Here is a 55230-nt window from a genome sequence, read left to right on the forward strand (position 1 = left end):
CATTGATGGCATTCTCCAGCGCAACGGCGTCGAGAATTTCCAGGCCGTGAACGTCGAGGATCACGTTGCCGTTGTCGGTCACCACGCCCTGACGATATTCCGGACGACCACCCAGCTTCACCAGTTGACGGGCAACAGCGCTACGCGCCATTGGGATCACTTCGACCGGCAGCGGGAAGTTACCCAGGATATCTACCTGCTTGGAAGCATCCGCGATGCAGATGAATTTGTCCGCCACAGAAGCAATGATCTTTTCACGTGTCAGTGCGGCACCGCCGCCCTTGATCATCTGCATATGGCCGTTGATCTCATCCGCGCCATCAACATAAATGCCGAGACGGTCCACTTCATTCAGATCGAAAACGGTAATGCCAAGGCTTTTCAGCTTTTCCGTGGAAGCATCAGAGCTGGAGACCGCGCCCTCGATCTGCCCTTTCATTGTGCCCAAAGCATCGATAAAGTGTGCCGCCGTCGACCCCGTGCCAACACCGACAATCGTGCCCGGTTGCACGTACTGGAGAGCGGCCCATCCTACTGCTTTTTTCAGTTCATCCTGCGTCATGATCGTTTTGCCTGTGGTGTGAAAACTCAGGGCGCATTATAGAACACGTCGGTTGGATTTCGTCTGCCACGAAGGGAAAATTGTGTCATAGTGCAGAATAAGCAAAATTAAGGAGTCAGCCAGAGCAATGAAACGTCCGGACTACAGAACACTACAGGCACTTGATGCGGTTATCCGTGAACGCGGTTTTGAGCGCGCGGCGCAGAAGTTGTGCATCACGCAGTCCGCCGTGTCACAACGTATCAAACAGCTTGAAAACATGTTCGGGCAGCCGCTGCTGGTACGTACCGTACCACCCCGTCCAACGGAGCAAGGGCAAAAACTGCTGGCCCTGTTGCGTCAGGTTGAACTGCTGGAAGACGAGTGGCTGGGTGACGAACAGACTGGCTCCACGCCGCTGCTGCTCTCACTCGCGGTGAACGCCGACAGCCTGGCAACCTGGCTGCTGCCAGCCCTTGCGCCAGTGCTGGCGGATTCCCCTATCCGCCTGAATTTGCAGGTTGAAGATGAAACCCGCACTCAGGAGCGCCTGCGCCGTGGGGAAGTGGTCGGGGCGGTGAGTATTCAGCCTCAGGCACTGCCAAGCTGTCTGGTGGATCAACTGGGCGCGCTGGATTACCTGTTTGTCGGCTCAAAAGCCTTCGCTGAGCGCTACTTCCCGAATGGCGTTACCCGTTCCGCGCTGCTTAAGGCCCCTGCAGTCGCCTTCGACCATCTGGACGATATGCATCAGGCGTTTTTGCAACAAAACTTTGACCTGCCACCGGGCAGCGTGCCGTGCCATATCGTGAATTCGTCCGAAGCCTTCGTGCAGCTTGCGCGTCAGGGAACCACCTGCTGCATGATCCCGCATCTGCAGATTGAGAAAGAGTTGAAAAGCGGCGAGCTGATTGATTTGACGCCGGGGCTGTATCAGCGCCGGATGCTCTACTGGCACCGTTTTGCGCCGGAAAGCCGCATGATGCGCAACGTCACCGACGCGCTGCTGGCATTTGGGCATAAGGTGTTGAGACAGGACTAAAAAATAAGCCGGGAGGCGGCTTCGCCTTACCCGGCCAACGATTATTGCGCGGTTTTTTGCTGTTCTGCGGCAGGTTCCAGCTGGAAAACCACATCAACCTGATCGTCGAACTGGATGGTTGGCTGCTCATAGGTTTCCTGAGCAGAAACCGGCGCGGCATCGGCCTTCATCATCCGTACCATCGGGCTTGGCTGGTAGTTAGAGACGTGGTAACGCACGCTGTACACCGGGCCAAGTTTGCTGTTGAAGCCGGACGCCAGCTGCTGCGCCTGATGAACTGCATCATCAATTGCCGCTTTACGCGCTTCGTCTTTGTATTTCTCCGGTTGCGCAACGCCCAGTGAAACGGAACGAATTTCGTTCAGCCCCGCTTTTAAGGCACCGTCCAACAGCGAGTTCAGCTTATCAAGCTGGCGCACGGTCACTTCCACGGTACGCACGGCGCGATAACCTTTCAGAATGCTTTTGCCGTTCTGGTAGTCATAATCCGGTTGGGTACGCAGGTTTGCGGAGTTGATATCCTTTTTGCCTACGCCATTTTGCTCAAGGAAAGAGAGGTATTGCGCAACACGATCGTCCGCCTGCTTTTTGGCGGATGCGGCATCTTTCGCCGCCACGTTCACTTCAATTGCCAGCGTTGCAACATCCGGTACTGCATCCACGCTTGCGGTGCCTGAAGTGACGATGTGCGGGCCGTTTGGCAGTTCATTCGCCTGCACCGACACCGCACCCAAACTCACTAATGCCGCCAGGGCTATCACGTTAAACTTCACTGTCATTCCTCCATGTTGCGAAGAGTGCCCAACAACAGGGCGCATGCCAGCAAGCATAGCGAGTCTGGTTCAGTTGTCCATAAGACAACGCTTAGTTGAATAATCCCTGCACGTGATGAACGCCCTCTTTCGCCAGCTGGAAAGCGATAAACCACATCACCAGACCCACCAGCGTATTAATGATGCGCTGGGCTTTGGCCGTGCGCAGCCGCGGTGCCAGCCACGCGGCAAGAATAGCGAGACCAAAGAACCAGAGGAAAGAAGCACTGACCGTCCCAAGCGCAAACCAGCGTTTCGGTTCAACATCAAGTTGTCCGCCCAGGCTGCCCAGCACCACGAACGTGTCGAGATAGACGTGCGGGTTAAGCCAGGTGACGGCCAGCATGGTGACGATAATCTTCCAGCGCCCCTGCTTCATGACCTCGGCACTCGCCAGTTCGAGGTTACTGCTCATGGCTGTTTTCAGCGCACCAAACCCATACCACAAAAGGAACGCCACACCGCCCCACGTGACCAACGCCAGCAGCCAGGGAGATTGCATCAGCAGCGCGCTACCGCCAAAAATTCCGGCGCAGATCAGCAGCAGATCGCTCACCGCGCACAGCAGGGCAATCATCAGATGATACTGGCGGCGAATGCCCTGGTTCATCACGAACGCATTCTGCGGGCCAAGGGGAAGGATCATGGCTGCGCCTAACGCAAGCCCCTGAAAATAATAGGATAACATGACATAATTCTCACGCAGTTGTCTTTGGAGCAGACTATACTGCGGGAACACCATTAGAGGAAATGGATAATATTAATTGGGGATTAGCGTGGCTAATAAAAGAAAAGCCCGGTGGCGCTAGCGCTTACCGGGCCTGCGGGTGATCTTACTCTGCTTCTTTGACTTTTTTGACGTTTACGTCCATCTGCGGGTACGGGAAACTGATGCCGTTGGCGTCAAACTCACGTTTGATGCGCTCCAGCACATCCCAGTAAACGTTTTGCAGATCGCTGCTCTTGCTCCAGATGCGGACCACAAAATTAATGGATGACGCACCCAGCTCGTTCAGACGCACGGTCTGCTCGCGATCTTTCAGAATACGATCGTCAGACGCAATGATATTGGTAATCAGCGATTTCACCTGATCGATATCGGAATCGTATGCCACGCTGATAATCAGCTCATTACGACGCACCGGCTCGCGGGAGAAGTTAATGATGTTGCCTGCGATGATTTTGCCGTTCGGCACCACCACGATACGGCCATCAACGGTACGCAGAGTCGTTGAGAAAATCTGCACCTGCAGTACGGTTCCGGCAATACCACCCAGGTCAACGTATTCGCCGGAGCGGAACGGACGGAAGGTGACCAGCAGAACGCCAGCCGCCAGGTTCGAAAGCGAGCCCTGCAACGCCAGACCAATAGCCAGACCGGCGGCACCCAGAACGGCGATCACCGAGGCAGTCTGCACACCCACGCGACCCAGCGCGGCAATTAACGTAAAGGCGATAATGCCATAACGTACCAGTGCGGAGAGGAAGTCTGCGACCGTCGCATCGATATGTCGTGCAACCATTACACGATTAACGGCATTAGAGACAATACGCGCCACAATCATCCCGACGATGATGATGGCAATTGCCGCGACGATGTTCACGGCATAGCTCAACAGCAGAGCCTGGTTACGCACCAGCCAGGTCCCGGCATTATTGATGCTGTCTACAACATCGAGTTGTTCCATTTATTCTTCCTTTTGTTAAACCCAAACATTAAATCCATCCCCCGTGGAGACAGGCAGGTCAGTAAAGGGTAAACAAAAAGCACACAATTTGCCAAACAGATCACAAAAACTGTCATGACAGGGTGTTGAAAAATCATAAAAAAGGCCCGCGTTTGCGGGCCTTCTGTTGCTGTCAGCAGCTCAAATTACAGAACGTCGATTGCGTTCAGTTCTTTGAAAGCCTGCTCCAGACGGGTCACCATGGATGTCTGCGCTGCGCGCAGCCATACGCGTGGATCGTAGTATTTCTTGTTCGGCTGGTCTTCGCCTTTCGGGTTGCCCAGCTGGCCCTGCAGGTACGCTTCGTTAGCTTTGTAGTACTGCAGGATACCGTCCCAGGTCGCCCATTGGGTGTCGGTATCGATGTTCATTTTTACTACGCCGTAGCTTACGGAGTCTTTGATTTCCTGAGCAGAAGAACCGGAACCGCCGTGGAAGACGAAGTTCAGGCTGTTGTGCGGCAGGTTGTGTTTCTTGGAAACATATTCCTGAGAATCACGCAGGATAGTCGGGGTCAGAACCACGTTACCTGGTTTGTAAACGCCGTGTACGTTACCGAAGGACGCGGCAATGGTGAAGCGTGGGCTGATTTTGCTCAGCTCGGTGTACGCGTAATCAACGTCTTCTGGCTGGGTGTACAGAGCAGAAGCGTCCATGTGGCTGTTGTCCACGCCGTCTTCTTCGCCGCCGGTGCAACCCAGTTCGATTTCCAGGGTCATGTCCATTTTGGCCATGCGCGCCAGGTACTTAGAGCAGATTTCGATGTTTTCGTGCAGTGACTCTTCAGACAGGTCGATCATGTGAGAAGAGAACAGTGGCTTGCCGGTTGCTGCGAAGTGTTTTTCACCCGCGTCCAGCAGACCGTCGATCCACGGCAGCAGTTTCTTCGCGCAGTGGTCAGTGTGCAGGATAACTGGAACACCGTAGTGCTCAGCCATCTGGTGTACATGGTGCGCACCAGAGATCGCGCCCAGGATTGCAGCACCCTGAGGAACGTCAGTTTTCACGCCTTTACCCGCGATGAACGCAGCGCCGCCGTTAGAGAACTGAACGATAACTGGAGCTTTAACTTTGGCTGCAGTTTCCAGTACGGCGTTGATGGAGTCAGTACCCACGCAGTTAACTGCAGGCAGAGCAAAGTTGTTTTCTTTAGCTACCTGGAACACTTTCTGTACGTCATCACCAGTGATAACGCCAGGTTTTACGAAATCAAAAATTTTAGACATGTTGCTTAGTCCTGTATCTTCGGCCGTTAGAAAAGGTGCGTGCTCTTATAAGCGCGCTGAAAATGGGGCAGGTTTCCCTGCCCTTGAATGGCTTACTTCTTAGCGCGCTCTTCGAGCATTGCTACTGCTGGCAGGACTTTACCTTCCACGAATTCGAGGAATGCGCCGCCACCAGTGGAGATGTAGGAGATCTTGTCAGCGATACCGAACAGATCGATAGCTGCCAGGGTGTCACCGCCGCCTGCGATAGAGAATGCTTCGCTGTCTGCGATAGCGTTAGCAACAATTTCAGTCCCTTTGCGGAAGTTCGGGAATTCGAACACGCCAACAGGACCGTTCCACAGGATAGTTTTTGCGTTTTTCAGGATCTCAGCCAGTTTCTCTGCAGAAGCGTCGCCCAGGTCCAGGATCTGCTCTTCATCTTTGATGTCGTTAACAGATTTCAGCGTTGCGGTCGCCGTTTCGGAGAACTCGGTCGCTACGCGAACGTCAGTTGGAACCGGGATATCGCAGGTGCTCAGCAGGCGTTTCGCTTCGTCAACCAGGTCTGCTTCGTACAGAGATTTACCCACGTTGTGGCCTTGTGCAGCAACGAAGGTGTTCGCGATACCACCGCCAACGATCAGCTGGTCAGCGATTTTAGACAGAGAATCCAGAACGGTCAGTTTGGTGGACACTTTAGAACCACCAACGATAGCCACCATTGGACGAGCCGGTTCTTTCAGCGCTTTACCCAGTGCTTCCAGTTCGTCTGCCAGCAGAGGACCGGCACACGCAACGTCTGCAAATTTACCGATACCGTGGGTAGAGGCCTGTGCACGGTGAGCCGTACCGAATGCATCCATCACGAACACGTCGCACAGTGCAGCGTATTTTTTAGACAGCGCTTCGTCGTCTTTCTTTTCGCCTTTGTTGAAGCGAACGTTTTCAAGCACAACCAGCTCACCGGCAGCGACTTCAACGCCATCCAGGTAATCTTTCACCAGGCGAACCGGGTTGGACAGTTTGTCTTTCAGGTAATTAACCACTGGCAGCAGAGAGAACTCTTCGTTGTACTCGCCTTCAGTTGGACGGCCCAGGTGGGAGGTTACCATCACTTTAGCGCCCTGCTTCAGAGCCAGTTCGATGGTTGGCAGAGATGCACGGATACGCGCGTCGCTGGTCACTTTGCCATCTTTAACCGGTACGTTCAGATCAGCACGGATGAAAACGCGTTTACCAGCCAGATCCAGATCGGTCATCTTAATTACAGACATGGTGAATCCTCTCGTTGATTCTTAAAGTTTTGCAGACGCACAATGCGTCTTACCTGAAACCTTTCGCGGCCATTGCTAACGTGGTGTCGAGCATTCGGTTAGCAAAGCCCCATTCGTTATCACACCAGACCAGCGTCTTGATCAGGTGTGCGCCACTGACGCGCGTTTGTGTGCCATCCACGATGGCGCTGTGCGGGTCGTGGTTAAAATCTACTGAGACCAACGGTAATTCCGTATAGTCAACTATACCATGAAATGCACCCTGTGCCGCTTTTTGCAGCAACAGGTTGACTTCACAGGCTTTTACCGGTTTCTTCACCGTGACGCTGAGGTCGATTGCGGTGACGTTAATCGTCGGCACGCGCACGGCAATCGCTTCAAAACGGTCATTAAACTGCGGGAAAATACGGGTGATCCCCGCCGCCAGTTTCGTATCCACCGGAATGATCGACTGGCTCGCCGCGCGAGTGCGTCGTAGATCCGGGTGGTAAGCGTCAATTACCTGCTGATCGTGCATGGCGGAGTGAATCGTAGTCACGGTGCCGGATTCAATGCCATACGCATCGTCTAACAGTTTGATGACCGGAATTATGCAGTTGGTGGTGCAGGAGGCGTTGGAGACAATGCGGTGTTCAGCTTGCAGCTCATGCTGGTTGACGCCAAAGACAACGGTGGCGTCGAGGTCGTGACTGCCGGGGTGGGAAAACAGGACTTTTTTCGCGCCAGCTGCCAGATGCGCTTCACCGTGTTCGCGGTTGCCGTATACGCCGGTACAGTCAAGCACCACATCCACACCCAGTTCACGCCACGGTAGCGCGTCAAGGCTGCGTTCATGCAGCACGCGGATGGCATCGTCACCGACGAAAAGCTGTTCCCTTTCCTGGCGAACGTCCCAGGCAAAGCGGCCGTGGCTGGTGTCATATTTCAACAAATGCGCCATGCCCGCAGCATCCGCCAGTTCATTGATTGCCACCACGGTGATTTCCGCACGACGCCCGGATTCATATAAAGCACGAACCACGTTGCGCCCGATGCGACCGAAGCCATTAATCGCTACGCGTACGGTCATAGATCTCCTGCAAAGCTATCCCTGAGTTTGAGGTGGCTGAAAGAGTAATCCAGCGACGCCCGAAGGGGAATCCTTGCTGTCACAAACTGCGATTGATTGGTCAATTGTCGAACATTTAATCGACTGAAACGCTTCAGCAAGAATAAGCGAATTGTGGAATAAAAGGAATGTCTGTCCAGATGAATAAGCGAGCTATATGACTTGCGTCACATTTTCGGTGGAATAATTTACGACGAGGTAAAAGCAAAACGGTAACCGAGAGGTTACCGTTTTTAGTGTTTGCACCCTCTCCCCGTGGGAGAGGGACGGGGTGAGGGCATCAGCCCGCACCGTACAAACAATTACAGCAGTTCTTTCGCCTTAGCGACAACGTTCTCAACGGTGAAGCCGAACTCTTCGAACAGCAGCTCTGCCGGAGCAGATTCACCGAAGGTGGTCATGCCGACGATTGCGCCGTTCAGGCCCACATATTTGAACCAGTAGTCTGCGATACCCGCTTCCACTGCCACACGTGCGGAAACCGCTTTAGGCAGTACGGATTCACGGTAAGCTGCATCCTGCTTGTCGAACGCATCGGTAGACGGCATGGAAACCACGCGCGCTTTCACGCCTTCGGCAGTCAGTTTTTCCCAGGCAGCTACAGCCAGCTCAACTTCAGAACCGGTCGCGATGAAGATCAGCTCAGGCTGGCCTGCGCAATCTTTCAGCACGTAACCACCGCGGGCGATGTTTGCCAGTTGCTCTGGAGTACGCTCCTGCTGCGCCAGGTTCTGACGGGAGAGGATCAGCGCGGTCGGGCCGTCCTGACGCTCAACGCCGTATTTCCACGCCACCGCGGATTCAACCTGGTCACATGGACGCCATGTGCTCATGTTCGGGGTCACGCGCAGGGAAGCCACCTGCTCTACCGGCTGGTGAGTCGGGCCATCTTCGCCCAGCCCGATGGAGTCGTGGGTGTAGACCATCACCTGACGCTGTTTCATCAGCGCAGCCATACGCACGGCGTTACGCGCGTATTCAACGAACATCAGGAAGGTAGAGGTATACGGCAGGAAACCGCCGTGCAGCGAGATACCGTTGGCGATTGCGGTCATACCGAATTCACGTACACCGTAATGGATGTAGTTACCGGCAGTGTCTTCGTTGATCGCTTTAGAACCCGACCACAGGGTCAGGTTAGAAGGTGCCAGGTCAGCGGAGCCGCCGAGGAATTCAGGAAGCAGAGGACCGAACGCTTCGATTGCATTCTGAGACGCTTTACGGCTGGCGATTTTAGACGGGTTCGCCTGCAGCTTCGCGATGAACTCGTTCGCTTTCGCGTCGAAATCAGACGGCATGTCGCCTTTCATACGACGGGTGAATTCAGCCGCTTCCTGAGGGAACGCTTTTGCATAAGCCGCGAACTTCTCGTTCCAGGCGGCTTCTTTCGCCTGGCCGACTTCTTTGGCATCCCACTGGGCGTAGATCTCAGATGGGATTTCGAAAGCAGGGTGTTTCCAGCCCAGAGCTTCACGGGTCAGTGCGATTTCCGCGTCGCCCAGCGGTGCGCCGTGGGAGTCGTGCGTACCCGCTTTGTTCGGAGAACCGAAGCCGATGATGGTTTTGCACATCAGCAGGGATGGTTTGTCTGTGACTGCGCGCGCTTCTTCTACCGCACGTTTAATCGAGTCAGCATCGTGGCCATCAACGCCACGCACAACGTGCCAGCCGTAGGCTTCGAAACGTGCTGCGGTGTCGTCAGTGAACCAGCCTTCAACGTGGCCGTCGATGGAGATACCGTTGTCGTCATAGAACGCCACCAGTTTACCCAGCTTCAGGGTTCCTGCCAGGGAACACACTTCGTGAGAAATGCCTTCCATCATGCAGCCGTCGCCCATGAACGCGTAGGTGAAGTGGTCAACGATGTCGTGACCAGGACGGTTGAACTGTGCCGCCAGGGTCTTCTCAGCAATCGCCATACCCACTGCGTTCGCAATACCCTGACCCAGCGGACCGGTGGTCGTTTCAACGCCCGCGGTGTAACCCACTTCCGGGTGACCTGGAGTTTTGGAGTGCAGCTGACGGAAGTTTTTCAGCTCTTCGATTGGCAGATCGTAACCAGTGAGGTGCAGCAGGCTGTAGATCAGCATAGAGCCGTGGCCGTTAGACAGTACGAAACGGTCGCGGTCAGCCCATGCCGGGTTCTGCGGGTTGTGGTTCAGAAAATCACGCCACAGGACTTCGGCGATATCAGCCATACCCATAGGGGCACCAGGGTGGCCGGATTTGGCTTTCTGTACTGCGTCCATGCTCAGCGCACGAATAGCATTAGCAAGCTCTTTACGTGAGGACATTTTAACTCCAGATCGGACTGTTAAAGGCCATGCCCTTGACGACAGCGCGTTTTGGGCTACGCCGGAAAAAAGTGCCAACAATGTAACCCAAGCCGCAAAGCATGTACATGGACCATTCTTTTGCTTGTTAAGAAATCTCTGGATCATGCTCGCATGTTGCGCAATCTGCTCGCCCGCCCCGGAAGATATTCCTTATACTTAGCCGACACCGGCTTCGCTGGCGGTGCAATTTTCGGATTTTATTCAGATTAACGAGTACGGAAGCAACCTCATGAAAATGCGTGCAATAGTGCTGGCCCTGGGTACAACGCTCCTGCTGAGCGGCTGTCAGAATATGGATTCTAATGGCCTGATGTCCTCAGGCGCAGAAGCCTTTCAGGCCTATTCCCTGAGTGACGCGCAGGTAAAAGCGCTGAGCGATCAGGCCTGTAAAGATATGGATGCCAAAGCTACCCTCGCCCCGGCTAACAGTACCTACACGCAGCGCCTGAATAAGATTGCGTCCGCCCTGGGCGATAACATTAATGGCCAGCCAGTCAACTATAAGGTTTACATGGCGAAAGACGTGAACGCCTTCGCGATGGCAAACGGCTGTATCCGCGTCTACAGCGGCCTGATGGACATGATGACCGACAACGAAGTCGAAGCGGTGATCGGCCATGAAATGGGCCACGTCGCACTGGGCCACGTGAAGAAAGGTATGCAGGTCGCGCTGGGCACCAACGCCGTTCGTGCGGCAGCAGCCTCTGCGGGCGGTATCGTGGGCAGCTTGTCCCAGTCCCAGATTGGCGACATGGGGGAGAAACTGGTTAACTCCCAGTTCTCTCAGCGTCAGGAATCGGAAGCCGATGACTACTCTTATGACCTGTTGCGCAAACGCGGTATTAACCCGTCAGGCTTAGCCACCAGCTTCGAAAAACTGGCAAAACTGGAAGAGGGTCGTCAAAGCTCCATGTTTGACGATCACCCGGCATCCGTTGAGCGTGCACAACATATTCGCGATCGAATGGCCGCGGATGGAATTAAATAATAAATGAACACCGGCCCGGTGAGCGCAGCGCCACCGGGCAAGCGTGCCAAATCAGTACAGCGTTTTCTGCGGCGGCCCGGCAAACTTCAGCGCGCCAATCTGCCCCATCCGTACTTCCACCACCGACGGCCCCGGCATCGCCAGCGCCTCTGTCATCACCGCATCAAAATCTTCTGCCCGCTCAACGCTCCACGCCTGCAGGCCAATCGCCTGAGCCAGCAGGGTAAAGTCCGGCGTATGCAGTTCGTTATAATACTGACGCCCGCCGAAATACTTATCCTGAATACCGCGCATCACCCCGTAACCGCCGTCGTTCATGATCAGCAGCGTCACATTGGCTTTCTCCTGCGCCAGCGTCGCCAGTTCGCCCAGGTTCAGGCTCAGGCCGCCGTCACCCACCAGCCCAACAACCTTACGCTGCGGGTTGGCAATCGCGGTGCCGATCGCCATCGGCAGGCCCATACCAATCGCGCCCGCCAGCGAGTGGATGTTCATCAACGGGCCGTTGGCACGGAACAGACGGCTACCCCACAGGCTGCCGGACACGGTGATATCACGCACCAGCAGGCCATCTTTCGGCAGCGCTTTCTCGATGGCATCGTTGAGCTTCGCGTAGGCTCCGCACTGCTCGCGCAGCCCCTGCCCGGCGCTGGCAACCGCCTGCTGCACCTGCGTATCCCACTGGGCGTTGCCCCATTCACGCCCCTGCGCTTTATCGGCCAGTGCACTAAGCAGCACTGAACAATCGGCTATTAGCGTATTATCCATCAGATAGTTACGGCTCGCCGCCGCCGGGTCGATATCAATCTGCACGCGTGGATGCGGCAGTTCCAGCGTCCAGGATCGGGTTTCGTTGCTGCGCAGACGCGAACCGGCGACCAGCGTAAAATCACACTGCGCGATAAGCGCCTCAACGGACGGCGAGTTGTGAAACGCCCGCAGGCTGGCGCGGTGGCTGTCCGGCAGCACGCCGCGCGCGTGGGTGCTGGAGATCACGGTGACGCCTGCATCCGCCAGTTTTTTCACGGCGTCAGCGCTCCCCAGCGCTCCACCGCCCAGCCACAGCAGCGGCTGTTTCGCCTGCTTAAGCTGCGCCCACAAAGCATCGGCCATTGCCGCGTCAACGTTTGTAGCCAAAGCCGGTTTTACAGGTGCGGTCACCAGCGACAGCGGGATTTTGGCCCCCTGAATATCAATCGGGATTTCCACAGAAACCGGCCCACACGGCGGCGTCTGCGCCTCCTGAATGGCTTTATGCAGAATGGCTATCGCCTGGTTAGCATTGCTGATGCGGTACGCTCGTTTGGAACTGGCCTTCAGGAAGGTCAGCTGGTCACGGGTTTCATGGATAAAGCCGGTATCAGCATCGAGCCACGCTTTCTCGACCTGCCCGGTTAAATGCAGCAGCGGCGTGCAGGCATTCATCGCCTCCACCAGCGCGCCTACCGCATTACCCGCCCCCGCGCCGGTGCTGGTTAGCGCTACGCCCAGGCCGGAAAAGCGCCCATGAGCATCGGCCATGGTGACGGAACCCGCTTCGCCGCGCGCGGGCACAAAGCGGATGTTGCCGCGCTGCCCTACCGCATCCGCGATCGGCAGGTTGTGAATGGAGATGACGCCGTAGATGGCCTCAACCTGATACTGCTCCAGCGTTCTGGCGATGGCGTCGCCGACGGTTATCATTTCGCTCATTGCTCACCCTTTCTCAGTCGCACCAGTGGTTGACGCTATTACCCGTCGCCAGATAAATGCTCTTTTGCTGCATCCAGGCTTTCAGCCCCTGAATGCCTTTTTCGCGGCCCAGACCGCTCTCTTTAAAGCCCCCGAACGGAGTCGAGATCGCAAAGACTTTGTAGGTGTTGATCCACACCGTGCCCGCCTCCAGCTGCTCGCTCAGGCGCAGCGCCCGCCCGGTATCGCGCGTCCAGATCCCCGCCGCGAGGCCATAAACCGAGTCGTTCGCCTCGCGTATCAACACCGCTGCATCGCGAAACGGCATCGCCACCAGCACCGGGCCGAAGATCTCTTCCTGACAGGCGCGGGCACTGTTGTTCAGCCCTTCAATGATGGTTGGCAGGAAGAAGCTGCCGTTTTTCAGTGCAGGATCGGCCGGGATCTCCCCGCCGCACAGCACGCGGCCCCCTTCGCGCTTCGCCAGCTCGACGTATTCCTGCACGCTCTGGCGATGCTTATCGTTAATCAGCGGCCCCACGTGGACGCCGTCAGTAAACGGGTGTCCGACGCGAAGACCGCGGGTTAACTCCAGCAGCCGCGCCATCAGCGGCGCGTACAGGCTTTCGTGAATAAACAGCCGCGAGCCGGCGATGCACGCTTGCCCGGCAGAGCTGAAAATGCCGTAGCAGATCCCGCGCGCCGCCTGTTCGATATCGGCATCCTCCAGCACGATGGTCGGCGATTTGCCGCCCAGTTCGAGCGACGCCGGGATCAGTTTTTCCGCCGCCACGTGCGCCAGATGCCGACCCGTGGTGGTGCCGCCGGTAAAGGAAATTTTGCGCACCTTAGGATGACGCGCCAGCGCATCGCCAATCACCGAGCCTTTGCCCGGCAGTACGCTCAGCAGTCCGGTGGGCAAACCGGCCTGTTCAAAAATACGCGCCAGCTCCAGCGCCATCAGCGGCGTGGCTTCGGCGGGCTTGAGGATCACCGCGTTACCGGCGGCGATGGCCGGGGCGACCTTCTGCATTTCGCTGGCAATCGGTGAGTTCCACGGCGTGATGGCCGCCACCACGCCGAGCGGTTCATAGCGGCTCAGCGTCAGCAAATCGGGCTGGCGCGGCGTCGGGAGTTTACCTTCCAGCAGTTCGCAGGCAGCGGCGAAATAACGCGCCGTCCCCGCCGCGCTCATCACCAGCCCGCGCGCTTCCGCCAGCGGCTTGCCGTTATCGCGACTCTGCATCTGCGCCAGCTCATCAACGCGGCGTTCAATCAGATCTGCAACCTTATGCAGGATCTTCGCGCGCACATGCGGCAGGCTGTTGCGCCAGGCGGGATCGCGCCACGCGCGCTCTCCGGCCTCTATCGCCTCCTGCAGATCGTCGAGGCTCGCCGCATTCAACGTAGCGTTGATCGACCCGTCAGCCGGGAAGTGGCTCTGCATCGGGTTGCCGCCGCCGTGTCGCCACTGACCGCCGATAAAAATGTTCAGATTGTCCATCGTCACTCCTCAGCTCAGGGCCAGTTCGCGGCAGGCGCGCACCGCGCTCAGTGCCGCCAGGGTTGACGTTTTCGGGTTGCTGGCCAGCGGCAGCCCGCTCAGCTCCAGATGGAACTCGCCAAACACGCCTTCGACGTGGAGCGTGTGGGTGTTGCGTTTGGTTGTCGGGTCGACCATCAGTTGCACGCGGGTGTCGTCCATCCCGACGCCGCCGAGCGCCACGGTTGCCGCCACGTTGGCGTTCGCCGGGAAGAGCCGCGCCGCCTCGCGGGCGCTACCCTCAAAGAAGACATGTGCCTCTGACACCGCATTCAGATCGATAAGCTGCTCGGCGTAGCTGCCGCGCCAGCTGGCCGGGCTTTTGCGCGACTGATAGGTGACGCGTTCCAGCCCGCCCTCTTTCGCCGCCGCCAGCCCGTCAATGCCGGCTACCGCCCCGGAGAGCAGCGTCAGCTTGCCGCCCGCACTGAGCAGGCGCTGCTCCAGCGCGCTGTCCGCCAGCGCACCGGTAGAGATCACCGCCAGATGCCAGCCGCGACGCAGAATCACTTCGCCGTACTGGGCCACCGCCTGCTGGCTGGCGCACTCCAGTACCAGATCGGGCGTTTCGGCGCAGTCCACCGGAGAGGTCAACGCCACCACCCTATCGCCAAATTGTTCACGAATGGCGGCATGATGAGACGCGCGCGCCACAATCCAGCCGATAGCCACACCGGCAGGCAGACGCTCGATCACCGCCTGCGCCATGGCACCAAAACCAATTAACATGATCTTTTTCATGATGCGTCCTTACAGATGGCGACAGAAGCCGCCGGAAACGTCCAGCGCGGCACCGGTGGTAAACGACGCCAGCGGCGAGGCGAGGAACAGCAGCGCCTGCGCGGGCTCCTGCGGCTTGCCGAGGCGCGCCATCGGGATGCCGCGTTTGCGGGCGATATCCGCCGTCCACTCCGGCCAGCACTGGCTTTTGTCGGTCCGGTTTTCAAAGCGACGCTGCCACTGCCCGGACTCCACCATGCCGAGCAGAATGGAATTCACGCGGATACCTTTGCCCACCAGCTCTTTTGAGAGCGTGAGCGTCATGTTCAGTAGCGCGGCACGGGCGGCAGAGGTGGCGATCATGTGCTCCTCCGGCTGCAGCGCCAGCAGGGAGTTCACGCAGGTGATGGAGGCGATGTCGGACCGCTCCAGCAGAGGCTGAAACGCCTGCACCGGGTTAATCACCCCGAACAGTTTCAGCTCGGCTTCGTGCAGCCACGCTTCGCGCGGAGTATCATGGAAGTGCGCGACGTAGCCCTGTCCGGCGTTGTTGATCAGCATATCCGCCGCGCCAAAACGCGCCTTAACGGCATCCGCAAACGCCTTCACCTCGTCGGCGTTCAGCACGTCGCAGCGGTAAGAAAAAATCTCCCCATCAGGGTATTCGTTTTGCAGCGCCGCATGGGCGCTGGCAAGGCGGTCCGGGTCGCGACCGCAGAAGGCCACCTTTGCCCCCTCGCCCAGCAGCAGGCGCAGCGTTTCAAAGCCAATGCCGGAAGAACCGCCGGTGACTACCGCCACGCGCCCGTCAATTTGTGCATTCATCGCGCACCTCTTCGTTAATGCGTAAAAGCTGTTGGTTAAAAAACGCGTCGTTATCGAGATAGCTGGCGTGTCCGGCCTGTGGAATGCCAATAAACGGCATGCCGTAGCGCAGCGCCAGCCCCTGCACCAGTTCGGGTTGCGTGATCGCGTCCTGCTCGCCACACCACACTTCAAAGGTGCCGGAGTAGCGCTTCAGCCAGCCGTGTATATCGTCATGCGCCAGCATCCACGCGGCAGCAAGGTAGCCTTCCGGGCGCAGCCTGCGCATGCCTGCGGCGACGGTGGCGACATCCTCAGCACGCGCGCCGGGGCGCAGCAGCTTCGCGGCGCGGGTCTGCGCGAGGATTTCACCGCCCAGCGCCATCTGCTGCTCGCGGTTGCGCCAGACCTGCTCACGCTGCTCCGGCGCGGCCTGCCCGTAACCCTGCGCGGCATCTGCCAGCACCAGATGCATCACGCGCTCAGGAAACTTCGCGGCAAAAGCCGAGGCAACCAGCGCACCGAGTGAATGCCCCACCAGCACCGCCTGCCAGACGCCCGCACGGTCAAGCATGGCCGCCAGCGCATCGGCGTAATCCCCCGCGTTCGCACGTTCAACCGCCAGCATCGGGCTTTCACCGTAACCGGGCATGTCCCACGCCAGCACGCGAAAACCGTTCAGCGCCATCTGCTTATGCCAGGAGGCCGCGCCGGAGCTGATACCGTGCAGCAGCATCAGCGGAATGCCGCTTCCCTGTTCACGAAAACCCGTCATCATGCCCCCTTAGTTCCGCTTCACTTTTGACAGCGGATGATCGGCTGGGTAGGTCGGGATTTCCGGCTTGTTGGTCCCCAGCATGACGCACATCAGCGCCTCTTCTTCGCCGTGGTTAAACAGCCCGCGATAGATGCCCGGCGGAACGGAGATCAGATCGCGCTCGCGCAGCACGGTTTCGGTGTAGTGTTCGCCGTCCTGGATCATCAATGTGATCTGCCCTTTGAGCATGAAGAACACCTCTTCCACGTCGTCGTGCAGGTGCAGCGGCCCTTCGCACTTCGACGGCAGCACCATGGTGGAGAAGGTAAAGTGATCCGCCTGCACGGTGTTGGTATCGTTCGCCACGCCCGTTGCGCCGGTGCCGATATAGCGCATCTGCGCCCGGCGGTATTTCGGGTCAAAATCGGCCTGGAACTTCAGCGCGTTCCAGTCGTATTTGCGACCTTCGAAGCGCGCAATGCGCGACTCGACCCACTCTTCCATCGTCAGGTGGTCAGGTTTGATGCCTGATGTGTTGGTTACGGTTGAATCAGTCATGACACTCTCCTCAGTAACGTCTCAGCAGCGGCAGTAACAGGACGCAGCCCACCGCCGCCATCACTGCCAGAAAAATCAGCCCGGAATCCATGCTGTGGGTGAAGGCGATTAACGCGCCCATCACCGCTGGCGACAACGCGCCTGCAAAGTTTCCCAGCCCGTTGAAAATGCCGCCCGCCGTGGCGCTCACCCGCGGATGGGTGGCCTTCGCCAGCAGGGCGAAAATGTTGGGCGCACCGGTGCCCCACATAAAGGTGCTGAAGCTCATCGCCGCGATGATGGTGAGCGGGGTGTCGAGATGCATCACCGCCGCCAGCCCGACGGCGGCCCCCGCCATCGAGATAAAGCAGGCCGCCGCACGTTTATCGACGCGGTCCGAAAGCCACGCGCCGATGACTTCGCCCGCCAGCATGGCGATGAACGGCATCGACGACAGCCAGCCCGCATGCTCAAGGTGAATGCCTTTGCCCTTAATCAGGTAGCCCGGCAGCCAGCCGTTGATGCCCCACAGGTAGGTCAGGAAAGCGATGTTAAAAATGCAGATGATCCAGAAGTGCGGGCTGACAAACAGCTCGCGCCGCGCGGCGCGCCGCTCATCCTGCGAGGCTTGTGATGTCGAGGGTTTGGCGTCCAGACGAATGCCGCGCAGGCCGATGCGCACGAAGATCAGAACCGGGACAGTGAGCATCGCCATCACGAAGAAGGTGCTCTGCCAGCCGAAGGTGTTCAGCAGCCAGATAGAAAGCGGGAATCCAATTGCTGCGCCCACCGGCGTACCCAGCAGCCACAGCATGGTGGCGCGCGCCTGCAGATGCTGCGGGAAATTGTGTCGCACAATGGCGAACGCCAGCGGAAACAACGGCCCCTCCGCCACGCCCAGCAGGATGCGCAGAACGATCATCAGCGTGTAGTTGTGGGTAAAGCCCATCGCCACCATCAGCACGCACCACACCGCCATCATGCCGGTGAGCAGACGCAGCGGCGCAATTTTGTCCCCCAGCCCGCTGAGAAAGACCGACGAAAAACCGTAGCTCAGCAGGAAAGCGCTCATCAGAATGCCGAGGCGCGTGGTGTCAAAATCAATCCCCATCGCCTGCTGGAAATGGCCGTCGGAAAACAGCGCCGCGATGCTGATTTTGTCGAAAAACGCCAGCAGCACGCAGGCCAGCAGCGACAGCGGGATGGCCCAGCGCACGGCTTTTTCGGGCGTGCGGGTTCCCTCACCGCTTGCCTCGACAGGCGCGGTGTTGGTCTCTAATGTGGTCATGTCTCCCCCTACGGGTGCGGGTTAGCTATCGCAATGACATCAGTGAAAAGGTCGAGTCGGCGAGCGGTACATCCGATAAATCCCGCCCTGCCGCCATCCAGCGCTTCGCCAGCTTGACGGTACGCGCATCGTTGAACGCCACCAGTTGCGTCAACCGTCCGTTTTCGTCCAGCGAGAAGAACAGCGCATCTTCACGCACTATCGTTTTGCCGCCAGACTGCGGAATGCCGAGGATCTGGATGTTGTGCTGGTATTGATCCGACCAGAGCCACGGCGCATCGTCGTAGCCTGGCGCGTCGGCGTTAAGCATCGCTTTGGCCGTCGCGACTGCCTGGTTTTGCGCAAACGCCCACGACTGAATGCACAGCCCATAATGATGGTGCTGGGCCACATCGCCCGCAGCAAAAATGCACGGATCTGAGGTGCGCCCCTGTGCATCCACTACGATCCCCCGCTCTGTGCAAAGTCCCGCTTCACGCGCCAGTTCCAGGTTGAGATCGACCCCGATCCCCACCACCACTGCGTCAAAGGTTTCGCGTTGGCCGTCGCAGTGAATGACCGGCAGGCCGTTGTCGTCCTCCAGCTCCAGCGCGCCGCAGCCGGTGCGGATCTCCACGCCCTGCTCGCGATGGATAGCCTCTAAGTGCTGCGAAACCTCACTGCTCACCGAGCGCATGCACAGCGCAGGCTGCTGCTCGAACAGGGTGACCGCCACGCCGCTTTTGCGAGCGGACGCGGCAATCTCCAGGCCGATCCAGCCGCCGCCGATAATCGCCAGTTTTTGACTTTCTGCCAGCCGACCTTTCAGGCGCTGCGCGTCCTGCCAGTGGCGCAGGGTATAAACCTGAGGATGCGCCGCCCATGCTGCCCCCGGCAGGCGCGCCCGCCCCCCGGTGGCAAGTAAAAGTATGTTGTAACTAAGATGCTCACCGTTGCTCAAACGCACCGTTTTCGCTTCGCGATCGATGGATTCTGCACGCAGCGGGCGATACCAGGTCAGGTTCAGCGCTTCCTGCGCCTCTTCGGTAAACAGTCGCGGAAGCGATGCCTCTGGCTCCAGCAGAGACGCTTTCGACAGCGGCGGACGTTCGTAGAAATCCCACTCTTCTTCCGCCACCACGCAAATTTCGCCGTCGAAGCCCTCGTCACGCAGGGTTTTCGCGGCCCAGCCGCCCGCCTGACCGCCGCCGATAATGACAATGCGCGACGTCATACTGCCTCCGGCTTTTTCTGCTGACGGCGCGTGTCGTGGTCAATGCCGCCTTCCACCGCCCATTCGGTAAAGGAGACCAGCGAGTGTTCCAGCTCGCGCGGCTGCCAGTTTTCGGTCAGGTAGTCGTCGTTGGTGTAATACTCAAACGCGCCACCGGTCGGGCTGTTGACGTACCAGAAATAGGCCGACGACACCGGATGGCGGCCCGGTCCGATAAAGGTGCTCCATTCATTTTTATTCATCGCGATCCCCCCACCGATCACCTCGTGGATATCGCGCACGGTGAAGGCCACGTGGTTGAGGCCACGTTTGCGGTTCGGCAACTGCAGCAGGAACAGGTTGTGATGGCCGCCACGCACGCCGCAGCGCAGGAACACGGCGCGGTTGATGTAGCGGTCAGAGACCTGGAAGCCGAGCACCTCGCGGTAGAATTTCTCTACCGCCGCCAGTTCTTCCACAAAGAACACCACGTGCCCGACGTTAATGGGCTGGGCGCGATCGTAAACCGGGCTGGGGGTATCGATACGGCGAACGTCGCCCCACTGGTTAATCGGCTCGACGTTCAGCTCCACCTCAGTTTGCTGACTGACCTGCACACGTAACGTCATGCCGTTCGGGTCGAGGCACTCCAGCGCATCACCCACTTCACGAAAACCGGGCTGTTGCGCCAGTTTTGGCCGTAACGCATCCAGATCCGCCTGCGTGGCAACCGCCCAGGTCATGCGGCGCAGGGTGTTACCCTCTTCAAACGCGGGCGGCAGGTCGGGGCTGTCAATCGGGTTTAGCTCGACGCGTGCGCCGCTCAGGGTGGTAAAACGCTGGCCGCTGGCATCGCCCGTCAGGCCAAAATCACGCATAAATTTGGCGCAGTGCGTCAGGTCTTCCACGCCAAACTCCAGCTTTTCAATTCCGGTTACACTCATCGTTCGTTGCCTCATCTGGCCCAAATTGGGCGTAAAACATGCCCGACGCAGTGAAGCGCCTGACGTTAACTCACTGATTTAACTGGCCTGTGACAGATACCCTAAGAAGCCAGAAATTTTATCCGCCGCGAGGCGAACCTCGTTTTGCAGACGCTCGCGGTCGGTTTGCGGGATCTCCTCCGACGGCACAAGAATGCTGACTACCGCCGCCACGCGATGGCTTCGGTCATACACCGGATAGACAATGGAGGAGATGCCGTGGCGGAAGAAGGATTCGCCGATCACGTACCCGCGGGCTTTATCCTGCTGCACCATCTGCCACAGGGCTTCCCGGTCATGAAGCTGCCCCGGCGTGTTGCCCGGCAGACGCTCGTGCGGGAACAGCTGTTCAAAATCGGCGCGGGAAATATCGGTCAACAGCATGCGGCCGAGGGAGGTGCAGTGCACCGGCAGGCGGGTGCCAATGCTGACCTGATTGATGCGCGACCCGGCGGCGCTGACGCGGGCGATGTAGATAATGTCGCGCCCGTCGCGGATCGCCAGATGGCTGCTGCACTGGCTGACGTCGCGCAGCTGTTCAATGACCGGCTGGCCGACCTGCGCCACGTCCAGCGAGGCGATGTACTCAAAGCCGAGGCGCAGCACGTTCATCCCCAGCGAAAAGGTATTGGTGCGCGTGTTGCGTTCCAGAAAACCCATGTATTCCAGGGTCTGCACCACACGGTAGGCGGTGGCCTTCGGCATATCCACCAGCCGGTGCAGCTCGGCAAAGGTCAGATCGCGATGCTGCTCGCCAAAGGCTAACAGCAGCTGCAAACCGCGCTCCAGCCCCGGCACCAGATACTTCACTTCCTGATCGTTTGCCATAGTCACCCTACCTTAGTTAAAGATAAAACCGCCGTTGACCGGAATCAGCTGTCCGGTGATAAACCGCGACAGATCGCTTAACAGCCAGACCACGCTGCCGGTGACATCTTCCGGCTGCTGTGCGCCCGTTAACGCGCGGCCGTTTTCGTAGAGCTGATGGCGCTCGGCGGGCACATATTCGGTCGCCTCGACGCGTGTTAACCCCGGCGCAATGGCATTGATACGAATGCGTTTTTCACCCAGCTCACGCGCCATCGAGCGGGTCATAGCAATGACAGCCCCCTTGCTGGCGACGTAGGCCATCAGGCGCGGCGCGCCCCACAGCGCGGTGTCGGACGCCACGTTCACAATTCCTGCCCCTTCGCGCAGCAGCGGCACCGCGGCGCGCGTCACCAGCCAGGTGCCTTTGACGTTCACACGCATTACGCGGTCCCAGAGATCCGGGTCGTAATCGAGCATATTTTTGCCACCAACGCCGGTCGCCATCGCCGCATTGTTAACCAGACCGTCAATCTGCCCCTGCTCACCGATCGCGCTGAACACCTGCTCAATGGAGCGAGGATCGGCCAGATCGATAACGTGGGATTCGATCGCATAGCCCTGCTCACTCAGGCCGTGCGCGCTTTCGGCCAGTTCACCCTGAAGGATGTCGCACATTACCACCGCCGCCCCCTGCTCCGCGCAGGCTCTGGCGAAGTGATAGCCCAGCCCGCGCGCGGCACCGGTCACGACGATGCGTTTCCCTTTAAGCAGCCCGTGCATCAGGCGGCTCCCTGCTGCGCTTCGCGCATCGCCAGTTGCTCTTTCGCCGCCTTTTGCATCATGCGGCGCAGGCGGGAGAGGCCGACGTCGTGCTGGTACAGGTATTCGTGTTCGCGGGCGTTGGGTGCCAGACTTTCCAGCACCACACGGTCCTGCTCCAGCACTTCCCAGTGCAGTTTTTCAAGACGGTTGCGGTACATAAAGCGCCACATATCGCGCTGCCAGCCCTGTACGCGGCGGATGCGCCAGAAGAAGACGCGGCAGTTGTCGTTATCTTCCGGCACCACCATACCGACGATAAAGAAGTGGCCGCCCGGCCCGAAACGTTTTTTGTACGGAATGGAGAGGCGCATCCAGAAGGTGCCGCTGTTGCCCAGCTCCACCCAGTCGAAGTTGACGCCGCTCTGCCCTTTTTTCTCAAAGATGAAACCCGTTTTGGTTGGCTGAAGTACCATGTCGGCCTTGCGATCCCCTTCTGCCATTGAGTGCGAAGAGGAGTGCAGATAGGTGCCGTGCATCGGGTCCATCACGTTTTCCAGCGCGTACTGGTAGTTACATTTCCACGCGGCGGTGCAGAGGAAATTACTGAAATTCTCCGTGTCGGCGAGTTCGTCCGGGAAGCTCAGTTCGTCCGGCTGCTGATCGGCAGTGACGCCAAACCACAGGAAGATCGCGCCGTGCGCCTCCTGCACGTTATAGCTGCGCACGCACTGCTGGCCGACCAGCGGGCATTTGTCTACGGCAGGAACATCTTTCACTTCGCCGTTACCCGCCACTTCCACGCCGTGATACCAGCAGGCGATGCGGTCCCCGAGGTTCCAGCCCATAGACAGACGCGCGCCACGGTGCGGACAGCGGTCTTCCAGCGCCTGCACCTGGCCGTCTTTGTTGCGCCAGACCACAATCTGCTCGCCGAGGCGGGTAATACCCACTGGCGCAGACTGAACTTCCCAGCTCGCCAGCACCGGATACCAGAGGCCACGCAGACCTTTATCGAGATAATGTTGTACCGTAGTCGTCATCGCGTTGCCCTCAGTAACCGTTAACCTGTAAGAATGTCTGGAAGCTGTCTTCGCTCCACGGCTCGCCCTGCTGATCGTGCATGCGCACCGCGTTCAGCCCGTTCACCAGCTCCGGCAAGGTTTCAACGCCCTGCTCGAAGAGATCTTCCAGCGTCGCAATCAGATTCACTTCCCAGTTTTCCGGCACGCGGCTGCGGGTTTGCCAGATCAGATTCTGATAATCACCCGGCTTATGAATGGCACCGTTGCCGCCCTCTGCCGGAGGGGTGAACTGGCGGCTTTCCGGCAGTGCCGGGTTGAAGTTCAGGGTGTCGCTCATGCCACGGTCTCCTCGACGAAGGTAATCTGGATTTGGTTTTCAAAAACCCGAACCGGATAGCGGTTGAGGTTGCGACCACCGGGACCGTGCAGGCACTGGCCCGTTTTGACGTCGAACACTGCTTCATGCAGCGGGCACTCCACTTTGCCGTCCTCCACAAAGCCCTGGCTCAGCAGGGCATAAGCGTGCGGACACACGTCTTCCAGCGCGTAATATTCGCCGTCAATTAAATAAACGCCGATCTCTTTACCCTCGACGTTGCCGCTAAAAGGGAAATCTTCCTGTACTTGCTCTGCGTCACATACGCCTATCCAGCTCATCACGATCCTCCAGGCTTTTGTTTCATATATGAAACTCTGTTTCTTATTTAATACGGTCAATATAAAAGCGATGAATGTTTCGTCAAGCGTCAATGTGACGAATTTGTTAATTGAATGGCAATTAATTAGCTAAGTGTGCAAACGATCACGAAAAAATGCAGCGATATGAAATTTTCATTATCAGGCCGTGATAAATACGATTTCTTGATAGTCTCTCAATTTGAATAAAAAATATTGACTTCTTTTCTTTTTGTTCTTTAAAAATAAATAAACGTCACAACTTTGGTGTTTCACCTGTGAAACTTACTTTTTATTTATCTTTATTAAACAATGAGTTTCACAGGTGAACCATTTTAACCCCGTGACAATCACTCTGAAAAAAATATAAACAGAAAGAAACATAAGGCGGGCCTGATGACGGCAAGATGGCAAGGCACAATAGCACTGTTGTTGCTCATTATTATTTCCTACGTCGACCGGGTAAATATCTCGGTGATGATTTTAAACCCGGAATTTGCCGAACATTTTCAGTTAAATGAAAACAGAATGTTACAAGGAATGCTCATGACCTGCTTTCTGCTGGGTTATGGATGTTCCGCTTTATTATTAACTCCAGTTATTGAAAGCAAACTTCACTACCGGCACGGATTGTTAAGCAGTATTGCGATTTGGGCTGCGGTTTGCGCTATTTCACCGCTGCTGGGATCGCTTATGGGTATGCTCATCGCACGCGTGATTTTAGGCATTGCCGAAGGGCCGCTTTTTTCACTGAAAACACGCTTTATCAGCGATAACTTCAACGCAGAAGAGATCGGTAAACCCAACGCCGTCACCGCGCTGGGTGTGTCGCTCGGGCTGGCCGTCGGCTTTCCGCTGGTCACCTGGCTTATGGCACATCTGGGCTGGGCCGGGTCGTTTTATGCGCTGGCAGTGCTGAATCTCGTTCTGGGTGGCGGGTTAATCTGGCGCTTCCTGCCTGCACCGCGCCACGAAACGAAAAAGTACAAACCAGGGTTTATGCAGACCTTCACGCTGGCCTGGCAAACGCCGCTTCTGGGCTGGATCTTACTGGTTGAAATCGCCACGCTGAGCTATCTGTGGGGCAGCAGCACCTGGCTTCCGGCATGGCTGCGCGATGAGCACCACTTCTCGCTGCACGCGACGGGCTTTATCGCGGCAATCCCCTTCCTGCTGAGCCTGGGCTCCAAGTTTCTGGGCGGTGTGCTGCTCGACAAAATGCGCCCGGAACAGGCACCGGTGCTGTTTGTGGTAGGCGGCGCGTTGACGGCACTGTCCGTGGTCGCACTGATGTTGAGCCACCAGCCTGCCTGGCTGGCGCTGTTTATGCTGTCCGCCAACGTCTTCTGGGGGCTTCAGGGGGCTGCCATTCCGGCGGTGATCCAGCATCATGCCGCGCGGGAAGCTGTCGGTAGTGCGTATGGGATCATCAATGGTATCGGCAATATCTGCGCGGCATTTATTCCGCTGCTGATGGGGATGGTGATGAAATCGGTAGGGTCGGTCAGTTCCGGCTTTTCGGTGCTGGTTGTCTCGCAGGTTATCACCCTGCTGGCCGGAGGCATGTTGCTGCTGCGCATGCGTCGCGCAGCAGCAGTGAGCGCGTAAGGCTTATTCGCCTTTCTTCGCCGCCTGGATGTAGAGCATTTCCAGCGCCAGGGTCGCCGCGGCCAGCGCGGTGATCTCGGACTGGTCGTAAGCCGGAGCCACTTCGACCACGTCCATACCGACGATGTTCAGATCCTTCAGACCGCGTACCAGTTTGATGGCGCGATCGGACGTCAGGCCGCCGATCACCGGCGTACCGGTTCCGGGTGCAAATGCCGGGTCCAGACAGTCGATGTCGAAGGTCAGGTAGACCGGCATATCACCGACGATCTGCTTCACCTGCGCAAGGATGTCATCCACGCCGCGATCGTTGACCTGGCCCGCGTCCAGCACGGTGAAGCCGTTGTCTTTGTCGAACTCGGTACGGATGCCGATCTGCACCGAGTGGTTAGGATCGATCAGGCCTTCGTTCGGCGCGGTGTAGAACATGGTGCCGTGGTCGAACTCGCAGCCGTTCGCGTAGGTGTCGGTATGCGCATCAAAGTGCACCAGCGCCATTTTACCGAAGTGCTTCGCGTGGGCGCGCAGCAGCGGCAGAGTGACGAAGTGGTCGCCGCCGAAGGAGAGCATGCGCTTACCGGCAGCCAGCAGCTTCTCAGCGTGCGCCTGCAGCTTTTCGCTCATCTCGCGCGCGTCACCGAAGGCGTACACCAGGTCACCGCAGTCCACCACGTTCAGGCGTTCGCGCATGTCGAAGTTCCACGGGAAGCGGTTGTGCTCCCAGGCCAGGTTAGTGGATACCTGACGAATAGCTGCCGGGCCGTGACGCCCCCCCGCGCGGCCAGATGTAGCCATATCAAATGGCACACCGGTGATCACCCAGTCCGCATCGCTGTCGTACGGCTGGAAGTTCATCGGAAGGCGTAAAAAACCAAACGCGTTAGATACCAGAGAGTTATCGTACTGATGACCTAAAGTGCTCATGTCCTGACCTCTTTTAAAGTCGATACATTAAAACAGATGAAAAAAAATCCCCTCCGCGTCGTTAAACCCGACGAGGAAGGGATTGATTCGTAAATCGCTTATTGGGGCGAATTATCGCCGGTAATGCATACGGGTTCAAGTGAGTATAGCATTCTGCCGGATGGCGGCTTCGCCTTATCCGGCCTACATTCGTAGGCCCGGTAAGCGCAGCGCCACCGGGCATCAGCGGCTACTCGTCTTCCAGGTAAGTGTACCCGTACAGACCCGCTTCAAACTCTTCCAGGAACTGCTGCTGCAAGGCGTCGTCCAGACCGGTATTTTTCACCTGATCGCGGAACTGAGTAAGCAGTTTTTTCGGATCGAGCTGAACGTATTCGAGCATGTCCGCCACGGTGTCCCCTTCATCAGATAGCTCGACTTCCACGCTGCCGTCAGGGAAGACAAACACGTCAACCGCTTCGGTATCACCGAACAGGTTGTGCATGTTACCGAGGATCTCCTGATACGCGCCGACCATAAAGAAGCCCAGCATTGGCGGGTTCTCCGGGTCGTACTCCGGCATTGGCATCGTTGTTGCGATACCGTCACCGTCAACGTAGTGATCGATAGCGCCGTCGGAGTCACAGGTGATATCCAGCAGCACCGCACGACGTTCCGGCGCGTGATTCAGCCCTTCCAGCGGCAGAACCGGGAACAGCTGGTCGATACCCCAGGCATCCGGCATTGACTGGAACAGCGAGAAGTTGACGTACATTTTGTCCGCCATACGTTCCTGCAGCTCGTCGATAATCGGACGGTGCGCGCGGTTGCTCGGGTCGAGCTGCTTCTGCACTTCATGGCACATGTTCAGATAGAGCTGCTCCGCCCACGCGCGCTCCTGCAGGCTGAAGGTGCCTGAGGAATAACCGACGTGAACATCATGCAGATCCATCTGGCTGTCGTGCAGCCATTCGCGCAGGGAACGACGCGTGCCCGGCTCGTGCATCTCCTGCCAGGTTTCCCACATGCTTTGCAGGGAGCGTGGGGCATCGTCTGCCGGAGGCGTCGCTTCGGTGATTTCGCTACGCTCAACGCCGATGATGTTAGAGACCAGCACCGTATGGTGCGCGGTAACAGCACGACCGGATTCGGTGATCACCGTCGGGTGCGGCAGGCCGTGCTCTTCACAGGCATCGCCGATTGCCCAGATGATGTTGTTAGCGTATTCGTTCAGGCCGTAGTTGACGGAGCAATCGGACTGCGAGCGGGTCCCTTCGTAGTCCACGCCCAGGCCGCCGCCCACATCGAAGCACTGAATATTCACGCCGAGCTTGTGCAGCTCAACGTAGAAACGCGCCGATTCACGCACGCCGGTGGCGATGTCGCGAATATTGGCCATCTGCGAGCCGAGGTGGAAGTGCAGCAGTTGAATGCTGTCGAGACGACCGCGCTCGCGCAGAATTTCCACCAGCTGAAGCACCTGGTTCGCCGCGAGGCCGAACTTGGATTTCTCGCCGCCGGAGGACTGCCACTTACCCGAGCCCTGAGAGGCCAGACGCGCACGCACGCCGAGGCGTGGCACTACGTTCAGACGCTCGGCCTCTTCCAGCACGATAGCGATTTCAGTCATCTTCTCGATAACCAGATAGACCTTGTGGCCCATCTTCTCGCCAATCAGCGCCAGACGAATATATTCACGGTCTTTATAGCCGTTACAGACAATCACCGAACGGGTCATACCCGCGTGCGCCAGTACCGCCATCAGCTCCGCTTTAGAGCCCGCTTCCAGACCCAGCGGTTCGCCGGAGTGGATCAGGGATTCAATCACGCGGCGGTGCTGGTTTACCTTGATCGGGTAGACCAGGAAGTAGTCGCCATTATAGCCGTAGGATTCACGCGCGCGTTTGAACGCGGCGTTAATAGAACGCAGGCGGTGTTGCAGGATCTGCGGGAAGCAGAACAGTGCGGGCAAACGCTGGCCCTGCGCTTCACGGGTTTTCACCAGTTTAGCGAGATCCACGCGCGCTTCAGGGACGTCCGGATCGGGGCAAACGCTGATATGGCCCAGTTCGTTGACGTCGTAGTAGTTATTGCCCCACCAGGCAATATTGTAAGTGCGCAGCATCTTGCTGGCTTCCTGGGAGCTCATCGCAACCTCCTGCATGGAACGTAGTACACCCTGTTCGCCCGCTGACGAAGGCGAAACCGAAGACATGTCGTCAGACATAGCGAACCTCAACTCTTTGTATTAAGTGTAAAACAGTTGACTACTATCGCAGCGTTATACGGCGATAACAACCCATAAACGGCTCCGTTTCCCAGCAGAGTATGCTGAAATTCAGACCGTGCGACCGGTTTCTTATTCATATCATTGTAAACACGTATCCGAACATAAGTATGACAACGTTCGGCGAAACCACGAGAAAACTCTTGTATTAACAAGAGCGCCCTTGTTCAGTTTTCACAGAGCGTGACCGGCCCTTGAATCCTGAGAAGCGCCGAGATGGGTATAACATCGGCAGGTTTGCAGACTGGAAATGCGGGTTGCGGGAATCACATGCGCGCCAGAACGGCTGCGCTGAGTTAGCGGAAAACGATGGTTCATTATCTCTTATCACCTCCACGGCCGCCTCTGCTGAAACGGACCCCAAGCCAAAGCTAAAAGTTCACTGCTTAACCCGGCTGGAAGTGGCGACACGATGAGTTCATCGAGCGCTTTTTTAGATGAGCCGCGCGCCGCGTTTTATACCGAGAAGGTAGCTAAAAAGCAAAACAAAAATACGCGCGTTGCCAGCGCCGTCAGGAAATATTTCCAGTTGAGAATTCAGCGCAATGAGAGGTGAATCAAAAAAAACTGGAAATCGGGTGAAGAAGTGACCTAAAATAGACGTCCAGATGTTAATCCATCCATACTGATTAACACTCAGACTGCCAGTGTCAAAAACCTGCAGGCCTTGGTAGAATTATCTCCTTTGGCTATTCCACACAGCAGTTCGAGCTAACCAAATTCCTCTTAGGTGAAATAAAACATGGCAAAACACCTGTTTACGTCCGAGTCCGTATCAGAAGGACATCCTGATAAAATTGCTGACCAAATCTCCGATGCGGTGCTGGATGCGATCCTCACCCAGGACCCAAAAGCGCGCGTAGCGTGTGAAACCTATGTCAAAACCGGCATGGTTCTGGTTGGCGGTGAGATCACCACCAGCGCATGGGTTGATATCGAAGAGATCACCCGTAATACGGTGCGTGAGATCGGCTATGTACATTCTGATATGGGCTTTGATGCCAACTCTTGCGCGGTACTGAGCGCCATTGGCAAACAGTCCCCGGACATCAACCAGGGCGTTGACCGTGCCGATCCGCTGGAACAGGGCGCGGGCGACCAGGGCCTGATGTTCGGCTACGCAACTAACGAAACCGACGTGCTGATGCCAGCGCCAGTCACCTACGCACACCGTCTGGTGCAGCGTCAGGCTGAAGTGCGTAAAAACGGCACCCTGCCGTGGCTGCGTCCGGATGCGAAAAGCCAGGTGACCTTCCAGTACGACGACGGCAAAATCGTCGGCATCGACGCGGTGGTACTGTCCACTCAGCATTCCGAAGAGATTGACCAGAAATCTCTGCAGGAAGCAGTGATGGAAGAGATCATCAAGCCGGTGCTGCCGACCGAATGGCTGAGCAGCGCCACCAAATACTTCATTAACCCAACCGGACGCTTCGTTATCGGCGGCCCAATGGGTGACTGCGGTCTGACCGGCCGTAAAATCATCGTTGATACCTACGGCGGCATGGCACGTCACGGTGGCGGCGCGTTTTCTGGTAAAGATCCGTCTAAAGTTGACCGTTCTGCTGCATACGCTGCTCGTTATGTTGCGAAAAACATCGTGGCTGCGGGCCTGGCTGACCGCTGTGAAATTCAGGTTTCTTACGCCATCGGCGTGGCTGAGCCAACCTCCATCATGGTTGAAACCTTCGGTACTGAAAAAGTGCCTTCAGAACAGCTGACCCTGCTGGTGCGCGAGTTCTTCGACCTGCGTCCATACGGCCTGATTCAGATGCTGGATCTGCTGCACCCAATCTACAAAGAAACCGCTGCATACGGTCACTTTGGCCGTGAACATTTCCCATGGGAAAAAACCGACAAAGCCGCTCTGCTGCGTGACGCTGCCGGTCTGAAGTAATCAACTGACAGCGTTGTTTTTAAAGGCCAGCCTTCGGGTTGGCCTTTTGCATTTGTGCGGACATTTTTGCCCGGCGGCGCTTCGCTTGCACAGGCCTACGGGTTTTTGAGGTGTTTGTAGGCCGGGTAAGGCGCAGCCGCCACCCGGCGATAAAATGATACCGTTTACACCTCACGTTACCCGCCTCGCTTTCAGAATAATCTCTTTGCATGATCGCCTTTCTTCTGCTGTTACATTTCTTTTCGGTTAAGTCTGAATTTCATACAAACGCGATGCATATCAACTAAATTAGCTCTATATTTTCAAAGATTTAATTATTCTTACGGTTACAGAGTAGTGTAACCGATTACACCAATGTGATTTGTCTCACATATTTTTACGCACTACTCACCTACCCTTAACATCGTTAAAACTGATAACCCAACTGGAGGGCATAATGCCTGACAATAAAAAACAGGGGCGCACGTCCAACAAGGCGATGACATTCTTCGTCTGCTTCCTCGCAGCCCTGGCAGGATTACTCTTTGGCCTGGATATCGGCGTAATTGCCGGTGCGTTACCTTTCATCACTGATGAGTTCCAGATCAGCGCGCATACCCAGGAATGGGTGGTTAGCTCCATGATGTTCGGTGCGGCCGTCGGTGCGGTTGGTAGCGGCTGGCTCTCCTTTAAGCTCGGGCGTAAAAAGAGCCTGATGATCGGCGCGATCCTCTTCGTTGCCGGTTCTCTGTTCTCTGCTGCCGCGCCTAACGTGGAAGTGCTGATTATCTCCCGCGTCCTGTTAGGACTGGCCGTCGGCGTCGCGTCGTATACCGCACCGCTGTATCTTTCCGAAATTGCACCGGAGAAAATTCGCGGCAGTATGATTTCGATGTACCAGTTGATGATCACCATCGGTATTCTGGGTGCATACCTTTCCGATACGGCCTTTAGCTACAGTGGCGCATGGCGCTGGATGCTGGGCGTCATCATCATTCCTGCCATCCTGCTGCTGATTGGCGTTTTCTTCCTGCCGGACAGCCCGCGCTGGTTTGCCGCCAAACGCCGCTTCCACGATGCGGAACGTGTGCTGCTGCGTCTGCGTGATACCAGCGCAGAGGCGAAAAACGAGCTGGAAGAGATCCGTGAAAGCCTGCAGGTTAAGCAGTCCGGCTGGGCACTGTTCAAAGAGAACAGTAACTTCCGTCGTGCGGTGTTCCTGGGCGTGTTGCTGCAGGTGATGCAGCAGTTCACCGGTATGAACGTCATCATGTATTACGCACCTAAAATCTTCGAACTGGCGGGTTACACCAATACCACCGAGCAGATGTGGGGCACCGTTATCGTCGGTCTGACTAACGTGCTGGCGACCTTTATCGCTATCGGTCTGGTTGACCGCTGGGGACGTAAGCCAACGCTGACGCTGGGCTTCCTGGTGATGGCCGTCGGGATGGGCGTGCTGGGCACCATGATGCACATGGGCATTCACTCTCCAACTGCGCAGTATTTCGCGGTGGCGATGCTGCTGATGTTTATCATCGGGTTTGCGATGAGCGCCGGTCCGCTGATTTGGGTGCTATGCTCTGAGATCCAGCCGCTGAAAGGGCGTGATTTTGGTATCACCTGCTCTACCGCGACCAACTGGATCGCCAACATGATCGTCGGCGCAACGTTCCTGACCATGCTCAACAACCTGGGCAATGCGAACACCTTCTGGGTCTACTCTGGCCTGAACCTGTTCTTTATTGTTCTGACGGTCTGGCTGGTTCCTGAAACCAAACACGTTTCTCTGGAACACATTGAACGTAACCTGATGAAAGGTCGTCCGCTGCGCGAAATCGGCGCACACGACTAATCCTCTGGCGGGAGGTGCCTCTTGCACCTCCCCGCTTCGCGCTTTATGCTCTGCCCCTATGAAAGCTCCCCGTCTCCCCATTGCCATTCAGCAAGCCGTCATGCGCAGCCTGCGGGAAAAACTCGCCCAGGCGAACCTGAAGCTCGGCCGCAATTATCCGGAACCCAAGCTCGTTTATCAGCAGCGTGGAACCGCGGCGGGCACCGCCTGGCTGGAATCGTATGAGATCCGCCTGAACCCGGTGTTGATGATGGAAAACCAGCAGGCGTTTATAGAGGAAGTGGTGCCGCACGAACTGGCGCATCTGCTGGTATGGAAACACTTTGGCCGCGTGGCACCGCACGGGAAAGAGTGGAAGTGGATGATGGAAGCGGTGCTTGGCGTACCGGCTCGTCGAACCCATCAGTTCGAACTGGAATCGGTGCGTCGCAATACCTTCCCCTACCGCTGCCAGTGCCAGCAGCACCAGTTGACCGTCCGCCGTCATAATCGTGTGGTACGCGGCGAGGCCACTTACCGCTGCGTCAAATGCGGTGAACCACTGGTCGCGGAATGATCTGTTGAACAATCAGGAACTTTCCTGATCTGCCTGATTGCATACAGGAACAACATTCGCTACGTTGCGGGCTCGTTTTGACACGGAGTGTAAGATGTCCCGTAATGTTTCTCTCGCGGTCGCCTTTCTGACGACAGCGCTTTCAGGCCATGCTCTGGCCGACGGTATCAACAGTTTCTCTCAGGCTAAAACCGCAGGCGTTAAGGTAAATGCTGACGTCCCTGGCGATTTCTACTGTGGCTGTAAAATTAACTGGCAAGGTAAAAAAGGGGTCGTTGACCTCGAATCCTGCGGCTATAAGGTGCGTAAAAACGAGAATCGCGCCAGCCGCATCGAATGGGAACATGTGGTTCCCGCATGGCAGTTTGGTCACCAGCGTCAGTGCTGGCAGGATGGCGGACGTAAAAACTGCGCCAAAGATCCGGTCTACCGCCAGATGGAAAGCGATATGCACAACCTGCAGCCCGCGGTAGGCGAAGTGAATGGCGATCGTGGCAATTTTATGTACAGCCAGTGGAACGGTGGCGAGGGGCAGTACGGACAGTGCGCCATGAAGGTGGATTTTAAAGAGAAAGTCGCCGAGCCGCCTGCCCGTGCGCGCGGCAGCATTGCCCGCACCTACTTCTATATGCGTGACCGTTACAACCTCAACCTTTCACGCCAGCAAACGCAGTTGTTCAACGCCTGGGACAAGCTGTACCCGGTAACGGAGTGGGAGTGCCAGCGCGACGCGCGCATCGCCAAAGTCCAGGGGAATCATAACCCTTACGTCCAGCGGGCTTGCCAGGCGCAAAAGAGCTAACCTACACTAGCGGCAATTCGCTTACATTGCATGACACACGGAATTTCTGACTATGCGCATCCCTCGCATCTATCACCCTGAACTGATTACCCCAGGTGGTGAAATCGCCCTGTCTGACGACGCCGCTAACCACGTTGGCCGCGTGCTGCGCATGGGCGCAGGCCAGGCAATCCAGCTCTTTGACGGTTCTAATCAGGTTTTCGACGCGGAGATCACGCGGGCCGATAAAAAAAGCGTGCATGTGAATGTATTGCGCGGTGAAGTGGACGACCGTGAATCGCCGCTGCACATTCATCTGGGACAGGTAATGTCGCGCGGAGAAAAGATGGAGTTCACCATTCAGAAATCCATTGAACTGGGTGTAAGCCTCATTACGCCACTTTTTTCTGAGCGCTGCGGCGTTAAACTGGATGCGGAACGTCTGAACAAAAAGATCCAGCAGTGGCAGAAAATCGCCATTGCGGCGTGTGAACAGAGCGGCCGCAACCGTATTCCGGAGATCCGCCCGGCGATGGATCTGGAGGAGTGGTGTGCCGAGGAGGAGAGCGGGCTGAAGCTCAATCTCCATCCACGCGCCAGCGCCAGCATCAACACGCTGCCGCTGCCCGTCGAACGTGTACGGCTGTTGATTGGTCCTGAAGGCGGCCTTTCGGCGGACGAAATTGCGATGACGGCACGTTACCAGTTTACTGATATTCTGTTGGGACCTCGCGTTCTGCGCACTGAGACAACGGCACTCACAGCCATTACCGCGCTACAGGTACGGTTTGGCGATCTGGGTTGACCCATTAACGGAGAAGAACATGATCAAGCTCGGCATCGTGATGGACCCCATCGCAAATATTAACATCAAGAAAGATTCCAGCTTCGCCATGCTGCTGGAAGCGCAGCGTCGGGGCTATGAACTCCACTATATGGAGATGAACGACCTTTACCTGATCAACGGTGAAGCCCGCGCACGCACCCGCATTGTTAACGTCGAGCAGAACTACGATAAATGGTACGAATTCGGTACCGAGCAGGACATTACGCTTGCCGACCTCGATGTGATCCTGATGCGTAAAGATCCGCCGTTCGACACCGAATACATCTACTGCACCTATATTCTTGAACGCGCAGAAGAGAAAGGAACGTTGATCGTCAATAAACCGCAGAGCCTGCGCGACTGTAACGAAAAGCTCTACACCGCGTGGTTTTCTGACCTGACGCCGGAAACGCTGGTGACCCGCAGCAAGGCACAACTGAAAGCGTTCTGGCAAAAGCACAGCGATATCATCTTAAAACCGCTGGACGGCATGGGCGGCGCGTCCATCTTCCGCGTCAAAGAAGGCGATCCAAACATTGGCGTGATTGCGGAGACACTGACCGAGCACGGCAGCCGTTACTGCATGGCGCAGAATTACATTCCTGCCATCGTCGACGGTGACAAGCGTGTTCTGGTGGTTGATGGTGAACCGGTCCCTTACTGCCTGGCACGTATCCCGCAGGGCGGCGAAACCCGCGGCAACCTGGCAGCCGGTGGTCGTGGCGAACCGCGCCCGCTTACCGAAAGCGACTGGGAAATTGCCCGCCGCGTTGGTCCAACGCTCAAAGCCAAAGGTCTGATCTTCGTTGGCCTGGATATCATCGGCGATCGCCTGACCGAAGTGAACGTCACCAGCCCGACCTGCATTCGTGAGATTGAAGCGGAATTCCCGGTTTCGATCACCGGGATGCTGATGGACGCTATCGAAAAACGTTTACAGAAATAACCTGTGACAGCGCCTGCGTTTGTCCCCATACTGGGCGCTGTCGCTTTTTAAACCAGGAAACAGAACCTCTGACAATGAATTTACAGCATCACTTTCTTATTGCCATGCCTGCTCTCCAGGACCCAATTTTCCGCCGCGCTGTGGTTTATATTTGTGAATACAATGAAGACGGTGCGATGGGGATTATCATCAACAAGCCGCTGGAAAACCTGCAGGTTGAAGGGATTCTGGACAAACTGAAAATCACGGCTGAGGAGCGTCTGCCTGAAATCCGCCTTGATAAGCCAGTGATGCTGGGTGGGCCTCTTGCAGAAGATCGTGGTTTTATTCTGCATACGCCGCCGATCTTTTCTTCCAGCATACGTATCTCTGATAACACCGTGATCACGACCTCGCGCGACGTGCTTGAAACGCTGGGCACCGCCAGTCAGCCTTCCGAGGTACTGGTTGCGCTGGGCTACGCCTCCTGGGAGAAGGGCCAGCTTGAACAGGAAATTCTGGATAACGCCTGGCTGACCGCCCCTGCGGACATGAACATCCTGTTTAAAACGCCGATCGCCGATCGCTGGCGTGACGCCGCAAAACTGATTGGCATCGATATTCTGACCATGCCGGGCGTAGCGGGGCATGCATAATGAGCGGAACGCTGCTTGCCTTTGATTTTGGCACCCGAAGCATTGGCGTCGCGGTCGGTCAACGCATCACCGGTACGGCGCGCCCGTTAACGGCCCTGAAAGCCAACGACGGTACGCCAGACTGGAATCTTATTGAGCGTCTGCTCAAAGAGTGGCAGCCGGACGACGTGATTGTCGGGCTCCCTCTGAACATGGACGGCACCGAACAACCGCTTACCGCCAGAGCGCGGAAGTTCGCCAACAAAATCCACGGACGCTTTGGCGTATCAGTGAAGCTGCACGACGAGCGACTCAGCACCGTTGAAGCACGTGCTGGTCTGTTTGAACACGGTGGATTCAGGGCTCTCAATAAAGGCAGCGTCGACTCTGCCTCTGCCGTCATCATTCTCGAAAGCTATTTCGAACAGGGTTTCTGAGTCGCCGGGGCTACAGTCGCCCCTGCGCCCTTCTTTCCGCCAGGCTCTGGTCGAAATTCTGCATCCCTGCCTGCTGACCGGTTTGTATGATGCCGGGCAATTGCCACGTTTTTCCTTCGCGGATGAGATTTGCCGCCGCCGATGTGTTCACCAGCAACTCATAAAGCGCAACGCGCCCACCCTGAATATCCTGACGCAGCTTTTGCGCCAGTACCGCACGCAGGCTACCCGCCAGCTGGTTACGCACCGGATCTTTCTCCTGCGCCGGGAAGGTATCCACCAGCCGTTCGATAGCCTGCGGAGCGCCGCGTGTATGCAGCGTCGCCAGCACCAGATGGCCAGTTTCCGCCGCCGTGAGCGCCAGGCGGATGGTTTCGCTGTCGCGCAGTTCGCCCAGTAAAATGACGTCCGGATCTTCACGTAGCGCACTGCGTAGCGCCTCGGCAAATGACGGAGCGTGCTGACCTATCTCCCGTTGCTGAATCAGGCAACGTTCACTCTGGTACATAAATTCCACCGGATCTTCGAGCGTCAGAATATGCCCGTCAGTATGATGGTTGAGAAAATCGACCATCGCCGCGAGCGTGGTGGATTTACCGCTTCCGGTCGCCCCTGTGACCAAAATCAGTCCGCTGTCATTGGATAGCAGCTCCGGGATCGCCCGCGGCACACCCAGCGTGGAGAGTTGCGGGCAGGAAAGCGGCAACAGCCGAAGCACGACTGAAATCCCCTTCATGTGGTTAAACGCACTACCGCGCAGGCGCTGATTGCCTGCGAGCGTGACGGCAAAATCTACCTGCCCGTTTGCCCACCACGCCCCCTGCTGCTCATCGCTGAGCCACGTTTTTAATAGCGCTTCCACGTCAGGCGAGGGAAACGGCGCAGGCTCAAGACGCCCTAATCTGCGCCAGCGCGGGGGGGAATCACTGCACAGGTGTAGATCGGAGACGTTATGCTTTACACTAAGGGCCACAATTTCTTCCATATCCATACATTACTCCTCGGAAAATGAACGACATTGCGCATAACCTGGCACAGGTCCGGGACAAAATCTCAGCCGCTGCAACACGTTGCGGCCGTGCTTCAGAAGAAGTTACGTTACTTGCAGTCAGTAAAACGAAGCCTGCGAGCGCTATCGCAGAAGCGATTGATGCGGGCCACCGGGCGTTTGGTGAAAACTATGTGCAGGAAGGCGTGGATAAAATTCGCCACTTCCGGGAACGGGGAAATACGGATCTGCAATGGCACTTTATTGGCCCGCTGCAGTCGAACAAAAGCCGTCTGGTGGCGGAGCATTTCGACTGGTGCCATACCATTGACCGTCTGCGCATTGCGACGCGTCTGAGCGAGCAGCGTCCGGCAGAGATGCCTGCACTTAACGTGCTGATTCAAATCAATATCAGTGATGAAAACAGCAAGTCCGGCATTGCCCTGAGCGAGCTGGATGCGCTGGCCGCAGAGGTGGCCGCCCTGCCGCGCTTAACCCTGCGCGGGCTGATGGCAATCCCGGCACCTGAGTCAAGTTATGAAAGGCAGTTTGCCGTGGCACAGCAAATGGCTGTAGCATTTGAAGCGCTAAAGGCGCGCTATGACACGGTAGACACGCTTTCTCTGGGCATGTCGGATGATATGGAAGCCGCCATCGCGGCAGGCAGCACTATGGTTCGCATCGGCACGGCAATTTTTGGTGCGCGCGATTACACAAAAAAATAAGGAAACCTGAGGAACGCCATGAAGACGTTGACTTTCCTGCTTTCAACGGTCATTGAGCTGTATACGATGGCGCTTTTACTGCGCGTCTGGATGCAGTGGGCCCGTGTTGATTTTTACAATCCGTTCTCGCAGTTTGTCGTGAAAATCACGCAACCTGTTGTCGGGCCTTTACGCCGCATTATTCCGGCGATGGGTCCGATTGACAGTTCATCTCTGCTGATGGCGTTTATTCTGAGCGTTATCAAAGCGATCGTGCTGTTTATGGTCATCACCTTCCAGCCGATTATCTGGATTGCTGCCGTCCTGATTCTGGTCAAAACCGTCGGGCTGCTGATCTTCTGGGTACTGCTGGTGATGGCAATCATGAGCTGGGTAAGCCAGGGGCGTAGTCCGGTGGAATATGCGCTGATCCAGCTGGCAGAGCCGCTGCTGCGTCCAATTCGTAATCTGCTGCCTTCAATGGGCGGCATCGATTTTTCGCCAATGATCCTTGTTCTGCTGCTGTATGTGGTCAATATGGGGATCGCTGAGCTGTTACAGTCAACTGGCAACATGCTGCTGCCGGGGCTGTGGATGGCGCTATGAGTGCAGTAAGCACCTGCGCTGACGGGCTGGTTTTACGGCTGTATATTCAGCCGAAAGCCAGTCGCGACAGTATTGTTGGGCTGCATGGCGACGAGTTAAAAGTCGCCATTACTGCCCCGCCCGTGGACGGCCAGGCGAACGCGCACCTGACCAAATATCTGGCAAAACAGTTTCGCGTCGCTAAAAGCCAGGTCATCATTGAAAAAGGTGAGCTTGGGCGGCATAAACAGGTAAAAATCCTCAATCCGCAATCTATCCCGACGAAAGTCGCGGCTCTGACAGAACAGGACTAAACCATGCAGAAAGTTGTTCTCGCTACCGGCAATGCCGGTAAAGTGCGCGAGCTGGCCTCGCTTTTAAATGATTTTGGGCTGGATGTGGTGGCGCAGACCGAGCTTGGCGTGGAGTCCGCCGACGAGACGGGCCTGACGTTTATCGAAAACGCGATCCTGAAAGCGCGCCATGCCGCGCAGGTTACCGGCCTGCCCGCGATTGCCGACGACTCCGGGCTGGCCGTTGATTTTCTCGGCGGTGCGCCGGGGATTTACTCTGCACGCTATTCCGGCGTGGACGCGACCGACCAGCAGAATCTGGAAAAGCTACTTGTTGCCCTGAAAGACGTACCTGACGCACAGCGTACCGCGCAGTTCCACTGCGTGCTGGTCTATATGCGTCATGCGGAAGACCCGACGCCGATCGTCTGCCACGGCAGCTGGCCAGGCGTGATTACCCGTGAAGCGGCTGGCAACGGCGGCTTCGGCTACGACCCGATCTTCTTTGTCCCGACCGAGGGCAAAACCGCTGCGGAACTGACCCGCGAAGAAAAAAGCGCGATTTCCCACCGTGGACGCGCCCTGAAATTGTTACTGGAAGCATTACGTAATGGCTAATTTGCCACCTCTGAGTCTTTATATTCACATCCCGTGGTGCGTGCAGAAATGCCCGTACTGCGATTTCAACTCGCACGCGCTGAAGGGCGAAGTGCCGCATGATGACTACGTTGCGCATCTGCTGGCCGACCTGGACGCTGATGTACCTTACGCACAGGGACGTGAAGTTAAGACCATTTTCATTGGTGGCGGTACGCCGAGCCTGCTTTCTGGCCCGGCGATGCAAACGCTGCTGGATGGCGTGCGTGCGCGCCTGAAGCTGGCTGCGGATGCTGAAATTACGATGGAAGCCAACCCCGGCACCGTTGAGGCCGACCGGTTTGTCGAGTACCAGCGTGCGGGCGTAAACCGTATCTCCATCGGCGTGCAGAGCTTTAGCGAGCCGAAGCTGAAACGTCTGGGGCGCATTCACGGCCCGGAAGAGGCGAAGCGTGCGGCAAATCTGGCGACGGGGCTTGGCCTGCGCAGTTTCAACCTCGATTTGATGCACGGCCTGCCAGATCAGTCGCTCGAAGAAGCGCTGGATGATTTACGCCAGGCGATTGAACTGAATCCGCCGCATCTGTCGTGGTATCAGCTCACCATTGAGCCGAACACGCTGTTTGGCTCTCGCCCGCCGGTGCTGCCGGATGACGATGCGCTGTGGGATATCTTTGAGCAGGGCCACCAGTTGTTAACCGCTGCGGGCTATCAGCAGTACGAAACGTCCGCCTACGCGAAGCCGGGTTATCAGTGTCAGCACAACCTGAACTACTGGCGCTTTGGTGATTATCTGGGCATTGGCTGCGGCGCGCATGGCAAAGTGACTTTCCCGGACGGGCGCATTCTGCGTACCGCCAAAACACGTCATCCGCGTGGGTATATGGAAGGCCGCTACCTGGAGCGTCAGCACGATGTCGAAGCAGTAGATAAGCCGTTTGAATTCTTTATGAACCGCTTTCGCCTGCTGGAAGCCGCGCCGCGTAAGGAGTTTACGCTCTATACCGGGTTGCCGGAGTCAGTGATTCGTCCACAGATTGACGAAGCGCTGGCGCAAGGGTATCTCACGGAATGTGAGGAATACTGGCAGATCACCGAGCACGGCAAACTGTTCTTAAACTCCCTTCTTGAGCTGTTCCTCGCGGAAGATTCCTGAAGGCTGATTCAGGATTTTGCATCCCGTTCTGCCGGCTGAGGAAAAGGCTGGCAGAATGTGGAGATGGAAATTATTCGTTCATACGCAAAGCAGCTCAGATGCGAGCTAACGCAGGAAGAAAGGCGGTTATGGTATGTACTGCGCAGCCGCCGTTTCGAAAATTATAAATTTCGTCGCCAACATCCGGTAGGTCACTACATTCTGGATTTTGCCTGCTGCGCGGCTCGTCTGGCTATAGAACTGGATGGCGGACAACATGAGGAAAATCATGAATATGATCGCCAAAGGACGGTGTGGTTAAACCAAAAGGGCTGGTACGTTATTCGATTCTGGAACAATGAACTAAGGAATAACGAAGAGGCGGTCTTAGAAAAGATCCTTGAAACGCTGCAAATGCTGCAACCCTCACCCCGGCCCTCTCCCTGAAAGGGAGAGGGAGCAAACCATCCCCTCGCCCCTTTGGGGAGAGGGTTAGGGTGAGGGGAAATTACTTCAACGTCCCCACCAGCGCCTTCCGGCTATCTTCTAATGACACCACGCGTTTACACACGTCTTTCCCGAACTGCTGGAAATCCTCTTCCTGGTTCTTCCATTCGTTCTGAATTGAAGTCTGCAAACCGCCCAGGCTGCCCAGCACGCCCTGCAGTGGGTTACCGCCGCCTTTCAGCACGGCTTTTGCCCCCATCTCGTTGATGCTGTCCTGCAGGATGCCGCCCATCGCCTGGTTCACCAGCTGCTGGCCGTCGGCACGCACCTGATCAATCGCTTTATAGTGGAACGTCAGGCCGTCGGTGCGATGCTCGATAATACGGTTCATCTGCTCTTTCAGCTGTTTGTCCAGCTTCGTCAGACGCGTGCGCATGTTGCTGCTTTCACCCACCTCTTTGGTGATGATCTTATCCAGCGCCACGCGGCTTTTCTCCACGCGGGTCAGCGCGCCTTCGTCAATCCACGGCAGTGCGGTGCGCAGCTCGGCCTGATAATCTTTCGCCTGCTCACGCTGCGCGGCGGTGAGGTTTTGCGGTTTGCCGTTAAAGGTCACGTTGCCATCCGGCGTAATCACCAGATCGCCATTCTCACCTTTGACCTGCACGGTTTGCGGGCTTAACACCACGTCATCACGCGGGGTGACGCTACATTTATACTCCGCATGGGCGGTGAATCCGGTTGCCATTAGTGCAACAGCCAGCAACGTTTTGCGCATCATAAACACTCCCTCAGACAAAATGGGCCAGCTAATGCTGGCCCCGTACTGCTTAATTAGTCCCACCAAACGTCGAAAAGTTCGCTGATGCGCACATCTTCGAATTTGCGGTCTTCAAGCCATTTGCGCACGGCGGCCTGATGTTCTTCGGTGCATTTACCCACTTCCTGGGTGCAGATCAGACCTTCCCACGCCAGATAGCCGCTACCGTCGAAGGCCAGCTTGTTTGGCTCGATCACTTCGTTAATGAACGCATCAACGTCCTGATCGATCTGTTCCACACTGGTGCCTTCAGGGAAACGCCAGGCAACGGAGAAGCCCACTTCCTGGAATTCTTCGATGTGCATCTTTTTACGCAGACGACGGCTACGATTCTTTGCCATTATTTCACCCTCTCGAACATTAAGTCCCATACGCCGTGACCAAGTCGATGGCCACGCTGTTCAAATTTTGTCACCGGACGTGAATCCGGACGCGGTACATAGTCGTTGCTCGCTGACTGGTTTTTATAGCCATCCAGCGACGACATCACTTCCAGCATATGTTCCGCATAAGGTTCCCAGTCGGTCGCCATGTGGAAAACGCCGCCCAGTTTTAACTTGCTTTTCAGCAGCTCTGCAAACGGTGCCTGAACGATACGGCGTTTATTATGACGTGCTTTGTGCCACGGGTCAGGGAAAAAGAGCTGAACCATGTTCAAAGAATTGTCAGGAATCATTTTGTGCAGCACTTCTACCGCGTCGTGACACATCACGCGCAGGTTTTCCACGCCCTCTTCATGGGCCGTTGCCAGACACGCGCCGACGCCAGGCGAATGCACCTCAATGCCGAGGAAGTTCTGCTCCGGGCGCGCTTTTGCCATGGTCACCAGCGACGTGCCCATACCGAAGCCAATCTCCAGCGTGACAGGCGCGTCGCGGCCAAACAGCTCAGTAAAGTCGAGTGGCTGCTCGCTGAACTCAACGCCCATCACCGGCCAGTAGTTGTCCAGCGCGTGTTGCTGCCCTTTAGTCAGGCGGCCCTGACGGCGGACAAAGCTGCGAATCCGGCGCAGCGGGCGACCGTTTTCATCAAATTCCGGTGAAATGACGTCGTTTTTCATAAAAGAGTTGTCTGCTTGTGAGAGTGTTCGGGAAACGGGCATTATCCAAAGTTAAGGCTTCTATGCAAGCATGGGAAAGATCCGGTTTACAGCAGATTAACGCTGTGCTGCAATCTGCCTCCCTGATTATGCGAATCGATGACCATGCAAGCCTCTCAATTTTCAGCCCAGGTGCTGGACTGGTACGACAAATACGGGCGCAAAACCCTGCCCTGGCAAATTGAAAAAACGCCGTACAAAGTATGGCTCTCCGAGGTGATGTTGCAACAAACGCAGGTCGCCACGGTCATTCCTTACTTTGAACGTTTTATGGCACGCTTCCCGACGGTGACCGATCTGGCCAACGCGCCGCTGGACGAGGTGCTGCACCTGTGGACCGGTCTGGGCTACTACGCCCGTGCGCGTAATCTGCACAAAGCGGCGCAGCAGGTGGCAACGCGCCATAACGGTCAATTTCCGGAAACGTTCGACGAGGTGGCGGATCTCCCCGGCGTCGGGCGCTCCACTGCAGGCGCAATTCTCTCTCTATCTTTAGGCAAGCACTTTCCCATCCTCGATGGCAACGTGAAACGCGTGCTCGCGCGCTGTTATGCCGTTGACGGCTGGCCGGGTAAGAAAGAGGTCGAAAAACGCCTGTGGGAGATCAGTGACGCGGTTACGCCGGCGAAAGGCGTCGAGCGTTTTAACCAGGCGATGATGGATCTCGGCGCGATGGTCTGCACACGTTCTAAACCGAAGTGCGAACTCTGCCCGGTGAACAACCTGTGCGTCGCCTGTGCCAACCATTCATGGTCACAATATCCCGGTAAAAAACCGAAGCAGACGCTGCCGGAGCGCACCGGCTATATGCTGCTGATGCAACACGGTGATGAGGTCTTTCTGGCGCAGCGTCCACCGAGCGGCCTGTGGGGTGGTCTATACTGCTTCCCACAGTTTGAAAGTGAAGACTTGCTGCGGGAATGGCTTAAACAGCGCGGGATTGCGGCTGATAACCTCACGCAACAGACGGCGTTCCGTCATACCTTCAGCCATTTCCATCTCGATATTGTGCCCATGTGGCTTCCCGTGTCCTCATTCACCTCATGCATGGATGAAGGCACCGGTCTCTGGTATAACTTAGCGCAACCGCCATCAGTCGGGCTGGCGGCTCCCGTGGAGCGCCTGTTACAGCAATTACGTGTCGGTGCAATGGTTTAGCACCGGCAGATAAAAGAGGAATGAGTATGGCCAGAACCATTTTTTGTACTTTCCTGCAGCGTGACGCTGAAGGCCAGGACTTCCAGCTCTACCCAGGTGACCTGGGTAAGCGCATCTATAACGAGATCTCCAAAGAAGCCTGGGCGCAGTGGCAGCATAAGCAAACCATGCTGATTAACGAGAAAAAACTCAGCATGATGAACCCGGAACATCGCAAACTGCTGGAACAGGAGATGATTAACTTCCTGTTCGAAGGCAAAGACGTGCACATCGAAGGCTATACGCCACCGGAAAAATAATATCGCGCTGCTGATGCCCGGCGGCGCTTCGCTTGCACGGGCCTACGGTTTTGTAGGCCAGGTAAGCGCAGCGCCATCCGGCGAAAGCAACGACTAAGCAAACACAACACGCACTCCCGGAATGATGAAAAAATTTTTAGCGCTAGCGCTTGTTGCGCCGTTGCTTGTGTCTTGTTCTTCAAATAAAGGCGATGATTACAACGAAGCCTGGGTTAAGGACACCAACGGTTTTGACATTCTGATGGGGCAATTTGCCCACAACATCGAGAACATTTGGGGATTTAACGAAGTTCTTATTGCCGGACCGAAGGACTACGTTAAGTACACCGACGCTTATCAGACCCGTAGCCACATCAACTTTGATGACGGTACGATCACCATTGAAACCATTGCAGGCACTGAGCCTGCGGCACGTTTACGTCAGGCGATTATCAAAACATTGCTGATGGGTGACGATCCTGGTTCTATCGATCTCTACTCCGATGCCGATGACATCACCATCTCCAAAGAGCCGTTCCTCTACGGGCAGGTGGTCGATCAGACCGGCCAGCCGATCCGCTGGGAAGGCCGCGCGTCTAACTTTGCCGACTACCTGCTGAAAACGCGGCTGAAAAGCCGTTCCAACGGCCTGAAGATTATCTACAGCGTCACCATCAACCTGGTGCCGAACCACCTCGACAAACGTGCGCATAAGTACCTGGGCATGGTGCGTCAGGCCTCGCGTAAATATGGCGTGGATGAGTCACTGATCCTGGCGATTATGCAGACCGAATCATCGTTTAACCCCTACGCGGTGAGCCGTTCCGACGCGCTGGGGCTGATGCAGGTTGTGCAGCACAGCGCCGGTAAAGATGTCTTCCGCGCGCAGGGTAAATCCGGCACGCCGAGCCGCAGCTATCTGTTTGACCCGCAGAGCAATATTGATACCGGCACCGCCTATCTGGCGATGCTGAACAATGTCTATCTGGGCGGAATTGATAACCCGACGTCACGTCGCTATGCGGTAATCACCGCGTATAACGGTGGCGCGGGCAGCGTGCTGCGCGTCTTCTCGAATGACAAAGTGCAGGCCGCGAACATCATTAACAGCATGGCACCGGGAGATGTCTACTCAACGCTCACCACCCGCCATCCGTCGGCGGAATCCCGGCGCTACCTCTACAAGGTAAATACGGCGCAGAAGAACTATCGTCGTCGATGATCGGCTCATACTCTCCCACAGGGAGAGTATGTTCTGCTTCCCCTCTCCCTGTGGGAGAGGGTCAGGGTGAGGTCATCAGGCCGCATCCCCATCCATACGAAAACGTTATTTGCATCACAATCCAGACTGCAAATTAATGTGGATTGCATTTTTTTGCGGGAGGTAACAAAACATAACGTCGCCTGCTGATAGAATTGCATCAAATAACAACCCTGAATGTTCCTATAACAACATATCTTCCGCTCACTTGTGAGGAAAGTAACATGAACCTTAAGCTGCAGCTTAAAATATTGTCGTTTCTGCAGTTCTGCCTGTGGGGTAGCTGGCTGACTACACTCGGCTCCTATATGTTTGTGACGCTCAAGTTCGATGGCGCGTCAATCGGTGCCGTCTACAGCTCGCTCGGTATTGCGGCTGTCTTCATGCCAACGCTGCTCGGTATCGTGGCGGATAAGTGGTTAAGTGCGAAATGGCTGTATATGCTTTGCCACCTTGTGGGTGCGGGGACGCTGTTTATGGCGGCCGAAGTGACCACGCCGGGGGCGATGTTCATGGTGATCCTGCTGAACTCGCTGGCCTATATGCCGACGCTTGGCCTGATCAACACCATCTCCTACTACCGCCTGAAATCGGCCGGTATGGATATCGTTACCGATTTCCCACCCATCCGTATCTGGGGCACCATCGGTTTTATCATGGCGATGTGGGGCGTGAGCTTCGCGGGCTTCGAACTGAGCCATATGCAGCTCTATATCGGTGCTGCGCTCTCCGTGGTACTGGCGGTATTTACCCTGACGCTGCCAACCATCCCGGTTTCTAACCAGCAGAAAAACCAAAGCTGGAGCACCATGCTCGGCCTGGACGCATTCGCGCTGTTCAAAAACAAACGCATGGCGATCTTCTTTATCTTCTCCATGCTGCTGGGTGCGGAACTGCAGATCACCAACATGTTCGGCAACACCTTCCTGCACAGCTTCGATAATAACCCGCTGTTCTCCGGCAGCTTTATCGTTGAACACGCGTCGGTGATGATGTCCATCTCGCAGATCTCGGAGACGCTGTTCATCCTGACCATCCCGTTCTTCCTGAGCCGCTACGGCATCAAGAACGTTATGCTGATCAGTATCGCCGCGTGGATGTTGCGCTTCGGTCTGTTCGCCTACGGCGACCCAAGCCCGTTCGGTACCGTGCTGCTGGTTCTGTCGATGATTGTTTACGGCTGCGCCTTCGACTTCTTCAACATCTCCGGTTCGGTGTTTGTGGAAAAAGAGGTGAAGCCTGAAATCCGCGCCAGTGCGCAGGGCATGTTCCTGATGATGACCAACGGCTTCGGCTGTATTCTGGGCGGTGTGGTGAGCGGTAAAGTGGTTGAGATGTATACCACCAACGGCATCACCGACTGGCAGCCGGTGTGGCTTATCTTCGCGGGGTACTCGCTGGTGCTGTTCTTCGCGTTTATCGCGCTGTTCAAGTACAAGCATGTACGCGAACCGCACGGTGCGCAGCCGATCGCGCATTAATCTGTGCGATGTGTGCCCGGTGGCGGCTTCGCCTTACCGGGCCTACAAAAACACCGTTCACAGGCCGGGTAAGCGTTAGCGCCACCCGGCTATTTTATTGCAGAAAGCACCCACCCCACCGACAGCAAATCCGCGCTGCCGCCCGGACTCAGGTTTCGTTCAATCAATGCGTTATCCATCTTAAGCAACGCCTCGCGATCCCAGCCATTCGCCAGCAGTTCCCGCGCATAACCCTGGACATAGCGCAGCCCTTCAGTGCCGCCGCGCGAAACGAGATTACTGTCCTGATTGATCGCCATCAGGCACAACAGCAGCCTGTGAAGCGATCGTCCTTTCCACATATCCAGCGCCTTACGCACCGTGGCAAAACCGCTCTCTGCCTCGCCGCGCGCGCCGGTTAAACCATATTGCTGATACTGCCTCTCGCCCGCCGTTGCATGCCCGCTGCGTGCTACCAACTCACGCGAAATCAGACCGTTGCAGATGTTACTTATCTCACAACAGAGGCTGTCTGCGGATACATTTTTCACACGCCCGGCAGCGAAGCAAAGCAGACCGAGGGCGAAAATCCCGCCTTTGTGCGTATTCACGCCGTTTGTCGCAACGTACATCGCCTGCTCGCAGGCCATCCCCATCGGGCGGATAATACGTAGCTGCTCAGACGCCGGTTTATCCGCATGGACATTGCCCAGCTCAGCAAAGCGCGCAAACCACGGCGTAATCGCCGTAATACTGCGAACAAACAGCGCGTGGTCCATATCGCGATGGGAACCGTTGTTGAGCTTGTCCACCAGCCCCGGTTTCGGCGTCAGTTCCAGCTCCTGCCACAGCGCCTCTGCGGCAAGTGCGGGCACACTAAGCGTGCACGGTTTAGTCGCGAGCAAACCAGTCATCGATCATCTTCTCCACGCGAGCCACGACCTCATCAACAGGGTGGTTACGCGAACGGGAACAGGCATGCGCAGGCTCGTCGCAAATCAGGCACCGACGCAAATGCGCACCTAAAGACTGACGCCCGACGTGACCGTTTTCAGGGCAAATCACATCCAGATCCCACAGCCTGCCGAGCGGATGCGTCTGCTCCAGCTCTGCGCAGTGCGCTTTAATTTCCGCGGCCGGATGAGCCACGCACCACAGCGCTTCCGGCCCAGTCGGGAGCCACAGCACCTGGCGGTCCAGCACCAGCCAGCGGTTCTCCCACAGCAACTGGTCGCACATCTGCAGCGCCACGCCCATGGTGTTGCGATAGCGCTGGCTGTCTTTAATCTCCCCCGGTGTGACCAGGGTGAGGGAAATCACCGGTTGTTGATAGTGCGTAAGCCAGTCAGTCTGGCGTGCTGCGCGGCGCTCTTTCGCCGCCAGCAGTTCATCCAGGCTGACACCCGCCCGCACGGGTGTCGCTATGTTCATATTTACTCCTTTACCTGCCGGACGGTGTCAATCACGCTGCCATCGCGATAGCGGATCACACCCACGATTTTGTCAGTAAATTCAATCGGTTTTGGCATACCCGTGAGTGAGACAGCCCGCTCATACAGCGCGTTGATATCCACAACGTTAAGGCCAGCCGCCAGCAGCCGCCCGCGGATCTCCGGGCGCGCCGGGTTGACCGCAATCCCATGATCGGTGACCAGCACGTCGATGCTCTCCCCCGGCGTGAGGCACGTAGTAACGCGCTTCACCACCGTCGGAATACGGCTACGCAACAATGGCGCGACCACAATGGTCAGGTTGGCTGCAGCGGCCACGTCGCAGTGCCCGCCGGACGCGCCGCGCATCACGCCATCGGAGCCGGTGATGACGTTGACGTTGAAATCAACGTCGATTTCCAGAGCGCTGAGGATCACCACGTCGAGCTGGTCGCAGCTTGCCGCCTTGCTGCCGGGGTTGGCGTAGACGTTGGTAGAGATCTCCACATGGTTCGGGTTGCGCGCCAGCGAGGCCGCCGCCTGGCCGTCAAAGCACTGGGTGTCGAGCAGCTTTTCAATCAGCCCCTTCTCGTGCAGATCTACCAGGCTGCCGGTGATGCCGCCAAGTGCAAAGCGCGCCTTCACGCCGCTACGCTCCATCTTCTCTTCCATAAACCGCGTGCAGGCGGTCGCCGCCGCGCCGGAGCCGGTCTGCATCGAGAAGCCCGGTTTGAAGTAGCCGGAATGTTCAATCACGTCTGCCGCATAGCGGGCGATCATCAGCTCGCGCGGGTTGCTGGTGACGCGCGCCGCGCCGACGCTGATTTTCGCCGGGTCGCCCACGCTCTCCACCTGCACGATGTAGTCCACCTGGTCCTGTACCAGGCTGGCGGGCATATTGGGGAACGGCACCAGTTCTTCGGTGAGCAGCACCACCTTGCGGGCAAAGTGCGCGTCCACCATGGCATAGCCCAGCGAGCCGCAGCACGATTTGCCGTGCGTGCCGTTGGCATTGCCAAACTCATCGCTGCACGGCACGCCGAGAAACGCCACGTCGATATTCAGCTCGCCGTCCTGCAGCAGTTTGACGCGCCCACCGTGGGAGTGAATTTGCACCGGCTCGTCCATCAGCCCGTGGGAGATAGCGTCCGCCAGCCTGCCGCGCATGCCGGAGGTATAAATCCGGGTGATGACGCCGCTTTCGATATGCTCAATCAGCGCGTCGTTGCAGGTCATCAGCGAGCTGGAGGCCAGCGTCAGGTTTTTGAAGCCCATCCGCGCCAGCAGCGCCACAACGGTGTTGATCACCCGGTCGCCTTCGCGAAACGCATGGTGGAAGGAGATGGTCATCCCGTCCTGCAGGCCGCTTCGCATCACCGCCTCTTCAATGGAGGTGCAGAGCTTGCGGCTGTGCTTCGCCTCGCTGTCCGCCAGCCACGGCGTCGCGCTGTGGGCGGTATCAAAGGGTTTTAAGTCCCGCAGATGGGGGAAATTCACGTGAAGAAGTTCTGTCTGATTCATTCTGTCATCCTTACCGACGCACGCCGGAGGCCGCCGCGCGCTCCAGCACGACCTGCGCGTGGTTAATAATCGGGGCGTCGACCATTTTGCCGTTGAGCGATACCACGCCCAGGCCGTTACGTTCGCCCTCTTCTGCGGCTTCGATCACCCGCTTCGCGTGCTCGACCTCCTGCAGGGTTGGCGCATAGGCGTTATGCAGCAGGTCAATCTGGCGCGGGTTAATCAGCGACTTACCGTTAAAGCCCATCTTGCGGATCAACTCGACCTCGCGCAGGAACCCGGCCTCGTCGTTAACGTCTGACCACACCACGTCGAAGGCATCGATGCCAGCGGCGCGGGCGGCGTGCAGCACAGCACAGCGGGCGTAGAACAGTTCGGTACCGTCGCCGCGCTCGGTCTGCATGTCCATCACGTAGTCAAAGGCGGCCAGCGCGATGCCGATTAAGCGCGGAGAGCTGCGGGCAATCGCCACGGCGTTGATCACGCCCACTGCCGATTCAATCGCGGCCATGACGCGGGTTGATCCCACGTCGCGCCCGCATTCGCGCTCAATGCGCGCCAGGTGACCTTCCAGCTCGTCGATATCATCCGGCGTGTCGGTTTTCGGCAGGCGGATCACGTCCACCCCCGCCCGCACGGCGGCTTCCAGATCCAGCAGGCCAAACGGCGTGCTGAGCGGGTTAATGCGCACCACGGTTTCGATATCCTGATACATCGGATGCTGCAGCGCGTGGAACACCAGCATCCGCGCGGTATCTTTCTCGCGCAGGGCGACGGCGTCTTCAAGATCGAACATGATGGAGTCAGGACGGTAGATAAACGCGGTTGAGAGCATGGCGGCGTTAGCCCCCGGCAGGAACAGCATACTGCGGCGGAGTTTGCTCATTTCAGCGCCCCCCAGTTGATAGCCTGTTCATCGGCGGCACGCATTAGCGCGCTTTGCAGGCGGGCGCGGATCACACAGTCCAGCGCCCCTTTGTCTTCAATAATGATTAATCCCTGGTGCACGTTCATCGTGCGCAATGTCTCGTCAACGACATGGCGGATCTGCTCGCCAAACTGCTTAATCACTTCACTGTGGATGACAATCTCCAGCTCGCCGTCGGCGGGGGCGATTTTCACCATCAGGTCGCTGGACTCCTGCGTACCGGCCAGCGCCTCCCTAACAATTTTCATGATAATTTCCTGATAGTTATGCGACTTCCGCGCTGTAGTGCGCTTCGAGATGCGCGAAAGTGGATTCCGGGACAATCTCCCGAATGCGGGAAAACTGCTGTGTCCTGAGTAAACGGCGCACTTCCGAGGCCGAAATGGCGTTGCCGGTGGCCTTGATGCGCGGCATCTCCACCACGTCAATATGCGAGGCCAAAAGGTCGTGCAGCGTCTGGTTGTACTGGCGGGTGATATCGCAGAACGGCTCCGAGCCGATAAAGCGATGGGTGATCCCCAGCGCCGGGGCGATGAAGTCACGGAAGATCAGCACGTCGATTTCACTCCATGCCTGCTGCACTTTGCCGGTCTCCTTCAGGAAGTAGGCCGGAAAAGTGGCGCGGGAGATGATGTACTGCGAGCCTTCATGCACTGACACATTCGTCAGATGCGCCACGCCCAAACGCACCATCTCCAGACGCGCGCTGAACGGGAAGAACGAGGCATCTTCACGCACCACAAACAGGTGCAGGGCATCGCACTGCCGCGCCGCCTGCTCCACCAGATGTCGGTGGCCGAGGGTGAACGGATTGGCGTTCATTACAATCGCGCCGATTTTCTCCCCACACTTACGCTTCGCGGCAAGCGAGCGGCAGTAACGCGCGATCCCCTGCGGCGTGTTCTCCATCAGCACCGCGTTGTTCCCGCTCTGGGCAATCGGCCAGAAACCGCTGCGGCCAAAGCGCTCCTTGTTGCACGGGCGAGTGCAGAGGAAGAGGTGAAAATGGCCGCGCTCCAGCGCGGCATTCTCTACCTCTGCCAGCAACCGCGCGCTGAGATTCTCGCCGCGCAGCTGCTCGTTGACCGCCACGCATTTGATGACGTTGGTAGCAAGCCCGGCGCAACCCACCAGCTGCGAGCCGGACCAGGCTTCGACAAACAGCTCGATGTCATTGTCGAGGCCCAGGCCGCTGTCTGCCAGCAGGTAACGGATCTGGCTCAGGCGTTCCGGATGTTTCGCCACAAGCGTGTGGCGAAAATCGATAGTGGGTTGACTGTTCATGCCGCGTTTCTCAGTGTGCTGCCGCAAGCCCGGTGGCTGGCGCTTCCATGATCACATTACTCAGATGACCGATATGCTCGATCTCCACCTCAATGCGGTCACCCTCTTTCATAAACAGCGGCGGATTACGTTTTTTACCCACGCCACCAGGGGAGCCGGTAATGATCACATCGCCTGGGCTGAGCCGGGTGAAGGTGCTGATGTACTCGATCAGTTCCGCAACCTTGTGGATCATGCTGCTGGTGTTGTCCTCCTGCACCATGCGCCCGTTCAGCCAGGTACGGATTGCTAACTGATGCGGGTCCGGGATCTCGTCCGCCGTTGCCATCCACGGGCCAAACGCGCCAGTCTGACGCCAGTTTTTCCCGGCGGTAAACCACGTGTGCTGCCAGTCACGGGCGGAGCCGTCCATATAGCAGCTGTAACCTGCCACATGGCGCAGCGCGTCGTCGCGGCTGATGTTCTCGCCACCTTTACCGATGATCACCGCCAGCTCGCCTTCGTAATCGAATTCACTGGAATGGCGTGGTTTCAGTACCGGTTCATTGTGGCCGGTCTGCGAATCCGGGAAGCGGACAAACAGCGTCGGAGCCGGGTTGTGCTGGTCAAACTCCTTGCGCTTGTCGGCATAATTCATGCCCACGCAAAGGATTTTCTCCGGCTGCTCAATCACCGGTAAAAAGGTGATGGCGCTCATCGGCACATCCACCGCATCGTTGAGATAACGGGTGGCCTGCGCCAGCCCGTTGCCCTGCAACAGCGCTTTGAGGTCGCTGTAGCGGTCACCCAGACGGCGACCTAAATCAATCACACCTTCGGCCTGGACGATGCCGTAGCTGCGTTTTCCCTGATATAAAAAACTTGCGAGTTTCATTGTTGTTTCCTGAAGACTTAAACGAGGAAGTTGCCCAGTATCAGCAGTGAGACGGAGACGTTAATCGCGCCGCCAATACGGGTAGCAATCTGGGCGAAGGGCATCAGGCTCATGCGGTTGCCTGCGGTCAGGATCGCCACGTCGCCGGTTCCGCCCTGCCCGCTCTGGCAGCAGGAGACGATGGCGACATCAATCGGGTGCATACCAATTTTTTTGCCGACGAAGAAACCGGTTGCCACCAGCGCGGAGACGGTGCTGACGATAACCAGCAGGTTGCTGACGGTGAACGCCGCCACCAGTTCGTGCCACGGGGTGATCGCCACGCCGACGGCAAAGAGGATGGGATAGGTCACGGAAGTCTGGAAGAATTTGTAAACCACCTGAGAGCCTTCCAGCAGACGCGGAGACGCACCGTTGCAGAGCTTCACCAGCACGGCCATAAACAGCATGCCAACCGGCGCAGGCAGACCAATCAGCTTGTGACCGAGCATCCCCAGCATGTAGAGCAGCACCGCCAGCAGCGCGCCGGAGGCAATAGTGGTGACGTCGGCTTTACCGGAGAACGCAGGCTGAGAGACAGTGGTATCGGCATTCGCGCGGTTTGGCATTAACTGGCCTTCACCGGTCAGGTGCGGGTAGCGCTTACCGAGCTGGTTCAGGCAGCCGGAGATGATGATCGCCGTCAGACCGCCGAGCATCACCATTGGCAGGACACGGCCGAGCGCCACGCCCTGATCCATGTGCAACAGTGTGGCGTAACCGATAGAGAGCGGGATCGCCCCTTCACCCACGCCGCCTGCCATAATTGGCAAAATGATAAAGAAGAAGATCTGGAACGGCTCAAGACCGAGCGCCAGACCAACGCCCATCCCGACAATCATGCCGACAATTTCACCGCACAGCATCGGGAAGAAGATGCGCAGGAAGCCCTGAATCAGCACCGTGCGGTTCATGCTCATGATGCTGCCGACAATGATGCAGCAAATGTAGAGATAGAGAATGTTGGTGGATTTGTAAAACTTCGTCGTGGATTCCACCACCACGTCCGGCAGCAGGCCATAATAGACCAGCGCGGAAGGGATGAAGGTGGCGCAAATCGCCGCCGCGCCGAGCTTGCCGACAATCGGCAGGCGTTTGCCAAACTCACCGCAGGCAAAGCCGAAGAAGGCCAGCGTCGCCACCATCACCACGATGTCGCTCGGCAGTTTTCCGCCCAGACAATCAATGGCGATCAGCGCGCCCGCCAGGACAAACAGCGGCAGAGGAATAATCCCGATTTTCCAGGTATCCATAATATGCCACCAGCGCTCTTTAAGCGAAGGCCGCTGAATATCAATCGGGTCGTGGGTAACAGAGAATGAATCGTCAGTTGTGCTCATAATAAGCCCCTTAGTTATTTTGTGGGTTCAGCTTAGAGTCACAAAGGCTTACTTTATGTGAGGAAAGGCATATTAAAAGCGAAGTTTTAATGGCAGCTATGGTTTTAATGGTTTCTTTTATTTAATGTGATTTACGCCTTATTTATTGGCGTGGTTTTTATGGTTTCTTTTCTTAATTGAACATACAAATAACATTTATTAATTTCGCCTTAAGATGATAAGCCTTTCGGAAAAATCTTTTACAGAGCGGGCTGTGCAAAGGATCACAAGTTTTCGGCAAAGCAGGCGTCCGCGCCGAAAAAGATGATATATTAGCCTGCCTTGTTGATACCCTGCGTGATAGTTATGAAAGTATCATTTCAGATCAAGCTGTTTATTTCACTGGTAGCCTTTTTCTCGGTACTGTTTGCGCTACTGGGTGGATATTATTATGTCGACGTCGGCAGACAGCTTTATCAGGAAATGAGTGCGCGAGCCAAAATACAGGCCGAAGAGATTGC

60 protein-coding genes (2 of these 60 cut by a window edge) are annotated in these 55230 nt (G+C 56.9%); 22 read left to right on the forward strand and 38 right to left on the reverse strand.

What is annotated here, in order from left to right:
- A protein-coding gene (rpiA, locus tag EoCCA6_RS07585; protein WP_047355196.1) for a ribose-5-phosphate isomerase RpiA crosses the window boundary here: on the reverse strand, positions 1-562 show its 5' portion. Its footprint begins 98 nt before the window's first position; the window shows 562 of its 660 coding nt (coding positions 1-562); its start codon is at positions 560-562; its stop codon lies off the left edge, out of view.
- A gap of 127 nt (positions 563-689) precedes the next feature.
- Between rpiA and argP the strand changes: the two genes are divergently transcribed.
- Positions 690-1583, forward strand: a complete 894-nt coding sequence (gene argP / locus EoCCA6_RS07590) for a DNA-binding transcriptional regulator ArgP (protein WP_152082162.1) — start codon at positions 690-692, stop codon at positions 1581-1583.
- Between the two features lie 41 nt (positions 1584-1624).
- Here argP and EoCCA6_RS07595 read toward each other — a convergent pair whose 3' ends face one another.
- The 7 genes from EoCCA6_RS07595 to tkt all read right to left on the reverse strand — a co-directional run bounded on the left by EoCCA6_RS07595 (position 1625) and on the right by tkt (position 10006).
- Positions 1625-2356, reverse strand: a complete 732-nt coding sequence (locus EoCCA6_RS07595) for an oxidative stress defense protein (protein WP_152084417.1) — start codon at positions 2354-2356, stop codon at positions 1625-1627.
- A gap of 91 nt (positions 2357-2447) precedes the next feature.
- Entirely contained in the window at positions 2448-3083 is a 636-nt protein-coding gene (gene argO, locus EoCCA6_RS07600) for an arginine exporter ArgO (protein WP_023331253.1), read from the reverse strand.
- A 145-nt stretch (positions 3084-3228) separates the two neighbouring features.
- On the reverse strand, positions 3229-4083 hold the full coding sequence (locus tag EoCCA6_RS07605) for a small-conductance mechanosensitive channel MscS (protein WP_152082163.1): 855 nt from the start codon (positions 4081-4083) through the stop codon (positions 3229-3231).
- Between the two features lie 185 nt (positions 4084-4268).
- Positions 4269-5348, reverse strand: coding sequence for a class II fructose-bisphosphate aldolase (gene fbaA / locus EoCCA6_RS07610; protein WP_152082164.1), 1080 nt, complete (start codon positions 5346-5348; stop codon positions 4269-4271).
- A 92-nt stretch (positions 5349-5440) separates the two neighbouring features.
- A complete protein-coding gene (gene pgk / locus EoCCA6_RS07615) occupies positions 5441-6604 on the reverse strand; it encodes a phosphoglycerate kinase (RefSeq protein ID WP_152082165.1) in 1164 nt (387 codons plus the stop codon).
- A 49-nt stretch (positions 6605-6653) separates the two neighbouring features.
- Entirely contained in the window at positions 6654-7673 is a 1020-nt protein-coding gene (epd, locus tag EoCCA6_RS07620; protein ID WP_152082166.1) for an erythrose-4-phosphate dehydrogenase, read from the reverse strand.
- Positions 7674-8014: 341 nt separating this feature from the next.
- On the reverse strand, positions 8015-10006 hold the full coding sequence (tkt, locus tag EoCCA6_RS07625) for a transketolase (protein ID WP_152082167.1): 1992 nt from the start codon (positions 10004-10006) through the stop codon (positions 8015-8017).
- A 271-nt stretch (positions 10007-10277) separates the two neighbouring features.
- Here tkt and loiP point away from each other — a divergent pair, with 271 nt between their 5' ends.
- Positions 10278-11036 carry a metalloprotease LoiP gene (loiP, locus tag EoCCA6_RS07635; protein WP_152082168.1) on the forward strand — a complete coding sequence of 253 codons (759 nt, stop codon included), beginning with the start codon at positions 10278-10280 and terminating at the stop codon, positions 11034-11036.
- A 51-nt stretch (positions 11037-11087) separates the two neighbouring features.
- On the opposite strand, the gene EoCCA6_RS07640 is transcribed toward loiP, so the two are convergent.
- The 14 genes from EoCCA6_RS07640 to EoCCA6_RS07705 form a co-directional block, all read right to left on the reverse strand.
- Positions 11088-12728: a thiamine pyrophosphate-binding protein gene (locus EoCCA6_RS07640; RefSeq protein ID WP_152082169.1), complete on the reverse strand. Its 1641-nt coding sequence runs from the start codon at positions 12726-12728 to the stop codon at positions 11088-11090.
- Positions 12729-12741: 13 nt separating this feature from the next.
- Positions 12742-14211 (reverse strand): aldehyde dehydrogenase, encoded by a 1470-nt coding sequence (locus tag EoCCA6_RS07645; protein WP_152082170.1) that lies wholly within the window; start codon positions 14209-14211, stop codon positions 12742-12744.
- A gap of 9 nt (positions 14212-14220) precedes the next feature.
- Positions 14221-14991, reverse strand: coding sequence for an aspartate dehydrogenase (locus EoCCA6_RS07650; protein WP_152082171.1), 771 nt, complete (start codon positions 14989-14991; stop codon positions 14221-14223).
- Between the two features lie 9 nt (positions 14992-15000).
- Positions 15001-15795: an SDR family oxidoreductase gene (locus EoCCA6_RS07655; protein WP_152082172.1), complete on the reverse strand. Its 795-nt coding sequence runs from the start codon at positions 15793-15795 to the stop codon at positions 15001-15003.
- On the reverse strand, positions 15779-16549 hold the full coding sequence (locus EoCCA6_RS07660) for an alpha/beta fold hydrolase (protein ID WP_152084418.1): 771 nt from the start codon (positions 16547-16549) through the stop codon (positions 15779-15781). The genes EoCCA6_RS07655 and EoCCA6_RS07660 overlap by 17 nt, the downstream gene beginning before the upstream one ends.
- 9 nt (positions 16550-16558) lie before the next feature.
- Positions 16559-17089: a cupin domain-containing protein gene (locus tag EoCCA6_RS07665; protein ID WP_152082173.1), complete on the reverse strand. Its 531-nt coding sequence runs from the start codon at positions 17087-17089 to the stop codon at positions 16559-16561.
- Positions 17090-17099: 10 nt separating this feature from the next.
- Positions 17100-18356 carry an MFS transporter gene (locus EoCCA6_RS07670; RefSeq protein ID WP_152082174.1) on the reverse strand — a complete coding sequence of 419 codons (1257 nt, stop codon included), beginning with the start codon at positions 18354-18356 and terminating at the stop codon, positions 17100-17102.
- 25 nt (positions 18357-18381) lie between these two features.
- Entirely contained in the window at positions 18382-19569 is a 1188-nt protein-coding gene (locus tag EoCCA6_RS07675) for an NAD(P)/FAD-dependent oxidoreductase (RefSeq protein ID WP_152082175.1), read from the reverse strand.
- On the reverse strand, positions 19566-20492 hold the full coding sequence (locus EoCCA6_RS07680; protein ID WP_152082176.1) for a VOC family protein: 927 nt from the start codon (positions 20490-20492) through the stop codon (positions 19566-19568). The genes EoCCA6_RS07675 and EoCCA6_RS07680 overlap by 4 nt, the downstream gene beginning before the upstream one ends.
- 78 nt (positions 20493-20570) lie before the next feature.
- Positions 20571-21359 (reverse strand): IclR family transcriptional regulator, encoded by a 789-nt coding sequence (locus EoCCA6_RS07685; RefSeq protein WP_152082177.1) that lies wholly within the window; start codon positions 21357-21359, stop codon positions 20571-20573.
- A 12-nt stretch (positions 21360-21371) separates the two neighbouring features.
- Entirely contained in the window at positions 21372-22121 is a 750-nt protein-coding gene (locus tag EoCCA6_RS07690; protein ID WP_152082178.1) for an SDR family oxidoreductase, read from the reverse strand.
- On the reverse strand, positions 22121-23143 hold the full coding sequence (locus tag EoCCA6_RS07695) for an aromatic ring-hydroxylating oxygenase subunit alpha (RefSeq protein WP_152082179.1): 1023 nt from the start codon (positions 23141-23143) through the stop codon (positions 22121-22123). The genes EoCCA6_RS07690 and EoCCA6_RS07695 overlap by 1 nt, the downstream gene beginning before the upstream one ends.
- 10 nt (positions 23144-23153) lie before the next feature.
- Positions 23154-23462 (reverse strand): recombinase-like helix-turn-helix domain-containing protein, encoded by a 309-nt coding sequence (locus EoCCA6_RS07700; RefSeq protein ID WP_152082180.1) that lies wholly within the window; start codon positions 23460-23462, stop codon positions 23154-23156.
- Positions 23459-23782, reverse strand: a complete 324-nt coding sequence (locus tag EoCCA6_RS07705) for a Rieske (2Fe-2S) protein (RefSeq protein ID WP_013098654.1) — start codon at positions 23780-23782, stop codon at positions 23459-23461. Before EoCCA6_RS07705 ends, EoCCA6_RS07700 begins: the two co-directional genes overlap by 4 nt.
- Positions 23783-24196: 414 nt before the next feature.
- Between EoCCA6_RS07705 and EoCCA6_RS07710 the strand changes: the two genes are divergently transcribed.
- The gene (locus EoCCA6_RS07710; protein ID WP_152082181.1) at positions 24197-25408 is read left to right on the forward strand and encodes an MFS transporter; all 1212 of its coding nucleotides are present in this window, start codon (positions 24197-24199) and stop codon (positions 25406-25408) included.
- Positions 25409-25411: 3 nt separating this feature from the next.
- Here the strand turns inward: EoCCA6_RS07710 and speB are convergent, their stop codons facing one another.
- From speB to EoCCA6_RS21760, 4 genes are all read right to left on the reverse strand, one after another.
- Positions 25412-26332 carry an agmatinase gene (gene speB / locus EoCCA6_RS07715; protein WP_006811917.1) on the reverse strand — a complete coding sequence of 307 codons (921 nt, stop codon included), beginning with the start codon at positions 26330-26332 and terminating at the stop codon, positions 25412-25414.
- A 229-nt stretch (positions 26333-26561) separates the two neighbouring features.
- Entirely contained in the window at positions 26562-28538 is a 1977-nt protein-coding gene (speA, locus tag EoCCA6_RS07720; protein ID WP_152082182.1) for a biosynthetic arginine decarboxylase, read from the reverse strand.
- Between the two features lie 8 nt (positions 28539-28546).
- Positions 28547-28678, reverse strand: coding sequence for an acid stress response protein YqgB (yqgB, locus tag EoCCA6_RS07725; RefSeq protein ID WP_152084419.1), 132 nt, complete (start codon positions 28676-28678; stop codon positions 28547-28549).
- A gap of 94 nt (positions 28679-28772) precedes the next feature.
- On the reverse strand, positions 28773-28916 hold the full coding sequence (locus EoCCA6_RS21760; protein ID WP_420841608.1) for a hypothetical protein: 144 nt from the start codon (positions 28914-28916) through the stop codon (positions 28773-28775).
- Positions 28917-29340: 424 nt separating this feature from the next.
- On the opposite strand from EoCCA6_RS21760, the gene metK reads away from it, so the two are divergent.
- The 8 genes from metK to ruvX all read left to right on the forward strand — a co-directional run bounded on the left by metK (position 29341) and on the right by ruvX (position 36489).
- Entirely contained in the window at positions 29341-30495 is a 1155-nt protein-coding gene (metK, locus tag EoCCA6_RS07730) for a methionine adenosyltransferase (RefSeq protein WP_152082183.1), read from the forward strand.
- 436 nt (positions 30496-30931) lie between these two features.
- Complete coding sequence (gene galP, locus EoCCA6_RS07735; RefSeq protein WP_152082184.1) at positions 30932-32329, forward strand: galactose/proton symporter; 1398 nt, start codon at positions 30932-30934, stop codon at positions 32327-32329.
- A 58-nt stretch (positions 32330-32387) separates the two neighbouring features.
- The gene (locus tag EoCCA6_RS07740; protein WP_003860035.1) at positions 32388-32885 is read left to right on the forward strand and encodes a SprT family zinc-dependent metalloprotease; all 498 of its coding nucleotides are present in this window, start codon (positions 32388-32390) and stop codon (positions 32883-32885) included.
- 94 nt (positions 32886-32979) lie between these two features.
- Positions 32980-33687, forward strand: a complete 708-nt coding sequence (endA, locus tag EoCCA6_RS07745) for a deoxyribonuclease I (protein ID WP_152082185.1) — start codon at positions 32980-32982, stop codon at positions 33685-33687.
- 52 nt (positions 33688-33739) lie between these two features.
- Positions 33740-34471, forward strand: coding sequence for a 16S rRNA (uracil(1498)-N(3))-methyltransferase (rsmE, locus tag EoCCA6_RS07750; protein WP_152082186.1), 732 nt, complete (start codon positions 33740-33742; stop codon positions 34469-34471).
- Positions 34472-34490: 19 nt separating this feature from the next.
- On the forward strand, positions 34491-35438 hold the full coding sequence (gene gshB, locus EoCCA6_RS07755; protein ID WP_152082187.1) for a glutathione synthase: 948 nt from the start codon (positions 34491-34493) through the stop codon (positions 35436-35438).
- A 74-nt stretch (positions 35439-35512) separates the two neighbouring features.
- The gene (locus tag EoCCA6_RS07760; RefSeq protein WP_152082188.1) at positions 35513-36073 is read left to right on the forward strand and encodes a YqgE/AlgH family protein; all 561 of its coding nucleotides are present in this window, start codon (positions 35513-35515) and stop codon (positions 36071-36073) included.
- A complete protein-coding gene (ruvX, locus tag EoCCA6_RS07765) occupies positions 36073-36489 on the forward strand; it encodes a Holliday junction resolvase RuvX (RefSeq protein ID WP_152082189.1) in 417 nt (138 codons plus the stop codon). The genes EoCCA6_RS07760 and ruvX overlap by 1 nt, the downstream gene beginning before the upstream one ends.
- 10 nt (positions 36490-36499) lie before the next feature.
- Here ruvX and EoCCA6_RS07770 read toward each other — a convergent pair whose 3' ends face one another.
- On the reverse strand, positions 36500-37480 hold the full coding sequence (locus EoCCA6_RS07770; RefSeq protein WP_152082190.1) for a type IV pilus twitching motility protein PilT: 981 nt from the start codon (positions 37478-37480) through the stop codon (positions 36500-36502).
- A gap of 17 nt (positions 37481-37497) precedes the next feature.
- Between EoCCA6_RS07770 and EoCCA6_RS07775 the strand changes: the two genes are divergently transcribed.
- From EoCCA6_RS07775 to EoCCA6_RS07800, 6 genes are all read left to right on the forward strand, one after another.
- The gene (locus EoCCA6_RS07775; protein ID WP_152082191.1) at positions 37498-38202 is read left to right on the forward strand and encodes a YggS family pyridoxal phosphate-dependent enzyme; all 705 of its coding nucleotides are present in this window, start codon (positions 37498-37500) and stop codon (positions 38200-38202) included.
- Between the two features lie 18 nt (positions 38203-38220).
- Positions 38221-38787: a YggT family protein gene (locus EoCCA6_RS07780; RefSeq protein ID WP_152082192.1), complete on the forward strand. Its 567-nt coding sequence runs from the start codon at positions 38221-38223 to the stop codon at positions 38785-38787.
- A complete protein-coding gene (yggU, locus tag EoCCA6_RS07785) occupies positions 38784-39080 on the forward strand; it encodes a DUF167 family protein YggU (protein ID WP_152082193.1) in 297 nt (98 codons plus the stop codon). Before EoCCA6_RS07780 ends, yggU begins: the two co-directional genes overlap by 4 nt.
- Before the next feature lie 3 nt (positions 39081-39083).
- Complete coding sequence (locus EoCCA6_RS07790; protein WP_152082194.1) at positions 39084-39677, forward strand: XTP/dITP diphosphatase; 594 nt, start codon at positions 39084-39086, stop codon at positions 39675-39677.
- On the forward strand, positions 39670-40812 hold the full coding sequence (gene hemW, locus EoCCA6_RS07795; RefSeq protein ID WP_152082195.1) for a radical SAM family heme chaperone HemW: 1143 nt from the start codon (positions 39670-39672) through the stop codon (positions 40810-40812). The genes EoCCA6_RS07790 and hemW overlap by 8 nt, the downstream gene beginning before the upstream one ends.
- A gap of 63 nt (positions 40813-40875) precedes the next feature.
- Positions 40876-41238, forward strand: a complete 363-nt coding sequence (locus tag EoCCA6_RS07800) for an endonuclease domain-containing protein (protein ID WP_152082196.1) — start codon at positions 40876-40878, stop codon at positions 41236-41238.
- A 61-nt stretch (positions 41239-41299) separates the two neighbouring features.
- Here the strand turns inward: EoCCA6_RS07800 and EoCCA6_RS07805 are convergent, their stop codons facing one another.
- Genes EoCCA6_RS07805 through trmB form a run of 3 tightly spaced genes read right to left on the reverse strand, consistent with a single transcriptional unit; the run spans position 41300 to position 43118 of the window.
- Positions 41300-42019 (reverse strand): YggN family protein, encoded by a 720-nt coding sequence (locus EoCCA6_RS07805; protein ID WP_152082197.1) that lies wholly within the window; start codon positions 42017-42019, stop codon positions 41300-41302.
- 53 nt (positions 42020-42072) lie between these two features.
- Positions 42073-42399, reverse strand: a complete 327-nt coding sequence (locus tag EoCCA6_RS07810) for a YggL family protein (protein WP_152082198.1) — start codon at positions 42397-42399, stop codon at positions 42073-42075.
- Complete coding sequence (gene trmB, locus EoCCA6_RS07815) at positions 42399-43118, reverse strand: tRNA (guanosine(46)-N7)-methyltransferase TrmB (RefSeq protein ID WP_112009851.1); 720 nt, start codon at positions 43116-43118, stop codon at positions 42399-42401. The genes EoCCA6_RS07810 and trmB overlap by 1 nt, the downstream gene beginning before the upstream one ends.
- A 144-nt stretch (positions 43119-43262) precedes the next feature.
- Here trmB and mutY point away from each other — a divergent pair, with 144 nt between their 5' ends.
- From mutY to EoCCA6_RS07835, 4 genes are all read left to right on the forward strand, one after another.
- Positions 43263-44315, forward strand: coding sequence for an A/G-specific adenine glycosylase (gene mutY, locus EoCCA6_RS07820; RefSeq protein ID WP_152082199.1), 1053 nt, complete (start codon positions 43263-43265; stop codon positions 44313-44315).
- A 26-nt stretch (positions 44316-44341) separates the two neighbouring features.
- Complete coding sequence (locus EoCCA6_RS07825; RefSeq protein WP_152082200.1) at positions 44342-44614, forward strand: oxidative damage protection protein; 273 nt, start codon at positions 44342-44344, stop codon at positions 44612-44614.
- A 124-nt stretch (positions 44615-44738) separates the two neighbouring features.
- Positions 44739-45815, forward strand: coding sequence for a membrane-bound lytic murein transglycosylase MltC (gene mltC, locus EoCCA6_RS07830; protein ID WP_152082201.1), 1077 nt, complete (start codon positions 44739-44741; stop codon positions 45813-45815).
- Positions 45816-46078: 263 nt separating this feature from the next.
- Positions 46079-47335, forward strand: coding sequence for a nucleoside permease (locus EoCCA6_RS07835; protein ID WP_152082202.1), 1257 nt, complete (start codon positions 46079-46081; stop codon positions 47333-47335).
- Between the two features lie 89 nt (positions 47336-47424).
- Here the strand turns inward: EoCCA6_RS07835 and citG are convergent, their stop codons facing one another.
- From citG to EoCCA6_RS07875, 8 genes are read right to left on the reverse strand one after another with little or no spacing between them, the layout of a single operon-like run.
- Positions 47425-48228 (reverse strand): triphosphoribosyl-dephospho-CoA synthase CitG, encoded by an 804-nt coding sequence (gene citG, locus EoCCA6_RS07840; protein ID WP_152082203.1) that lies wholly within the window; start codon positions 48226-48228, stop codon positions 47425-47427.
- A complete protein-coding gene (gene citX, locus EoCCA6_RS07845) occupies positions 48206-48745 on the reverse strand; it encodes a citrate lyase holo-[acyl-carrier protein] synthase (protein WP_152082204.1) in 540 nt (179 codons plus the stop codon). Before citX ends, citG begins: the two co-directional genes overlap by 23 nt.
- Before the next feature lie 2 nt (positions 48746-48747).
- Positions 48748-50265, reverse strand: coding sequence for a citrate lyase subunit alpha (gene citF / locus EoCCA6_RS07850; RefSeq protein WP_152082205.1), 1518 nt, complete (start codon positions 50263-50265; stop codon positions 48748-48750).
- A 10-nt stretch (positions 50266-50275) separates the two neighbouring features.
- The gene (gene citE / locus EoCCA6_RS07855) at positions 50276-51151 is read right to left on the reverse strand and encodes a citrate (pro-3S)-lyase subunit beta (protein ID WP_152082206.1); all 876 of its coding nucleotides are present in this window, start codon (positions 51149-51151) and stop codon (positions 50276-50278) included.
- Complete coding sequence (gene citD / locus EoCCA6_RS07860) at positions 51148-51441, reverse strand: citrate lyase acyl carrier protein (RefSeq protein ID WP_152082207.1); 294 nt, start codon at positions 51439-51441, stop codon at positions 51148-51150. The genes citE and citD overlap by 4 nt, the downstream gene beginning before the upstream one ends.
- A gap of 16 nt (positions 51442-51457) precedes the next feature.
- The gene (gene citC / locus EoCCA6_RS07865) at positions 51458-52477 is read right to left on the reverse strand and encodes a [citrate (pro-3S)-lyase] ligase (protein WP_152082208.1); all 1020 of its coding nucleotides are present in this window, start codon (positions 52475-52477) and stop codon (positions 51458-51460) included.
- Positions 52478-52487: 10 nt separating this feature from the next.
- A complete protein-coding gene (locus tag EoCCA6_RS07870) occupies positions 52488-53351 on the reverse strand; it encodes a fumarylacetoacetate hydrolase family protein (protein ID WP_152082209.1) in 864 nt (287 codons plus the stop codon).
- Positions 53352-53368: 17 nt separating this feature from the next.
- Complete coding sequence (locus EoCCA6_RS07875; RefSeq protein WP_152082210.1) at positions 53369-54730, reverse strand: 2-hydroxycarboxylate transporter family protein; 1362 nt, start codon at positions 54728-54730, stop codon at positions 53369-53371.
- Between the two features lie 345 nt (positions 54731-55075).
- On the opposite strand from EoCCA6_RS07875, the gene EoCCA6_RS07880 reads away from it, so the two are divergent.
- A protein-coding gene (locus EoCCA6_RS07880; protein ID WP_152082211.1) for an ATP-binding protein crosses the window boundary here: on the forward strand, positions 55076-55230 show its beginning. The gene runs 1483 nt beyond the window's last position; only the first 155 of its 1638 coding nucleotides appear in the window; the start codon lies at positions 55076-55078; the stop codon falls past the right edge of the window.

It is taken from the genome of Enterobacter oligotrophicus, assembly GCF_009176645.1.
Lineage (GTDB): Bacteria > Pseudomonadota > Gammaproteobacteria > Enterobacterales > Enterobacteriaceae > Enterobacter > Enterobacter oligotrophicus.

What these genes read in the sequence shown, in the direction of transcription:
- argP (WP_152082162.1), top strand. Translation starts at nt 690, where the DNA reads ATGAAACGTCCGGACTACAGAACACTACAGGCACTTGATGCGGTTATC.
- argO (WP_023331253.1), bottom strand. Translation starts at nt 3,083, where the DNA reads ATGTTATCCTATTATTTTCAGGGGCTTGCGTTAGGCGCAGCCATGATC.
- EoCCA6_RS07605 (WP_152082163.1), bottom strand. Translation starts at nt 4,083, where the DNA reads ATGGAACAACTCGATGTTGTAGACAGCATCAATAATGCCGGGACCTGG.
- fbaA (WP_152082164.1), bottom strand. Translation starts at nt 5,348, where the DNA reads ATGTCTAAAATTTTTGATTTCGTAAAACCTGGCGTTATCACTGGTGAT.
- pgk (WP_152082165.1), bottom strand. Translation starts at nt 6,604, where the DNA reads ATGTCTGTAATTAAGATGACCGATCTGGATCTGGCTGGTAAACGCGTT.
- epd (WP_152082166.1), bottom strand. Translation starts at nt 7,673, where the DNA reads ATGACCGTACGCGTAGCGATTAATGGCTTCGGTCGCATCGGGCGCAAC.
- tkt (WP_152082167.1), bottom strand. Translation starts at nt 10,006, where the DNA reads ATGTCCTCACGTAAAGAGCTTGCTAATGCTATTCGTGCGCTGAGCATG.
- loiP (WP_152082168.1), top strand. Translation starts at nt 10,278, where the DNA reads ATGAAAATGCGTGCAATAGTGCTGGCCCTGGGTACAACGCTCCTGCTG.
- EoCCA6_RS07640 (WP_152082169.1), bottom strand. Translation starts at nt 12,728, where the DNA reads ATGAGCGAAATGATAACCGTCGGCGACGCCATCGCCAGAACGCTGGAG.
- EoCCA6_RS07645 (WP_152082170.1), bottom strand. Translation starts at nt 14,211, where the DNA reads ATGGACAATCTGAACATTTTTATCGGCGGTCAGTGGCGACACGGCGGC.
- EoCCA6_RS07650 (WP_152082171.1), bottom strand. Translation starts at nt 14,991, where the DNA reads ATGAAAAAGATCATGTTAATTGGTTTTGGTGCCATGGCGCAGGCGGTG.
- EoCCA6_RS07655 (WP_152082172.1), bottom strand. Translation starts at nt 15,795, where the DNA reads ATGAATGCACAAATTGACGGGCGCGTGGCGGTAGTCACCGGCGGTTCT.
- EoCCA6_RS07660 (WP_152084418.1), bottom strand. Translation starts at nt 16,549, where the DNA reads ATGACGGGTTTTCGTGAACAGGGAAGCGGCATTCCGCTGATGCTGCTG.
- EoCCA6_RS07665 (WP_152082173.1), bottom strand. Translation starts at nt 17,089, where the DNA reads ATGACTGATTCAACCGTAACCAACACATCAGGCATCAAACCTGACCAC.
- EoCCA6_RS07670 (WP_152082174.1), bottom strand. Translation starts at nt 18,356, where the DNA reads ATGACCACATTAGAGACCAACACCGCGCCTGTCGAGGCAAGCGGTGAG.
- EoCCA6_RS07675 (WP_152082175.1), bottom strand. Translation starts at nt 19,569, where the DNA reads ATGACGTCGCGCATTGTCATTATCGGCGGCGGTCAGGCGGGCGGCTGG.
- EoCCA6_RS07680 (WP_152082176.1), bottom strand. Translation starts at nt 20,492, where the DNA reads ATGAGTGTAACCGGAATTGAAAAGCTGGAGTTTGGCGTGGAAGACCTG.
- EoCCA6_RS07685 (WP_152082177.1), bottom strand. Translation starts at nt 21,359, where the DNA reads ATGGCAAACGATCAGGAAGTGAAGTATCTGGTGCCGGGGCTGGAGCGC.
- EoCCA6_RS07690 (WP_152082178.1), bottom strand. Translation starts at nt 22,121, where the DNA reads ATGCACGGGCTGCTTAAAGGGAAACGCATCGTCGTGACCGGTGCCGCG.
- EoCCA6_RS07695 (WP_152082179.1), bottom strand. Translation starts at nt 23,143, where the DNA reads ATGACGACTACGGTACAACATTATCTCGATAAAGGTCTGCGTGGCCTC.
- EoCCA6_RS07700 (WP_152082180.1), bottom strand. Translation starts at nt 23,462, where the DNA reads ATGAGCGACACCCTGAACTTCAACCCGGCACTGCCGGAAAGCCGCCAG.
- EoCCA6_RS07705 (WP_013098654.1), bottom strand. Translation starts at nt 23,782, where the DNA reads ATGAGCTGGATAGGCGTATGTGACGCAGAGCAAGTACAGGAAGATTTC.
- EoCCA6_RS07710 (WP_152082181.1), top strand. Translation starts at nt 24,197, where the DNA reads ATGACGGCAAGATGGCAAGGCACAATAGCACTGTTGTTGCTCATTATT.
- speB (WP_006811917.1), bottom strand. Translation starts at nt 26,332, where the DNA reads ATGAGCACTTTAGGTCATCAGTACGATAACTCTCTGGTATCTAACGCG.
- speA (WP_152082182.1), bottom strand. Translation starts at nt 28,538, where the DNA reads ATGTCTGACGACATGTCTTCGGTTTCGCCTTCGTCAGCGGGCGAACAG.
- yqgB (WP_152084419.1), bottom strand. Translation starts at nt 28,678, where the DNA reads ATGAATAAGAAACCGGTCGCACGGTCTGAATTTCAGCATACTCTGCTG.
- EoCCA6_RS21760 (WP_420841608.1), bottom strand. Translation starts at nt 28,916, where the DNA reads ATGAACCATCGTTTTCCGCTAACTCAGCGCAGCCGTTCTGGCGCGCAT.
- metK (WP_152082183.1), top strand. Translation starts at nt 29,341, where the DNA reads ATGGCAAAACACCTGTTTACGTCCGAGTCCGTATCAGAAGGACATCCT.
- galP (WP_152082184.1), top strand. Translation starts at nt 30,932, where the DNA reads ATGCCTGACAATAAAAAACAGGGGCGCACGTCCAACAAGGCGATGACA.
- EoCCA6_RS07740 (WP_003860035.1), top strand. Translation starts at nt 32,388, where the DNA reads ATGAAAGCTCCCCGTCTCCCCATTGCCATTCAGCAAGCCGTCATGCGC.
- endA (WP_152082185.1), top strand. Translation starts at nt 32,980, where the DNA reads ATGTCCCGTAATGTTTCTCTCGCGGTCGCCTTTCTGACGACAGCGCTT.
- rsmE (WP_152082186.1), top strand. Translation starts at nt 33,740, where the DNA reads ATGCGCATCCCTCGCATCTATCACCCTGAACTGATTACCCCAGGTGGT.
- gshB (WP_152082187.1), top strand. Translation starts at nt 34,491, where the DNA reads ATGATCAAGCTCGGCATCGTGATGGACCCCATCGCAAATATTAACATC.
- EoCCA6_RS07760 (WP_152082188.1), top strand. Translation starts at nt 35,513, where the DNA reads ATGAATTTACAGCATCACTTTCTTATTGCCATGCCTGCTCTCCAGGAC.
- ruvX (WP_152082189.1), top strand. Translation starts at nt 36,073, where the DNA reads ATGAGCGGAACGCTGCTTGCCTTTGATTTTGGCACCCGAAGCATTGGC.
- EoCCA6_RS07770 (WP_152082190.1), bottom strand. Translation starts at nt 37,480, where the DNA reads ATGGATATGGAAGAAATTGTGGCCCTTAGTGTAAAGCATAACGTCTCC.
- EoCCA6_RS07775 (WP_152082191.1), top strand. Translation starts at nt 37,498, where the DNA reads ATGAACGACATTGCGCATAACCTGGCACAGGTCCGGGACAAAATCTCA.
- EoCCA6_RS07780 (WP_152082192.1), top strand. Translation starts at nt 38,221, where the DNA reads ATGAAGACGTTGACTTTCCTGCTTTCAACGGTCATTGAGCTGTATACG.
- yggU (WP_152082193.1), top strand. Translation starts at nt 38,784, where the DNA reads ATGAGTGCAGTAAGCACCTGCGCTGACGGGCTGGTTTTACGGCTGTAT.
- EoCCA6_RS07790 (WP_152082194.1), top strand. Translation starts at nt 39,084, where the DNA reads ATGCAGAAAGTTGTTCTCGCTACCGGCAATGCCGGTAAAGTGCGCGAG.
- hemW (WP_152082195.1), top strand. Translation starts at nt 39,670, where the DNA reads ATGGCTAATTTGCCACCTCTGAGTCTTTATATTCACATCCCGTGGTGC.
- EoCCA6_RS07800 (WP_152082196.1), top strand. Translation starts at nt 40,876, where the DNA reads ATGGAAATTATTCGTTCATACGCAAAGCAGCTCAGATGCGAGCTAACG.
- EoCCA6_RS07805 (WP_152082197.1), bottom strand. Translation starts at nt 42,019, where the DNA reads ATGATGCGCAAAACGTTGCTGGCTGTTGCACTAATGGCAACCGGATTC.
- EoCCA6_RS07810 (WP_152082198.1), bottom strand. Translation starts at nt 42,399, where the DNA reads ATGGCAAAGAATCGTAGCCGTCGTCTGCGTAAAAAGATGCACATCGAA.
- trmB (WP_112009851.1), bottom strand. Translation starts at nt 43,118, where the DNA reads ATGAAAAACGACGTCATTTCACCGGAATTTGATGAAAACGGTCGCCCG.
- mutY (WP_152082199.1), top strand. Translation starts at nt 43,263, where the DNA reads ATGCAAGCCTCTCAATTTTCAGCCCAGGTGCTGGACTGGTACGACAAA.
- EoCCA6_RS07825 (WP_152082200.1), top strand. Translation starts at nt 44,342, where the DNA reads ATGGCCAGAACCATTTTTTGTACTTTCCTGCAGCGTGACGCTGAAGGC.
- mltC (WP_152082201.1), top strand. Translation starts at nt 44,739, where the DNA reads ATGAAAAAATTTTTAGCGCTAGCGCTTGTTGCGCCGTTGCTTGTGTCT.
- EoCCA6_RS07835 (WP_152082202.1), top strand. Translation starts at nt 46,079, where the DNA reads ATGAACCTTAAGCTGCAGCTTAAAATATTGTCGTTTCTGCAGTTCTGC.
- citG (WP_152082203.1), bottom strand. Translation starts at nt 48,228, where the DNA reads ATGACTGGTTTGCTCGCGACTAAACCGTGCACGCTTAGTGTGCCCGCA.
- citX (WP_152082204.1), bottom strand. Translation starts at nt 48,745, where the DNA reads ATGAACATAGCGACACCCGTGCGGGCGGGTGTCAGCCTGGATGAACTG.
- citF (WP_152082205.1), bottom strand. Translation starts at nt 50,265, where the DNA reads ATGAATCAGACAGAACTTCTTCACGTGAATTTCCCCCATCTGCGGGAC.
- citE (WP_152082206.1), bottom strand. Translation starts at nt 51,151, where the DNA reads ATGAGCAAACTCCGCCGCAGTATGCTGTTCCTGCCGGGGGCTAACGCC.
- citD (WP_152082207.1), bottom strand. Translation starts at nt 51,441, where the DNA reads ATGAAAATTGTTAGGGAGGCGCTGGCCGGTACGCAGGAGTCCAGCGAC.
- citC (WP_152082208.1), bottom strand. Translation starts at nt 52,477, where the DNA reads ATGAACAGTCAACCCACTATCGATTTTCGCCACACGCTTGTGGCGAAA.
- EoCCA6_RS07870 (WP_152082209.1), bottom strand. Translation starts at nt 53,351, where the DNA reads ATGAAACTCGCAAGTTTTTTATATCAGGGAAAACGCAGCTACGGCATC.
- EoCCA6_RS07875 (WP_152082210.1), bottom strand. Translation starts at nt 54,730, where the DNA reads ATGAGCACAACTGACGATTCATTCTCTGTTACCCACGACCCGATTGAT.